Genomic DNA, 57,671 nt, shown 5'->3' on the forward strand with positions numbered 1-57,671 from the left:
TATTTGATTGTTGTGTACTTGCTTCAACCAATATCACATTCGTTGAATGACAAAAGGGACAGCTCAAGCTCATGGCTCGACTCCTTAAATTTTGGGCACAAAAAAGCCTGCTCAATGGCAGGCTCTGTTTTCATATTTTCATGTGATCTCAAAAGAGCTTCATGATTCTCATTAGGATGTTATGTATGTGAAATTATTTGGAATGAATTAAAATTTACTTTTCAATTAGTAAATGATCTCTCCAATTTTTTCAAATACAACTATTGATATTATTCCAACACTCAAGCAGGTTTAAGCTGATGAGAAAGATTAGGCTGTGCTGAACCGGGTTTAGCAAGTTCTCTATAAATATCTAATTGACGATTAATCTCATTAATTTTTGACTGTAGATCAACTGCTATAAAATTACTTGATTCACCAATAGCCACCCAACCAGCTTGAACTTTTTCCATTTCATTACCTTTTTGCAACTTATGTAAGATCCATTGGTTCAGATGATAAGCACGCATATAGGCTTCATGTTGATAGATCAATAAAGTACTAAAAACAATAATACGATCAGCATTATTCAACATATGAGTTTCAAAACTTTGTAGCTGTTTGAATAGCACATTTGTTCGATGGATCAATAAATTTTCATTGAACCACGCTGGACCGACCAAGGCAATGTGAGTTTGTCTTTTTGATGTTAGTAAATATGAAATAGAGAACACAGTATTAGCAGTGTTCTCTATTAAAAATTCAATATTTATAAACCTCTACGGTTTTTCGAATCGATCACACCTTTACCGAAACTACGCATGTAGGCTGAATCCTTCACTCGAGGATGTTGTTGTTCTTTTTCTTCATTCACCAAATAAGGGACAACGTAATACAGAAAATTATTAAGTTTATTTTCATCATGACGATGAATCATTCCAATGCCTAAAATCCCCATCTCTTCATAGATCGCCATATAGTCAGGATGGTTACAGTTAAAAATATAACCATATCCATGAGTAATCTGCTTCCAGCACTCACCGACCCACTGCCCCATCATAAAACCTTCTTTATGTATATTTCCATCGTACATAAGCAAGAGATGGCAATGGTAGCCCTTGCTTATGCCATGCTCTAAAGCCCATGCATAACCATGTAAACCACTAAAGCAAGTATCCTGATCTGCGATACGCCGAAGCAAGACCTCTAAGGCTTGGTTAAATACCTGAATGTTGTATAAGGCTTGATATTCTTTCTTGATAGATAGATCTACTCGAACAACTAATGTTCTCGCATAATGATGAATGAGTGTGGATGCATATTCAAAAAGGCTCTGTTGATTCTTTAATTCACGTTGTTGATGTTCAATTAGTTGCTGTTGAACACAGCCTGATAATGACTGGATATAAGTCAAAATATGCCATACAGTCATTTCATCAAAATCTTTAATAGATTCATAATTTGCCTGTGGCATTTGGCTCAGTGTGTAATCAACGGTCTTCACCACCTCAATGAATATCAGCACAGCATTACAATAGTATAAATTAGCTTTATAGATTGGCTTAAATGACTGAACTAATTTTTGTAGGTCTATCATCAGGTTTTGATGATATAGATCATAACTACCTAAGCAAACTTCTTGAATGAAATGGTCTACTGCTGCCAATACTTCTGCTTCATGGTAAAGCTGATCATATTGAATATTCTGGTACATTTGGATTCTCTCTCGAAACATAAGGTTCATATCTAAGAGAGAGATGTAAAATTTTACTGATCATGATTCTCTAGCAGGATGTTGTAGTCATCCTGCTCAGTTAAATGCTTAAAGGCTTTGGAACATACTATAGGGTTAGTTCTACATGTTTTTAGTGACTTGATATGGATACGTTATCTATAGCTCATTTGAGTATGGGCTATACTGAACTAAGCAACTCATAGTACTTACTCAACTAGATAAGATATTGTTTATATTATTAATATATTACTTATAATTAATAATATAAGATACCTGTTAAGTACCTTAAGCTATTACCTCGGTAAGATCATTGAACCATATGATGCTAACCATCGATGTATCCAAAGATATATCGAAATTTACTTAGGCTAAAGTTACGCCAATAATTATTTTTGAGCTATGATGAATCCCCTTAGTCCCCCCCCTAACATTCAAAATGAAAGTTTAACAAAAAGAGTTGGTTCTCAAGAAACTTATGAGCTTAAAGTATTTAACGAAAATGAAGCATATCGTCAACTTGAAATCATTCTGCTCATTTTGTATTTAGAAAAAAATGGAACAAAACCGATCTACTTACAGCATCAAAAAAAGCAAAATACTTATACTATTGTTGATAAAAATATACATGAGTCACTTAGAAGAATTGATCCTCATTACCTTGAAGATAAAACTTGCACAAGTCCTGAAGTGGACTTATTTCGCAAGGTACTGAAAGAAAATATAACGCTTCATCATTTAACAGTTAGTCAGAGTGATTTTTGGATTCGAAGTCATAATGATGCTATTGCCCTAGCACCCAACCAATTTATTTTAAAAGCTGAAATTTTAAATGAATTTTGCCATCAGATTTCCTGTTCAATTGCAAGCGATACAAGCTATCAAAAAGCATCCCAATTACGCCAAGAAAAAAGTATTAATCAGAATAAGAAGATCAAACGACTTGTTCGAAAATTATTTAATACATTCAGAAAATTACTTGTCATTAAAATGGATTTTTTCATCCATCCTGATCATACAGTCCCACTTGAATTACTAAAAATTTACTTGCGGGCGTTCATCAAAAAACTTCACGCACCAAATGATAAAGTCCCACCGATTGTTGGTTTTGTTTGGAAATTAGAATACTCAGACTTGAAGAGATACCACTATCACTTCCTATTTTTTATGGATGCAAATGAGTTTACAGAAAATCATAACTTTGCCGATAAACTTGGTGAATTATGGCAAAGCATAACCTTAAAAAAAGGGGTTTATCAAAACTTCAAGCATGACAAGCCTGTTGGTAAAAATCTTGCTATCGGCGTTATCACTCATGATGACCAAGAAAAAATTGACGCATTGCACCTAATGATAGATCACATCACCAAGACAGAGCAGTTTATTATCGAAAAGGGTCAAACTAATCAACGAACATTTGGCTACAGTACTCGTAAGTATGCAACAAGATAAATCAAGTAATTTACAATGATTTAGCTAGATTTATTGCAGAAGAGTAATTGAAAATACTTTAGAATCTACTTCCATCAAGGGCGTAATACTATCAGCTTAAACAACAGGGTTTTCATGAATACACCAATAAACCAATTAAGTTTGATGACATCCCATGATCAAATACATTTTTGCGTAAATGTATATAACCTTTCTATTATGCACAAAATTTCAGCAATAATCACAAACCCAAGTTATAGTGCATTCAAACAAAAAACGACTAAACATGGTAAGCATTATGTCTGTAAATCTCCACAAACCTACGAAGTATATGAACTTTTACAAAATTTTCCTGGCATAAGCCAAGTGTTTCTCAAGCATAAATTTTACAAACTTAGTCAAAGTGTAAAAGCATTACATAAAGCTTATTCAGATTTAGGACCTAAATTAGGTAGACCAATCAATCCTTTATTTTTACCTAATGAGCAATATATACAAGACATCTTACCTATTGTAGATTCTTTTGAAAAAGAACTAAAAAAAGACTCAACGACTCGGATAGCAATGGAGGATCGACTTCAACGCTTAGAGCTTATTAATGAGTCAAAAAAAGAAAATGCTCGAGTGATGAAAAAGCTTTTCAAAACCCAGCAACGATTTAACCTTAATATTTTTACATATGTATTCGATATGAATAAATGTGAGTTCCGCGATAAATCATTTATTGAGCAAGGGCTTACAAAACAGATTTCACAAATGATTGATAAATTTTATGATAATTATCAAACTGAAATTTTAGATTTATTTTTCCGTGTTCAACGTGATTTATCAAATAACTATGTACTTACTGTATATAGTGCTACTGAACGTGAATGCAAACCACTCTCGATGAAAGAGTTCATCCCACTAAGAAATGGCAGTTATCTCATCGTTTCACCGCATACAAATATTATATTAACTGCCCATGAAGTTGATTATCCGATGGATATTCAAGATGTCGAGGGTACAAATGAAAAAACATGGAAAGCAATCTTCGGAGAAATCCTTTTCAAATACCACTATTTCTATTATGAATCAGAATATGTTTCACCAAAATTCATTTACAAAAATTGTGGCACAAACTCTAAATAGATGGACTGAATACCATTTTTTAATCCTTAAGAATTAGTATATAAAATACATAATTGCACTCAACCTGTATTCAATAAAATTTCCTTCAATATTTCAGGTTGATTCCTTAACTCATGGATGATGGTTTCAGCAATGTATCCACCACTGTAAGGCATTTTATACCCAAATTTTTCCATCTCTTTAGACGGGTATTTTGCCTTGAGTACCTGATTCAATTTTTTTAGCTCCATCTGTAATTTTTCTATTTTTTTAGCTGCTGAAGCAGTAGTTATTTTTCTAGTTATACCCTCTAGCTCGACAATGGCTTGCTTCGCTGACTGCTTATGCCACCCTAGTTTATCAAGCATTTCTTGCTTAAGCACGAGTTCAGACTTAATCCACTGAATATCGTATTCCTCAAAAGCTTTGTCCAGATCAACAAGCACAGAGTTAACTGCTTGATTTAAAGTCTTCCATTTACCATGACGTGCCACTTGTTCCCGTAAAATACGATATATAATTTCACGTCTTGGGTATAAATGCTTGTCGTAACGAGCTTTGACTGCAATGATAGCCTTTGCACTTTTCGCAAGTGTAGGGTTCTGAATAAACTCCAATCCACCAAGCATTTGCACAGAAGCAATTAAAATATCTGAATATTGCCTTTGAAAAATTTTGGCAGGCAAGTTATTTACTTCAACCCTTAATGTATTAAGTTGTATTAAAAGCTCAGCGAGCTGAGATGGTTTGAAGGGAATATTCAAATCAGCCCCCATCATTTCAGCAAAAGAAATTCTTTCCTCATTTACTGAAAAATCATTCTGCTGCATTCTTTTTATGATTTTTTCTTTTTTATCTATGCATGATTGATTCTCCGTTGCAGTTGATTCATCATCCAACTCACACTGATAGTAGTAGCAAAAGTTTAACCATATATCCTGCTCAAGCAGCTCTACGTTTGATAATTTTTTATTATTCACAAGTTATTAAATTACAGATAATTAGATAGCATAATACTACTATTTTTTTTAGATGCACGTACTGCTCTACTTTAAATCTTTTCTAAATTTTATAGTGACCTCATCAACAAACAGAACTAATCACTTAAAAATACGCGTTGCTCTCTGACCTGTATTTAAAGCTAGAAACTAGTTCTTTCATCTAATTGTTATGACTACAAAAGGATCAAAGGTATGGGCTACTTAACATCTAAAGAAATTCGCCACAAACTTAAAAATTGCTCTCCTTCAACATTATGGCGTTACCAACAACCTAATCAAAAAATGTTCGAACAACCGATGCCACAACCTATTAAAAAATGTGCTGGCTCTTCTAGTCTTTGGGATGAAGAAATGTTTAATGAATGGCTACTCAAATATTTCAATAACAACCAAATGAGTAATCTGTCTAGCTAGACAGATTACTTAACTTTTTCCACCATTTTTTATAAGCTTTAGACATCTCTTTTTGATAATCATAATAGTCATATGTCCCCTGTTCTCCTGGCATCACATGTCCAACCATCAGTTCCGCAACATCCCTACTCGTAAACGCACTGAAATTTGTCCTAGCTGTACGCCGTAAATCATGCATAGACCAATGATCCATTTCAATTTTATAATTCTTCCTTGCAAATTGCATGAAGTTATAAGGGGTATCTGTTGGCCCACTACGCCCCATTGGCTCTTTGCCATTTTCATGTGGGAAAATGTATTCAGAATTACTCAAATCAATTGCCGACTGAAGCCACGGTTTGATCTCATCAATAATAGGTCGAACAATGTCCCCTTTACTTTCTCCTGTCTTATGATTTTCATACGGTACTGTCCATGTATTTTTACTAAAATCAAAATCTGATTTCCGTGCAAGCCTCAACTCACTATATCGATTACCATAAAACAAACATAACTTGAGAAATAAAACATTCCTTAATGATGTTCTAGACTCATCACAAATTTTAAAAATTAAAGATAACTCATCATCTTGTAATACTCGAACAGTTTTATTTTTCTTAATATTCAAGTCACGTTTTCCAGTGATATGTCTTATGGGGTTTTGCTCAATTAATTTTCGATTGATCCCCCAATCCAAACACTGCTTTGTATTCGTAAGAATGCGATCAGTTATCGATGGTGACTGTTTAAATTGCTCTTCTAGTAAATCTAACCACATATGTAATGTGATTTGCTCAGCAGGTATGCTACCTAACTTTGGGAAAACATAAAGTTCAAATGATCTCAAATATTGATCTGCATTCTTTTTATTAGGAATACTATATTTCGCATGCCACTCACGAAATAACGCTTCAAAAGTTATAGCCTCTGTGATCTTGTGAAGCTCTATCTTTTTATGAATACGTGGGTCATGTCCCTTTTCTAAAATTGCTTTCATTTTCTGCAATTCAATACGAGCTTCTTTAAGGCTCATATTTGGATAGGTTCCCAAGTCTAAACGAGCTTGCTTATCGTTATATCGAAAACGCATCTGAAAAGTGAGCTTTCCTTTTTGCGATACACGAACGCTCAATCCATCTTGATCAGGCTCTGTATGTATAGCTGAACGTTCACGATCTAGATTCTTCTTAAGCCAAGTATCTGTTAAAGGCATTTTACTCCACCTGTGTACATATTTTTTTCAAGTAGCTAATTCTAGAAAATATGTACACACATATGTACACAAACATACTGACTAGACTTGAAATCTATTGAACGGGGTTGAAAGATATGTCAGATAAAGAATAGCAATATTTTTATACTTTTACAGCACTTACGATGATTTTATTATTATATTTGAAATAGGTTGAATGAGCTTGAATAGATATCAAATATTTGGGTGGGAAATAATCGCGAAAGTCCTACGCGCTGCTACTTCTGTAGCCAACTGTTCTTTAAACATAAAAAATCTACAATAGGTGCACAGTTACGTACACATTGAGAAATATGTACCTGAACTGAAAAATGAGAAATCAAAAATTGGCAATATTGTATCAGATTTCATTGCTATTTTAACGCTTGTTAATCAGGCTTAATTTATCGGTACATAGCCGTTAAAAAGTCGTATCAAGATTAAAATAAGAATGTGGAGGATATTTGAAAAACAGTCAACCTTGCACAGCATACTCAAAAACCAATCAGCGGTTAAAACTGCTTTAGCCTCTTTTCATCAAGAGAATCTGATCCGTGTTTAAAATAGATTGAATAGAAGATTTTTTAACTAATATTTATTCATCAATCCAATGATTCCATTGGCAATCATATCAATTGCGATAGTGCCTATTAAAAGTGCGGATAAACGCCCAACAATATCAAAATAACGATCAATATATTTGGCATGACTATAGCGCAGATGATCATGACCAAATTTCATAATCATTAAAATGCCACAGCTGATAAATAAAGTGAATGCAATCAAGAGTGCTGATTCGACTAAAGACATACTGACACCAGTGACCACAGCCGCACTAATTGTACCTGGACCAATCATGAAAGGCATCGCCATCGTACTTGCCAAATGTGCTGGCGTTCCTCTCATCTCTCCAATCGTATCCGCACCTTGGAAAACAAAACGATAACCGATCACCAAGAAAATCAGTCCACCAAAAATCTGAAAGGATTCAAAACGAACATTTAAATAAGAACTAAAGATTGCTTCGCCACCCCATGCGAACAGTAAAAAAACCACATAAGCAATCAATGCCCCTTGGGCTAAACTTTTATTAAACACCTTCGTTTCAGTATGTCGAATCATTCCAATCATATAGATGCTCATTAAAAAAGGATTGAGCAAGGAAAAAAATAAAGCAAAAGAATGGATATAGTTTGAAAACATAAGAACTTTCCACAAAAAAGTTTATCAATTTATGACTAAATAAAGTGTAATGCCCGATCTTCATAAATTTTGTCGGACTCATTATTTAAAATTGTAAACTTATCTAGGATTCATTCACTTATAAAACATAAAATGATAAAAAATTGTAACTATGCAGGTACTGGTTTCAGTCATCAGATTGGTTTTCGTTTAGCATGATCAAAACGGACAATTCAAAACGAACCAAGTAGCGCTGAGATGCCTTACCTTTAAAAAGTTTCAACATTATGATTTTATTTATTTTTTAAGCGTAGTTATGCTAAATCTTAAACTCATCAAAATTACAATAACATCTAATCTAATAACTTTTAGAATTTAGTTATCGATCAAAACTTTCTCTCATAGACGATCAGCAAGATCGTCAATCTAGGTGTAAATGTTTATAGCAAAAGATCAACTTATTTTGAATGAGCATGTTGATCCAAATCAGTTATCTGAGTAAGTAAAACATTTGATGGCTATACTGTTTATTGCCCCCTAAAAAACATTGAAGAATCAAATATTTTACTGTGCTTTTTTTATTGATAGTCTATCCAAAATTCAGCATAGGCATTGGCAAAACCTGGCGTTGCAGGCGCATCCGTTGCAATATAATTGGCATAAAATACTACTGAGGCATTGCCATTCGCATCCACTAAAAAAGGACGACTTTTACTAGAAACATCATTTGGAAATCTATTTGTTTTAGTAATTGGAACGCGATTACGATTAGAATCTGTTAACTCGATCGCAACGTGCTGTGCAGTTGATGTTGCATTAGGATTACTTAAAGCCAAAAGTTGATTATTCACAGGGTTCTGTTCACCCATAAACGTAAACCTGACTTCTGCTCCCGCAGGGCATTGAACCAAATTAAATGGAATCGCGACACGTGGACCTTTATCTCCGGGTGTTTTTAATTGACGTGTAGAATTTAATCCCATATCGACTATTTTATGCGCCTGACTCTCCTCAACACCACAGGTTGAATTTGTCGCATTGCCTTTTAAAGTAAAGTTATAGGTTCCCAAATCAGCGTGTGCATAACTGTACAGACCCATACTCACCATAAGCAAACAAGCCGTACGATAAAGATTTTGCTTTAATATATTCATCATCAACCCCTAGTCAAAATCTATTCTGAAATAGCCACGCGCCTGAAAAGGACCTGGTGTAGGCTGGTTTCCAGTGACACTAACAGGCCATGCTTTCACCACGATATTGGCAGGATTGGTATTGTTGAAATGAATTTTACTGTTGATATTATTAGGAATCAGTACATTGTCATTTTGGTCTGACATTTTAAAACCAATATCAGGATTATTGGACACAATGATGTCATTGGCAGGTCCACCAACTTTGTCTGTTTGGACCCGTAGCGTTAGTGGTGCATTATCGCTAATAAAACTATTACATTTTATTGACAACGGCATATTGGCTTTCGGAATACCGTTAATTTTGTTGCCTATACCCGCACTTTTAAAGTTATAAGTTGGGATATTTCCAAAATCAACAATTGATTCAACATCATCATTAATAATACAGTTTTGAGGAACAATCACTCGTCCTCTTAGATGTAAGGTTTGTTTTGCACCATTAATGAGTGCAGAACCATACGGAGCAGCATTATCACCGACATAGAAGTCAGCCAATGGAATGTCAATATCCGTAAATCCAACAAAAGGTTTAGAAATCCTCATGGTCACTGTATATTGTGTATTTCCAGTGTGTGTAGAAGTTCCACAGCGTTCAGATGGAAAACCAAAGCGCCCATTTTGAGCGGGTACGTTAATATTGGTTCCATTATAGGTATATCGAACAGAGGCTTGTAAGTAGTCATTCACTTGCATATAGCTTTTTCCGCCAATGATGACTCGAGGTCCTGTGTAGTAGGCAGTCATATAAATAGGAATAGAAGCGCCAGTGAGCGTCGTACCGTTATCACAATGGGTCGTCCAAGGATCACCATTTACACTGACTGTCAGGACTGAATCAAAGGTCTTTCCTGCCGTATTATCGGCAGGATCGGTAAACGTATAGGTACCAAAGTCCGCATATAAATTTTTGTTGTGTTCTTCACGCCACCAGCCTGCTGAAACATCCATCGCAGTCAGAATTAATAGAGTTGAAGCAAGTAATTGGTTTTTCATCAATATTCTCCGGTTACTTACATTCAACATCAAACTGTTGTACTGCAAGGCTTAAGTCAGCAGTGCTAATATCATAATCTGCAACACATTTTTGTTCGTTTGCGTCGCCCCAAGTTACTTCAAGCACACCTTTAAGCGGTAAGCCAGTCATATAAACTTGCCCTGACTCTGCCGCCATACCTACAGTTTTACTCGCAGTGACCGTCACATTACTGGCATAAGGGATCGGTTGCCCTTGATATTTGAGATCGATCAAAGCACGTACACCAATACTGGTATCAAATGTTGCGCGGCTAATCGCACCACGAATTGGCACAACATTATTGACATTGCTGTTGATTTCTAAATTTGAATCAAAACTGTTTGAATCCAATGCCACACGATTTAAACGATATTCAGAGGCATACGGCAAGATTGCATAACCACGCCAATCGGTTTTAACCCCATTATAGTTTTCAACTTTGACCCCTTTAGCACCAGGAGCTTTGACTAAAATACTGGTATCACCAAGAATCTGACCAAAGGTCAATCCATCTTTATGCAGCAACATGCCACCACTTGCACTATAGCTAAAGCGATTATTGTTTCCATCATAGCTATAACCTGCACCTACATTGCCATAAGTTCCGTTATAGCCCACATTAATGGCGCCTGCTGAACCTTGTTCAGTGACATAACCTTGGCGAATGCTATAACTCAAATTGCGGTCTTTCAATAAAGTGCCGCTAATTCCAGTCTGATAAGAATTATTGCCATCTGAATTTTGTGTGGTCGATACTGTTGCATAGGTATTCGCCCAAGGGTTATCACGGAAATTCGCTTTAGAACGCAGACGACCGAGCGGAAAAGATGCATTAGCGGTATAAAGTGTATTTACTTTGTCCAGTTGTGAAAACATGTTGCGGCTGACACCGAGCGAATAGCTTATGCCATTCCATGCACCATTGTAGCCAGCCTGTATCCATTCATCTTTTTTGGCAGTTCCCCAATAACTTTGCTGGTTTGCTGCAAAGTAAAGTGAACCATAACGCCCCATTGAGTGCGAAATGTTGGCTTGCAAACGACCTTTTTTAGCATGGTTCAGATCATAGCCATTGGCAATGATACCTACATTTGCCAAATTGCCGTCCTGAGTTTCAGCCTCACTATAGTTTTCACTCATTTGCCCGTAAAAGACATCATTGAGTGTATAGAAGCCACGCGTTGAATAGCGATAACCCAAAAGCTGAAAACTTGTTCCTGAGCGCAGTAAAGATTTAGAGTAGAGGAAACGCATCGATTGACCACGGTGCTTGGAACCATCGACCAACTCACTGTTTGCATGCGTTAAATCGAAAGAAAAAGCGCCAAACTGCCCCATGTTACTGCCAAAGCCGAGTAAAGTGCTTTGATAATTCGAGGACAGTTGAGTCCCGCCATAAATCGAAAGCCCTTTTGGTAATCCATGTACAACAGTCGCTTGCACAACATTTTCATTTTCTCTGTTGTTACGAGAACCATTGCGGAATTCACCCGCTAAAACACTATAACGTGTACGCCCTTCGCGTTGTAAAATCGGTAAACTTGAATACGGCACAAGGTAACTTTGGATTGAACCATCACTTTCTTCAATGGATACCTGTAAGTCACCACTACCAAAAGCAGGGTTCAAGTCCTGAATTAAGAAAGGACCAGGAGCGACATTGATTTGGTAAACAATATTATTATTTTGTCGAATCACAACTTTGGCATTGGTTTTAGCAACCCCACGCACATTCGGTGCATAACCCTGTTGGCTATCAGGATACATGGCATCGGCAGTAGATAACTCGGCACCACGATAACTGAAGCTATCAAAAATACTGCCTTCGCTCGCACCATCACCAATTCTAAGTTGGCTTTTGATTGGAATCAGTGTTTTTTGCACATAAGTATTGAGATTGGTCCACTCATGCGTACTCAAGTTATTATTAGAACTGTAATTAAAACTGCCAGAATGACGTAATTGCCATGAACCTAAATTCATGCCACTGTCTACACTGATATATAGACCATTTCCTGCAGTAACTGAACCAGAGTTGTTATATCCTGACATCCGGTAATTTAAAAACATCGCATTAATGCCTTCATCCCATTGTTCTGGTGGAATATATCCGCGCACCTGATTTTTTAACGAGATTTGTGGTAAATCAATATAGAGTTTTTGCTTACTAAACTGAAAGCGACTATTTGCACCATTGATCAATTGACTGATGTCTAAACATTGTGGATTTGACGATGCCAATAGCTCAGGATAAGCCGCCATATTTACCCCAAAACTTTCTAATAGTTTAAGGTCTAAACAAGGCATTAACCCTGTTGCATCTGCAGTATTTTGTTTTTCCACAAACTGAATATCACGAGTAACCACATATTCATCATTGGCATAAATCTCAACCCGATAAACGCCTGGTAATTGTTGTGGTGAACTTTGTAATTTGGTCAAGTCTGCAATTTGCGCATTCGACAAACCATCAGTTAAAAAGGCAGTATTAAATACTTGCTCTGCATGCGCGTTTTCTACGCATGCAGCACTGACCGCCATCGCCGATGCAATACACATTGGCAATACTTTCATTTTTGCATACATCGGTTTATTCGGCATCATCACTCAAGTACCTATACAACACATATTATTAATTTAGGTTTATTTCTACTTTTGGTGTCACACCACCATAGTCATTCACAGTTTGATAACTCAGCTTGTTCCCTGAGGTTTTTGAAATTTTTGTTTTTTCAAATGGTGCAGCCATCACGCTATCTAACTTGGTCTCATTCAGCACCAAATTGACAAATGAGATGTGATAAGGAGATTGGTTATCCACCTCTACACCTTCCGCAGTTTTTACAAATTTGACTTTTGTTATTGCGTCTTCAGGCGCAATCTTTAATTTTTCTGGACGAACAAACAGCTTGATTCGTGACAGTACAGCAAGCTGTAAAATGTTCTTTTCCGCAAGAACTTCTTTGTCTACAGATGGAATTGATTTTACATTTAACCAAAAAACTGACTCACGATCTTGTGGCAGATCTTTTACTAAGTTCACAATTCTCAAAGTATTTTCTGTTGCTGGCTCTGCCACAAATAAAGGTGGCGTCACCAAAAAGTTTTTAACTTTTTCTTCTTTTTTATTTTCAACCCATGAGTTAATCAGATAGCGATCTTTTTTACTGTGGTTGATCACAGATAGAGAAACTTGCTTGGCTTCCATCGGATAAATCACACGTGTTGCACCTAAAGATACCCCACCAATCGCCTTACCTTCAGCATATGAAAAGGAAGCTAGGCATGATAAAGCCACACCCAATACACCGTTTTTAAACATGCTTAAATTCATATCAATATTCCAAAACAACTTATGGATAAAAAACAGAAATCAAAATATTTTTACTATTTTCAGTCGACTGACCATTGAGCTTCGATAAAGGCAATACAACTGTTTCATCAATATTTGTTAGTTCAGGCTCTTGAGTCATATTTGTGACTTCGTGAGCGACCTGAGACAATGTTGATCGTTGATATACATTTGAATGATGCAAATTCATGCCAGGCATCAAATAAAATGTTTGTTCAGGCAACGCCAATGAGTCAGAGATAAGATGACTATTGTTGGCATCTTTCAAAGCAATGGCGAGGTTGTAATAAACCGTTGAAGAGCAATTTGAAACATTCAATTCTAAATGAGACTCAGTTTCACGATTTTCACCAAACTTGAAGTTGCTTTTCTGGGCAAATAAACAGCTTGGATTCACTAAGGAACCACTAAAATGGGCTCTTCCACCAAATACATAACTGTCTGCAAAAGCACTTTGAAATAAAAACATCCCAACCAGTACAGTTAAATATTTGTTCATATGAAATCAGCCCATTCAGTGTGATTTATTCAAATCAAGATTTGAATGAATCCTTAGTTATAGTTCACAACAAAAGTTGCATCAGCATTTGCTTTACCTGGTGTAGATGCACCAGTCGCTACATAACGTGCTGTAAATGGGAAAGTGTTTGTACCATCAATAATTGCTTTTTCTGTAGAGAAATCAGAACCATCTACAGCCAAAATTTTAGATGCATAATCTGTGATTTCGATACCAACATTTGTTGCAGCAGGTGCGTTACCGCCACCACCGTTTACAGCCAATAATTTATTGTTTGTGCTTACAGTTTGACCATTGAATGCAAAAGAAACACCGTTAGTTACAAGTGAAGCATCACAGTCAACCAATTGAATGTTGAATGGAACTGGACCTGATTTGTCACCAGCTACAGCTAAACGCGCAGTACGGTGTTGACCCAAATCTACAGTTTGATCCGCTGTATCTGTACTTACTGCACATGCAGCATTTACTAATTCACCCACAAAATGAACTGTTCCACCGTTTACTGGTGCTGCAAAAGATGCAGATGACATAACACAAGCAGCAGCAAGAAGACCTAATTTTTTCATGAAATAACCCTTTCAAAAGAGAAAACAAATTATGTTTAAGGTTTATTGTGATTACTGATACATATTCTTTTAACTTCAATCATCTAGCTTTGATTAAAATTTCATTTATTTTATCTAAACAAATTGAGATATATCTTGTTTTAATAAAATTATGAGACAGTCATCACATAAACTAAGCAGATTGTAGACGTTGAGTTACTATTAAGAAAAATGATTTTTACTCAAGATGATTGCTGAGTTTTTTGCATAGATATATAAAAAGTTATTTTTTTCAACACATTACATTTGTTATTTTTTGATCAAAAATACTTAACTTTATCAATTTAAATATTTAATTTGATTTTTTGCGAAATAAAATGGTGATGTGAATAACGCAGAAACAACCACTGTTGGCTATTTATGGAGAGTGATAATTGGCTTCTAAACGATCGACAGGCAATGGCATTCCTAAAAGATAGCCTTGTAATTGTTGACAACCTAGACGTTTAAGAATTTGCGCTTGTTGTTCAGTTTCGACACCTTCTGCGGTGACGACCAAGCCTAAACGGATTGCCAGATGAATAATACTTTCTAAAATAATTTGTTCTTTTGAACCTTCACACAGATTTCGAATAAATTCACGATCTATTTTTAATTCATCTACAGGTAAATCTTTTAAATATAAAAAACTGGAATGCCCTGTTCCAAAGTCATCAATCGCCAGTTTAATTCCTAAATTTCTAAGTTTTTCAAAAGTTTGAATACTATCATCGATATGATGCATCGCTGTTGATTCAGTAATTTCGATAATTAAATTTCCATGCTTGACATGATATTTCTGAATTAACTTTTCTAAATTTCCAATCAGATGCTTATGTTCAAATTGCACCGCGGATAAATTAACGGCAACAGGACAAAAGGCATAATTCTTTTGTTCCCACTGTTGAATCTGCATACAGGCTTGTTCTAAAGCCCAATAGCCCATACGAATAATCAAGCCTGTCTGTTCAGCGCCGCCAATAAACATACTGGGTGCTAATAATCCCAAACTTGGATGTTTCCAACGAATCAGTGCTTCAACACCACAAATACGATAATCAGCAGTAAACTTTGGTTGATAAAATAGGATAAATTGTTGTTCTTCAACTGCTTTGTATAAATCATTAATCAATTTAGATTGACTTCGATTGTGATGCTGCTGGTCCAAAGAGCAGCTATACACACTATAGGTATTTCGCCCCTGTTCTTTGGATTGGATCATTGCGGAATCTGCATTAATCAATAAATCTTGTAAATTTTGCCCGTGATCTGGAAAAAAGACGATGCCTATGCTTGCTGAAATATTGATTTCTTTACCCGAAATTTGAAAACTATCCTGGATTTTTTGTAAGAATAATTCAGCAATATGCTCGGCTTGAATACGGCTTGAATCTTCAAGAATCAGGATAAATTCATCACCACCAATACGAATCAGCTTTTGTCCTTCAGTCAATAATGGATATAAACGTTGAGCGAACTTCACCAGCAGTTCATCACCAATATGATGACCAAAGGCATCATTCACAGACTTAAAACGATCAAGATCAATATAAACAAAGGCTATTTTTGTTGCTGTTTCCTTATAATCTAGAAATAATGCATCCGTATATTCAACTAAAAAAAGACGATTAGGTAACTTCGTGAGATTATCTTGAAGTGCCAATCCTTCAAGCTCTTTATTGGCTTGTATTAATTGTAAACTGCGTTCTTCTAATCTTCGTTCTAAAATTGCCACACAAAAGGCAGAAACAAGAATCAAACTTGCCACAAAAATAATAGTGAACAACAAAACACCTTGCCCTTCGTTCAACTGATTTTCAAAATGATTGACATGCGTTGACGAAAACGTTGCCGCCGCCATACCTGTATAGTGCATCCCTACAATGCTCAGTGCAATCATGATGGATACGGCGGCTTTATACAACAACTTATGACTAAAGGTATTTTTATACTTAAATGCCAGCCAAAACGATAATCCCGAACCACTGATTGCAATCGTCACAGAGAGTATGACTAAAATTGGATGATAATAAATTTGCTGGTTTGGAATTTCCAACCCCATCATGCCGACATAATGCATGCCGGCAATCCCCAATCCCATCAGTAAAGCGCCTAAAATTAAACGCGGAAGAGGTAATGTGTCCTGTGTTGTTAACCAAACTGCAAATATTGAAGCCAATGTTGCAATAATATAAGAGATTACAGTGAGTGTTAGATCAAAAGTGTGATTTTCTGGTAAATGGCAAGCCAACATTCCGACAAAATGCATCGCCCAAATGGCAAATCCAAGTGCCATACCACTTAAACAGATAATTACTTTTTGAATACGCGCCGCATGAGGTGTAAAAATGAGTTGTTCTAATGAAATAGCAATGTAACAGATAATCACTGCAATGCACGCAGAACCTATTACGAGGCTACTATCATAACTCATATAACTCATAAATTTTTTCTTCCAGTAGTCAACCTATTATTGTTATAAGAAACCCCAATGTTTTACGACGTATAATGGCAAAAAGGTTCACTTTTTAAGAACTCTAATATTTCTTAAAATATCACTATCCTATTGAAGGTCAAGTTATTTTTCTTAAAATTATCAAGCTAATTTTGAAATAGTTGATTAAGTTAGAGCTTATTTTGTCGAATTAAAGAAAGATCAAAGAATTAACACAGTTTAGTGTGATTAGCATCCCTTTTTTAAACGAAAAAATTAGAGTAACGATGAAAAAACCTCTTAAAATTCACAAATCAGGTCAATGGATCGTAAAACCTGTATATATTGACTTGTTATTGTCCAGATTTAAATTTGACTTGCGCTAATATAACCTGAGTTCTATAAAAATCCTTGATGAAAGATGATATAGCCAAACCGCCTGATTATTCATACAAGTGATTTGGATGATTCATTTATTTTGTACTTTTGAATCATAGATGGTCTTGCTATCGTGAGGCGACATGGATGTCGCCATGTTGAGCGGGGGTATGAGGATGTACCCCTCGCTCAACGAAAGATTTTTGTCACTTTTCATCTCTGAAAAGTGAGGCATCGCCTACGCAAAACAATTTAAAATTTAGAAGTAAAGCGTGGCAGTGCAAGCTTTAGATCATCAAACAATCTATTGTTCGCTTTCATTTTATTGATCAAGAGAAATGAAACGCTATTGTTGGTTGCGCTTACGGAGCTCCGCTCCTCATCCCAAAATTGGATAAAAAAGCAGCAAAACCCCATAGAGATTTATTACTTTTCAATGAGTTGAAGATTTAATTACATCGAACTCAGGTTAATATAGTCAAATCTGTTGAAAAATAAATGTATAAAAAGAGAAAACCGAGCAACACATATCGCTCGGTTTTAAATGAAATAGCGTTAACTTTTAGCATGCAACATTTCAGTAAGTCACTCAGCTTTTCTTAACCCAACCTCTAGCTGAATTTGATCTAAGTCTGGAACATGGTAACGAACATTACCTATTTTGACATATTGAAAAATGGTTTTGTCTTCAACAGCGTCTTCAACATCCACCACCTCAGAAATACGTAAACGAATAGAGTTCGGCATTTCATTGCACATTAAAGCAAAACGATCATCCGCCTCTTCACCTTCAATAATCAAGGCGACTCCCAAAGCCTTTCTGGGATCACTGACACTAAAGGTGGGTAATTTCTTTTCATGCCATTCCACTACAGGCACGTGAATTGGACTGTTCTGCGCAGACAGCACCACATTCTGTGGCAACAACATCGGGTCTTTGCCATAACAATTAATAATATAAGCATCAATAAACCCTGTAGACACCGTAATCAGATGTTGCAGTTCCTGCGTACTGATTTTATCAAGCGCAGATTTTTCGATATTTCCTGCCATGAGCGCTCCTATTTAACCGTCAACAAAGCATCAATATTGGCTAATAAATCAGCCTCTTGGAATGGTTTACCCATATAGTTTGTCACACCCAAGCTGAATGCACGTTCGCGATGTTTTTCACCTGTTCGTGAGGTAATCATAATAATTGGCAAGTCACGATGAATTTCATGATGGCGAACCAAATTGGTCACCTCAAATCCATCCATTCGTGGCATTTCAATATCGAGCAACATCAGATCTGGTTTGACATTTTCAAGTTGCTCAATCGCATCAACACCGTCTTTAGCCGTAATCACATCAAAACCTTGACGTTCCAATAAACGTGACGTTACTTTACGCACTGTCACCGAGTCATCCACAATCATAATCAGACGACGTTGATCGCGATGACGTTGTTTATCTTGTTGTAAATATTCTGCACCACCACGACTTGAACTCTGAACTTGTCGCGCAATATTTTGCCCATCAAGAATCAAACAAACTTGACCATCACCGAGGATCGTTGCACCTGCAATCGCATTAATTGCCGCAAATTGCTTCCCAATCGGTTTTACCACAATTTGAGAACGCGAACCAATTAACTGATCAACCAGAATCGCGACAGATTGACCTAAGCTCCCTTTAATCAATAACACAGGTAATGAATGTGCAAAGCCATGTAAACGTGGCGTCACCTGATTGGCTGTAAATTCACCGAGATAACGCAATTTATAACTTTGGTAATCTATATCGAAATAGTCATTTTGAGTTTCGAAATACTCTTCCAGAGCGGCTGGGGAAATTCGCACAATACGATCAATTTGCGATAATGGCACAGCAAACTGTTGATCACCGACTTTCACCATCAATGCATCACTCACAGCAACTGTTGTTGGCACACGGATGGTAAAAGTAGAGCCATGACCCAGTTCAGAACTTACACTGACCTGTCCCCCTAGCGATTTAATTTCACTTTGAACCACATCCAGTCCAACACCGCGTCCAGAAATCTGGGTGACTTGCTGTGCTGTACTAAAACCAGGATGGAAAATAAATTGTAAAATTTCTTCTGGCTCTAAATGCTGATCTGATTTAATCAAACCTTTTTCAATAGCTTTATCGCGGATAATTGCAGGATTGATTCCTTTACCATCATCTTTAAAGGACACCAAAACATCGGTACCTTGGCGACTAATATTCAAGTCGATTCGACCAGTCAATGGCTTGCCAGCTTTTTGTCGCTGCTCTGTATCTTCGATCCCGTGGTCGATGGCATTACGCAACATATGCTCTAATGGAGATACTAATTTCTCTAAAATATTACGATCTAATTCACCTTCCGTATTATTCACCAACAGTTCGGTAGGCTTATTGACCGCCGAGGCGGTTTGGCGTACCAAACGCTGTAATCGTGGTAATAAACGAGAGAAAGGAACAAGTCGGGTACGCATCAAGCTTTCTTGAATTTCAGCTTGAATACGTGACTGTTGCAATAATAAGCCTTCAGTATCACGAATTTTCTCCGCTAAGGTGGTTTTAAAGTCCACCAAGTCAGATGCAGATTCAGCAAGCGATTTAGACAATTGATTCAAGGATGAATATTGGTCCATTTCCAATGGGTCAAAGTCCGCATAGCGCGCACTTAAATCCCCATGTTTAGCAATAATTTGACTTTCCAACTCGCCTTCCATTCGACGAAGCTGATCTGCCAAACGTTGAATCGCAAGCTCCATATCGGTCAATGTATTTCCCAATTGACCCAAATCCATTTCAATACGCGAGCGGTTAATGGCATTTTCACCAGAAAGATCGATCATCTTCTCAACCAAATCCGCAGAGATACGAATCATCTCATTATTGGTTTCAGTTTTTTCAGAAAGATCCCATTCACCCAACATAGATGGTGGTTCAGTTCCATCTCCTTGAACAAACTCATTATTGGTCTGTTCAAAAATCAAATTGGTTCGAGATAATTTTTCTGGAAGCTGAGCAGAAACATCGACATATTGCATACGGTTTAAATTTAACTTCAAACCATCAAAATTATCGTAACTCTGTTTGAAAATTGCTGCATCTAACCAGTGAAAAGCACTTTCCAATAAACCGTCATAGACATTGGAATTAAAGTTGTGCTGACCAAATTGTTCAAATGCATTTTCAAGCTCATAAGCAATATCCGCAACACCTTCCAATTTCACCATTTTTGCACCGCCTTTTAAGCTGTGTGCAATACGTTGCAATTGAAGTAGTAAACTACGGTTACTTCGTTGATCAAACCATTGATTCAAGATATTTAACCCATCATCAATCAGCTCACGAGCTTCCTCAATGAAGGTTTCTTGAGCAACACGTTCGGCGTCATCCAAGTCATCTACTTGAATCTGTTCAACGAATGGCTCAGCTTGTTCAAGCGTTGCTTGCTGCTGATCTGCAGAAATAACATCAAATTCTGGAGTAACAGACTCGTCAACTAAAACAATCTCATCTTGGGCTTTTTCAGCTATCTCAACATTCGTATCATGCAAGAATTGCTGTTGATCAATATGCTGTAAAACCTCAAGAATGTGTGTTGCAGGATAATCAATAGATTTTTCACGAATCAACTGAATACGATCTGCGACATCATCTTGAATCAAACGAATAGATTGAATAACTTGTGGTCCAGCTTTGAGCTGACCTTTAATCACGCGCTCATAAATTGTTTCGAGTTCATGAGCAATTAAACCAATATGCGTCGCCTGAACCATATTTGCGCCACCTTTTAAAGTGTGCAAATAGCGCATTAAATTATTGAGTGCAGTGGTATCATCTGGATGACTTGACCATGTATTTAGGTCATGATCCATACCTACCAACAGCTCATCGGCCTCCTCAATAAAAATATCAAGAACGTCAGCATCAAACTCACGCTGACTTTGCGCAGAATCTATATTTTGCTTATCAAGATTAATTTGAGTTAAGACATAATGATTGCCTGTCTCAACAGCGTTAATATCAGATACAGCTACTACCGCATGTTGAACTGCTGGCTCAATGCTTGGTTCAGCAATTTGAATCTGATCTACATCAATTTCTTGATGTACATAATCATGAAGCTCATCCAAAATCGCCTGAGTTGCACCACTCAAGCTGACACGCTGACCAGATGCCAAGGTATCAAATAAATGAATGAATTCTTGATGTGCTTTAGAGAATATTTCGAAAGCATAATCTGTATTCAACAAATCAGGCTTGGCAATAATCTGTGTATATCCGTCTTTGAGTGCAAGACTGAAATCATGAATACCTTGTGACGCACGATTGTCGGTATGATCGACGAGGATCTGAGCCTGTTGAATCAGTTGTTGGAAATATTCTGGATATTCAACTTGAGCGCGTTTATCAAACTCAAATTCAGCATCCAACAATAGATCAATTTCCAAATCGACCAATTGAGTCACTAAACCTGCTTGTGACTGATGATCTTGTTGATATTGATGTTGGAAATCATAACGCTCCCAAGCATCATTAAATTTTTGATAAATCTGGGCTAATTGCGTATCTTGATCACCGGTTTGCTTGAGTACATGCAAATAATCACTGACGAATTCAGCATAATAAGTCAATAGGGCGTTTTCATTTTTAGAAGACTCCGTATCTTCTTGGACCAACACTTTAAACAAATGCTCAACTTTACCACTTGCTTCAAATACATCCTGAATATGCGCCATAGAAGAACTTCCGCGCAAAGTATGTAATGCCCGAATCAAGCGATTATATTGTTCCGGTGTATGTTGCTCTAAATGCAAAAAGTCTTTGATCGTTGCCAGATGTTCTTCCGACTCTTCAACAAAAATCGTCAGGGTTTCAGAGATTAAACTTTCATCCGAAGTCGGCGTTGTTTCCGCTGCAGATTCATCAATTTGAATCGGGTCTGCCACTGCATGCTCTTCGGCATTTTCGTGGTTTGCCATAGCTGCTACTGTTTCTATATGCTCTACAAGTGGCTCGCTATCAGCAATTTCTAAACCCGTCAGCACATTCTCATGATTGAGGGTATGCGCAAGTGACAGTAGATCCGCCAATGCAGGTTCTAAACTCTGTTTTTGCTGTAATTGTTGCCCCAAATACACCAATGGTGCCAAATCTAAATGATGTGGTTGTTTATTTAAAAACTCAGCATACAATTTGAACTTATACACATTAAATACAGCACTGACATATTGTTGAATTTCAGTACTTAATTCCAAGTTTTTTGCAATTACACGATTTAATGTATCTTCAACAGTCCAAGCCAACTCACCTGAACGCTTTGCCCCCACCATACGTCCAGAGCCTTTAAGGGTATGGAAATAGCGACGTACATTCACCAATTCCTTATCTTTGGACTCATCATTTAGCCATTGATCAAGAGAAGCTTGCAACTGTTCAAAAATTTCTTCAAGTTCTTCTACAAAAATTTCTAAAATCTCATCATCCTGATCAAGATAAGCATCTTCAGGTAAAGTGACGTGTTCAACTAAATGTTTTAATATTTCTTTCATAGCTCAGGCTTCTATGTTAGTTCCCGATTTTGGGACTAAAACCTTTCAAAATACAGTCAAGCTGAATGGCTTTAGAAGGCTTTTCACTGTGCGCAATCACTACCGTTTTAGTGTAGAAATTGCGCATATCAAGTCTCAATCGTTTTAGTCTGGTAATTTAAAGTCAGAAACTGATTGACGTAATGAATCCGCCATACTTGCCAATTCAGATACCGAACGTGCTGTATCAAACGTTGCACCCGTAGTTTGCGAAGTAATTTCTTGTACAACATTCATCGTATTGGCAATATGACCTGCTGATGCAGACTGCAATTTCGCTGATTCAGAAATACTTTCAATCAAACCTGCCAAGTTACTTGATACTGTTTGAATTTCACCCAAGGCAACACCCGCATCTTTTGCAAGGTTCGCACCACGCACAACCTCAGAAGTGGTTTGTTCCATTGAAATTACGGCTTCGTTGGTATCGGTCTGAATGGTTTTTACCAATGTTTCAATCTGCTTGGTCGCTGATGCTGAACGTTCTGCAAGACGTTGTACCTCATCCGCTACCACGGCGAAACCACGACCTGCTTCACCTGCCATAGATGCCTGAATTGCAGCGTTTAATGCCAAGATGTTGGTTTGGTCAGCAATATCGTTAATCAGCGAGACAATGTTACCAATCTCTTGAGAAGATTCACCCAAACGTTTGATACGCTTTGATGTTTCTTGAATCTGCTCACGAATCGTATCCATCCCCTCAATTGAACGGTTTACAACATCTGCACCATTTGACGCGATTTGTACTGAACGTTGTGCTACCTCTGCTGATTCGGCAGCATTGGCAGATACGTGGTCAATTGATTGTGCAATTTCATTAATCGCTGTCGATGCACCCGCAATCTCTTGCGCCTGATGCTCAGATGCCTCAGCCAACTGGTTGGTAATTTGTTGAGTATTCTGGGTATATTGTGCAACTTCTTGAGAAGTCTCATTGATTCGCGATACAAGATCACGTAACTGATCAATCGCAAAGTTAATCGAATCGGCAATTGCACCTGTAAAGTCTTCAGATACCGTTGCATACGAACTCAAGTCACCATCTGCCAAATCGGCAATTTCATCCAATAAACGTAAAATCGCATTTTGGTTACGGTCATATTCGTCTTGTAAACGCATTACACGTACTTTATCTGACTCACTACGTAAACCAATCAATTTAAATACAGCAAATAAGAATGCGCCTAAAGCAAACAATAAGATTAAGGCTGGTAAAATTGTACCTACACCTGTATTTACTGAAAGTCGATCTAAGCCTTTTAATAAATTATCAGATTCTGCAAAGATATTTGATGAAGCTTGGCGAACTTTAAAAATTTGATCAGAGTTCTTCAATACTGAAGTCGATGCCAATTGCACAATTTCATTATAATCTGATTTGATACTTTCTAAAGATTCACGCAACTCAGGCTTGTCAATACGAGTTACACCCAAATCTGCATTACCATTTAATTGCGCATTTAAGTATGTTCCGAAAGTTTCAGTATCGGCATTAAAGTCTTCTGCAGAAGCACGCGTATTATCTGAACCACCGAGTACTGAACCAATTGAACGTAAAATACGTTCTGCAAGGAATACTTGGTTTTTCGCGATTACAACCTGTGTACTTGGCATGTTATCACGTGCCATTTGGTCAACCATTAAGTTATATTCAGCCTGCATGCCAGGAATCACATCTGCAACGGCGATATTGGTGTCATATAACTGGTTAATGATTTTTTGATGGGTCGCAATCATGTCAATATCAGCAGAAACCTGATTCCAGGTTTTTTCAACCCCTTCAACTGCTTTTGAAGATGCATGAATATCTTTCACAATATCCAAGTTTTCTTTAAATTTCTTTTGTGATGCCACTAAAGCATTGATCGATTCTTTTGAACCTGAAGCTGTTGCTTCTGTTGCTTGACGCGATAATGTTTGAGATAAAAGTTTTAATTCACCCAAACTACGAGTTAAGTCGTTATTTCGAGGAACTGTATAGAATAAAACCAAAAGTAAAATAATCGCAACGATGATGCTGACAATCGCCATTTGAATAAATGGTTTTGATTTGTCACTTTCCCCAAATAACTTTGCAAACTCATCAATTTTCGATTTGGTTTTTGTTAATACGCCCGGACTACTTTTTTGAGCAGTATCCCCTGTATTTTTCTTTTTTAGTTTAAAGCCCATTCAGCTTCTCCCGATTCGCTTAACTCTAATTAGGCGTCAAAGCTAGTTTATAAATTTTTCTGATGCGTTCATGTATTGAGGATCATTCAACAAACGACTGAATAAGAATATGTTCCAAGCTTGGTTGTGCTGTTGGAAATATCCTTGACAATAAGTTTGAAGCTTTTCTTCCAGTTGATTATTTTTAGAAAAAAAGCTTTTTTTATTAAAATGTTGAATCCCCAAAACCTGATCTACGACCAGACCAACATAATGGTCATTATGACTAATACATAAGACTTTTTGAGTAGGTAGAAATTGGCTTCTTTGCCCCGTTAAATAAAAAGCCAAATCGGAAACCGACAATAACCGTCCGCGAATATTCGCTAAACCTTTTACCCAGCCCTGAACATTGGGAACTGGTGTATATTTTGGCGGATAAATAACTTCCGAAACTTCCCCCAATGGAGCAACAAAATATTGCCCCATCATTTCAAATGCAATGCCTGACCATCGGTTTACTTCACTTTCATTGTCAGCGTAATTTTTATTTCCTCGCTTAGACAATCGAAGTAATTCGATAAATCCATTTGCTGCCATACATTATCCTGCTTGCAGATGCTGCTTGATTGTGCTGATCAGCTGATTTTCATCAATTGGTTTTGTTAGATAGTCACAAGCACCCTGACGTTTGCCCCACACACGGTCAGTTTCTTGATCTTTGGTACTTACAATCACAATTGGAATATGCTTCGTTGTTGCACCACGAGCAATTTGACGAGTTGCTTGGAAGCCATTGACCCCAGGCATAACCACATCCATCAATACAAGATCTGGTAACTCGGCTTGTGCGATGGTTATTCCATCTGCACCGTTGGTTGCTTCAATCACCTCAAATCCATGTTTAGCCAAGATTTCTTTAAATCTAAACATTTCAGTTGGTGAATCATCAACGATTAAAATTTTTGTCATTCTTTCCCCCAAATTAACCGTTATGCACTCACATGGTTGCGAATTGCATTCAATAATTCATCTTTACTAAATGGTTTGGTTAAATATTCATCAGAACCGACAACGCGACCCTTTGCTTGATCAAATAAGCCATCTTTGCTTGATAGCATAATGACTGGAATATTTTGATAATTTTGAGAATTTTTAATCAATGCACAGGTTTGATAACCATCCAAACGAGGCATCATAATATCAACAAAAACGATATCTGGATTAGCTTCAGCAATCTTAGACAAGGCTTCAAAACCATCTACCGCAGTAACTACTTCACAACCTTCTCTTTGTAATAATGTTTCAGCAGTACGACGAATGGTTTTAGAATCATCGATCACCATGACTTTAAGATTTTGAAATTTATCGTCCATTTAATGCCCCTTTCCATAAGCTTGGAATGAATTGTGCTGTACAGATTTATTTTTACAATTAATCATGGTTTTTTAACATATATTAACTCACTTTATCAATGAACATTTCTTGTCATAAATCTCACTTCAAATAGAAAAACACAGTAAAGCTCACATAAAAAAAAATATTCTGTATTTTTTTAGAACTTAATTGTTTATTAAAATTTTGTAACCACATAAAATGATCAAAGATCGTTTTTAAAATCATATAACTGACTTTATTTTTTGGGGATGGCAGACTTCGAATGGATAGAATAATCTATTACCAAAATACAGACTCAAAAACAAAAAAAATACGCTGTTTGACCTTGGCAATGAGTTTGATCACCTGTAGTGCATTGGCATATGCAGATGTATCGCAACCTAGAGCGGCTTGGTATCGATATTATGATAAAAATGGGGTCGCAAATATTAGTACCTCTGTCACGCCTGCACACATCAAAAATGGCTATGAAGCACTTGATCGCAATATGCAGGTGATTAGACGCAATCAAGCCTACAACGTTGAAAAGGATCTGCAACAGTCGACCTTACGTGCCTCTGAAGTGCGTAAATTAGAACAAGATGCCCGTCTTAAACGTGCTTATGGAAACTCATCCGTTGCCATCAATAAACGCAATGAGCTTCTCAACAACTTAAAACAGCAAATAGCATTACAAAATCAAAATCTTAAGCAATTACAAAGTGATCGAATCATATTAAAAAGACAGGAAATGGAATATTATAGAAAAGGTAATACCGTACCGTCTACGCTTAAAGATCGAATCAAATACAATGCAGAAAATATAGATAAAACAAAAGGCTACATTGAAAATTTACAAAATAATTATCGCAGTACACAAAGCAAGTATGACGATGTTATTAATCGGCTCAAAAAACTTGAATAATCAACTTTTAAATCAAAAAAAATTCATGTTCTCTATTGAAAAAATCTCAACAAAGACCAAAGCTATTTATATTTTCACTCAACTTTTTAAGTTTGAACCTCATACAATAACCATGAATAACACATCGCATATCATCTGGTCTTTGTATTTCAGCCCAATCGGACATTAAAAATCTTCAGCTAATTTTTTATCGTATTATTTTATCGTATAATCTTCCCTTTAAATCTAAAAATTTTAGGACAGTTTCCATGCGCGCGAGTCGCTTTTTGTTTGCTACGTTGAGAGAAACCCCAAACGATGCTGAGGTCATTTCACATCAGTTGATGTTACGTGCGGGGATGATTCGTAAGTTGGCTTCAGGTTTATACACTTGGCTGCCGATGGGTGTACGTGTACTCAATAAAGTTGAAGCAATTGTACGCGAGGAAATGAATCGCGCAGGCTCATTGGAAACGCTCATGCCCGTAACACAACCTGCTTCACTTTGGGAAGAATCAGGTCGATATGTGCAATATGGTCCTGAACTTTTACGGTTTAAAGATCGTCATACCAACGATTTTGTGCTCGGTCCAACTCATGAAGAAGTGATTACTGATTTAGCGCGCAATGAGCTAAAAAGTTATAAGCAACTTCCGATGAATTTCTACCAAATTCAAACCAAATTCCGTGATGAAATTCGCCCTCGTTTTGGTGTGATGCGTTCACGTGAATTTATTATGAAAGATGCATATTCTTTTCATGTCGACCAAGCGTCACTACAAGAAACATATGATGTCATGTATGACACATACTGCCGAATCTTTACACGCTTGGGCTTAAATTTCCGTCCTGTTCAAGCGGATACTGGCTCGATTGGTGGTTCTGGCTCACATGAGTTCCATGTACTTGCATCAAGTGGTGAGGATGATATCGCATTCTCTACCGAATCAGATTTCGCAGCCAATGTTGAAATGGCTGAAGCAATCTTGGTCGGTGAACGTGCTGCACCAAAACAACAATTTACGATTGTCGATACGCCGAATCAAAAAACCATTGCAGATGTTTCTGCCTTTTTAAATACAGATCCAGCCCATTCTGTTAAAGCTTTATTGGTACAAGGCGTTGCAGATGAAAAAGGTCATGTTCCAGTAGTTGCATTGTTCTTACGTGGCGATCATGAGCTCAATGAAATCAAAGCTGAAAAGCACCCTCTGATTGCTGCACCATTGACTTTTGCGACTGACGAACAATTAAAAGCATTAGATTTGACAGCTGGATTCTGCGGTCCTCAAGGATTGGTGGAAAAAGGCATAGTAGTCATTGCTGATCGTGCCGCTTCAGTGCTTTCTGACTTTGTTGCTGGTGCAAACGAAGTTGATAAACATGCTATTGGTGTAAACTGGGAACGTGATGCTCAGTTTACTGAAGTGTTTGACTTACGCAATGTTGTAGAAGGTGATCCTTCTCCAGATGGTCATGGCACCATCATGATCAAACGTGGTATTGAAGTTGGTCATATTTTCCAATTAGGCAAAAAATATTCTGAAGCTTTGGGCTGTAAAGTTCTCGGTGATGATGGCAAACCATTAGTGGTGACTATGGGATGTTATGGTATTGGCGTAACACGTGTAGTTGCCTCTGCAATAGAGCAAAACTTTGATGACAAAGGGATCATTTGGCCTACGGCGATCGCACCTTTTGAAGTTGCTATTGTTCCAATGAATGCTCAAAAATCACCACGTACACTTGAAGCTGCTGAAGCACTGTACAATGAATTGCAAACAGCAGGTTATGATGTATTGCTTGATGATCGCAATGAACGCCCTGGTGTTAAATTCTCTGATTTAGAGCTGACTGGTATCCCTCATCGTATCGTAATTGGTGAGAAAGGTTTGGATGCTGGTACTTTCGAATATAAAGGTCGTAGAGATGCAGAATCTGTTGATTTAAGCAAAGCAGACCTGTTGGCTAAATTAGCGAAATATAGCCAAACCGTCTGATTATTCATACAAGTGATTTTGATGTTAATCATTGATGTCAAATGAGATTTATGATTTTCAGATGATTCATTTATTTTGTCCTCTTGAATCATCGATGGTCTTGCTATCGTGAAGCGACATGGATGTCGCTATGTTGAGCGGGGGTATAGGATGTACCCCTCGCTCAACAGAAGATTTTTGTCACTTTTCATCTCTGAAAAGTGAGTTAATGCCTACGCAAAACAATTTAAACTTTAGAGATAAAGCGTGGCCTTGCAAGCTTTAGATCATTAAACAATATATTTATCGCATTCATTTTATTGATCAAGAGAAATGATATTCTACTGTATGAATTTTTCGACAGGTTGGCTATAGTTTTGCCACACCATGAAAAAACCCGCAGATTAATTTGTGCGGGTTTTTTATTTAATCATGTTTTAACTCATCGCTATAAGCCATTAATTTTCACTTTTAAATCTGTAACAGATGTCCCAATCGCACCAAAGTTCCCCATCGAACCATTCTGAAGGCCATTAAAAACAGTCGCTGCACTTGCACCGCTCGTTCCCATGATCATCTGATTGATTCCAAGATCAAATTTACTCGACTCACCCGTATTGCCAAATACAAAGCCACTTGACTCCACACCCGCATAGAAACCATTTAACGAAAAACCATTGGTTTTGTCTGTGCCTGTCAGTTGAAAATTAAAATTTGCACCTACATCACTATCATCCGATAAAAGTGCAATGGCACAACCAGTTCCTGTACCACAAATCGACTGAATTGCTCCACCAAAAGCAATCATACGACCTTGAGGCGCATTGCCGAGCTGTAAATTCATCGTTGGTTTTGATGCTGCAAAATTAATGTCAATGCCACTGTCCATTTTTAATATTTTAATGACATCGCTCTTTTCTGAAGTACCTGTGAAAATAGATTGATAGCTTGCTGGACCCGAAGATGAATTTGCACCTGCCAAGTAAAGCGCAAAAGGTGAAACCTTTATCCCTGTAATATTACTTCCAAAACTAAGACCAATATTGGCAAAAGGCTTACCTGTTGAACCACTGATCGCACTTCCATCAGTATCCATCACAACATTCATCGTTGACGAATTAGAAGCACCTAAGAAGCTTACATTCATGCTCTGATCTGCAAGTGTACCAGCACTTTTACCTGCAACAACAAGCGATGCTTTATTTGCATCATTCACAGTTGTACCTAAGCCATCACGATCAATAATAGACAGTTGATTCACTTGGACTTTGCTAATATTTATACCAACATCAATCCCTGCCTGACCCGTTGTTTGAGAAAGACCTTGATCATCCAGTGGCTGCATTGCCATTGCAACTGGACTCAATACCAATAATGATATACACCCTAGCTTGTTGTTTTTCTTCATTATCCTAATCCTTAGGAAACTTTATATATTGCCGACCACATCACAGTTTAGTTTGAAATTTTTGGTGATGGAAGAATAACCCGACCAATAACCGATCAATTTCGAGGAATAATATTCAGCTCACTACTTAATCGACCACCTGTTAAGGCGATTTCACCTAGACGTGCGCCTGAAACCAAGGCACCTGAAGCTGCTGGAGGATAAAAGTTTAAATCTCTTGCTCTAAATACACCATTTACAGACTGTGTTGGATTAAATTGCAGACTGGTATTAAATCCAACCTGCCCTGTTCCCGTATTTGAATTCTTACTGATCACAATCGCATTATTAAAACGAATATCTCCTGTCAAATTATCTAAGCCCAATGAAGAACCGTTGACAGGATCACTGATCTGAATAGTGTTATTGGTATTGGCTAACTTCAAATCACCCACTACATTCAGACGGTTCCCAGTACCATCATCTTTGATCTCACTATTCGGAATCAAAGATAAATCCATATCTCCACCAAAGCGAAGTTTCAAACCGAAGAGCACATCATCGCTTTTCGCAAAATTATTGGTATCTGAAACACTTTTATTACCACATGCAACCGAGGTTGTAGCTAAGCCTAGTGCACAGGATTTATATGTAGTTCCAGGCAAATATCCACCAGCAACTTCTGCTGCCATCACCACCAGCATATTTTTTAAGCTTAGGTTTAAACTTCCATTTTCTACACCAACGCTACCATTTCCCTTGAGTAGCATATCGATATTTCTAAGCCCCATATAATAGTCTGTAGGTTGACCATTTCTCAGTCCACCATCAATGACCAATATTGAAGTAGTATTGTTACCGATCTTATTCGCGCCATTTTTATCTACACCTTCCGTTGTTAACCCTAATGAAAAACCAAGCCGAGCGGTTTGACCAGAACCTGCTATTTTATTTTGTGTACCATCAACTGAATAAGAATAAACTTTATCTGCATCCACAGTAGTGCCATACATCGCTAAGTTTGCATTTAGATTATAAAATGGTAGTGCCAATCCCCATTGGTTATTCAGCCCATTGTCGGTAAATAAATTATTTGCCGCTACACCAGCACTTGTAGTAAATCGCCCTCTTCTAGAAAAAGATTGAAATGCCGCATTTCGAATTGAGGTCATCACGCTATAAGGACGATTCCCAGCAGTTAATGTTGTATAAACATCTTGCTTATAGTCATTCAAGCTGGTTAATGACTGACCGTTACCAAAACTTGAAGATTGGAATGTAGAGTTAACGGGCAAAGTGACTTGTTTAGAATCCATAAGATTTAAAAATACACTTCCAGTGTCAAAAGATGCACGACTTCCTTTTTGTAAACCAGTTAGATTTCCAAATTCAAATCCATAGCTATTTAGTCCAGCACCACCTATTTCTAAAGTTGTCGCATCAGCACCACCTGAAAGCATGCTATCACCATCTTTAGTGAAATCAGTTTTCATACGAAATGCAATACCAGAACCGCCAACAATATCTTTTCCAGTATCTATACCTGATGAATTCACAGCAGAGCCTATTAAGCTGCTTGCATTTTGTACACCACGGAACTGAAGTGAACTGTTAACCATCCGCCCACTGGCACCAACACGAATTAAACCTTTTGCACCTGAGGGAGTATTATACTGATCCACTGCATAAACAGATGTTGCTGAAGGGTTGGCTCCCTTATTATTCAACATAATCTCAAGATTTAGACCTGCATTGGATGTTGTTGTACCATTTCCATATGAACCTGTATTCATAAATCCCGACTTAGTCGAAGCAGGATCAACAACGCGACCTAAATCGGCATAACCATAAGTTGCATCTGGTGTTTGAGTACTTCCAGCAATGTTTGATCCCGAATTGGTTTGTAATTTAAAGCCTTCAGCAGCATCAATAAACATAAAACCATTTGCATTAAAATTAAAATTAAAATTCTTTAAAATTAGCTGATTTAATTGATTTATTGCACTGGTTTGACCCAAATAGATATTGGCATTTTGCAAACCTAAAGCCAGCGTACCTTGGTCATTTTTACCAAGCAATCCATTGGTTGTTTTTAATCCAATACTGGTATTCGATGCTGTTTGAACAGCTAATGTACCAATCTTTGCACTACAGCGTGCTCCACTTGGATCACTATCACACACTCGGAAAGAGTCTACTGTTAATAACATAGGTGAAAGTGATACATCTAGATTCACGCCTGTTTTACCACTCACTGTGCCCATATTGAGTTTTACATTGGCTTTTAATGGGTCTGTAGAAGTATTACTTTGCTGAATCTTAACCGTATCTGCGGTTGCTGTAAGGGCTTGACTTGTCGCATCTGTTTCAGCTCGCCCAGCCTGATCTGTCCAATATAGTGTTTGAATGTTGGCTTCTTTTAATGTGGCTTCTATATTCACACCATCTTGACCATTCACATTTCGCAGATCACCATCATCCAAAGCTTGAAGTGCATAAGCAGGTACATGCATTGCCAATAAGCTGAATGCCAATGTATTTAAAATAAATCCTTTTCGCTGTTCTTGTTTTATTTTCATCCCTAAACCCTCAGACTTATTTCACTTAGCAACGCTTGTTCATACTTGAATCACAGCTAAACATCATTAACTTTCCCTGAAGTGCAAGATTGCCATTCATCTGCATACCCATAAACCCAGTTTCACGCCCTGTATCATAATTGTTCGCAGTAGAACCATTTGGACCTGTTGTTTGGGCTTTAGCAGCATATTTATTCAGTTTTAGATAACCATATTGAGCTGCGGTTGCACCCAATGAGTTTTCAGTAACTGTTCCATCTGGATTGGTTATACTGGTAAATGCATCCTTTTCTATGGAAAGTGAATTAAATCCAAAATTACGAATTTGAATGGGTTTATCTGCATCAAAAGATAATTGAAACGCAGGTTTTATCATTTGTTGGTTTGCAATATTCTTATAGACCAAATCCGCACCATCTAAACCTAACTTCTGGATATTAATCGTTCCTTGAATACCCTTAAATACCACCCAAAGTTTATTTCCACTGACACTACTTGCAGCACCACCTGAATCTACATAACGGTTATTGACTGAAAGTGCTAAACGACAAAACTCTAAATTTGCACAAATTCCACCAACACCATTATCAAACTTATAGGCATTATTTGTTTGATAATATGAATCGTTGGCATTGATCTGATTCAGTACTAGCTTGAGTGATAAGTCTGCCCCAGCCTGACCTTCAACGTGTTGCAAGTCCGAGTCAGATAAAGGTTCCATTGCCACAGCATAAACACTCAACATACTGGTTAAAATAAGAAGTACACTTTTCTTCATCATATTTCTCCTTATTTTATAAGCCTTTGGTTGTTATTTTCATATGTTGAATCAGCATACCATCAATGACTGCGGAACCTAAATTATTTTGGGCATTTGAAGTTGATGCATTACTCAATTGGTTAAATGAAATTCCGACAGCACCCGCACTTTTGTCAGCAAGCAAAGTTTTTCCAGCATCTGGACTATAGACCGTCCCAATACTGATACTGCTATGTGTCGCTGAACTTCCTTGATAACCTGAAATTGAGCTTGAACCACAATTATAAACATTACATGTAGAGCCTTTATAAGACGAATCAGCACCTGTATAGTCTGTATATATTTGTTTATAAATTGATTCTTTATTTGGTATTCGTGCCAGCTCTAAACTAAAGTTTGTACCATCAGAACCAAGAATTAAAGGCTGATATAATGAACCTAATACTAAATTCGTATTCAGGTTATAAATATAAATACCTTCCTTATCTGAGAAAGTTGGAGCCAGTCCACCATTGATCGCTGGAGTCGATAAAATATCTTGGGCTGTACCTGTGGTACAACCATTCAAATTTCCAACGCCACACTCTTGCGTGCTTAATCTCAAAACTCGGTTCATCAAATTCGCAGGCATTGTCCAAGAATTTGCTGCAGATGTTCCTAACAATTTAGAACCATCCCCGCTATTTAAGCGTATAACTCCAGCCAACCCTAAGGTATTGTTATAGAAGGCACTCATTCCCCCAGTATTGGTTGCACCACCGAGTGTCTGGAATAATTGAATTTTACTTCCATTCAGTCCAAAACCGTTAAATACACCTTGTAATCGAATACGATTTGCCCGACCTGTTGTTGTGCTACTAAACCCTTCACCTAAGTTAAATTGGTTCGCATCCTGATCTGGTTTACTTTGATCACGTACAAAAGCATCTGCCCATAAAGCAAGTTTAAGATTATATGCGTCTTCTCCACCTGCATCATTTACAAAAGGCTTCGTCGTTACGGTTTTGTTATCCGAAGCAAATGTATATATATTTTCATACAACGGCGCTTCAAAATTCAAATAGGTTACAGAGCCACTACTGGTACCAAAATCAGGAATATTTGAATCTGTTTTTACGTTAAATATCCATGGGTTTGTTGCCGTTCCCCAACTTCGAATCGCTGCATTTGCTACACCATTGGTTTGTCCTGAATCTAAGCGAAGGTTGGCATTATTGGTTGCATTTCTAGACAATGCTAAGCCATATAAATATAAATCAGCTTTACCAACAGAGTGATCACTTGAGTTCACAGTACCATCTTTATTTGTATCTTGCACAAGAGATGACAATGGACCTACTGGCACATAATAGATATAACCAGTATCCAGACTACGATTAGTCAGAATTGTATCTTGTGACTGGTTTGCTCCAGCTCCCTGAAACACCATATAAGCATTTGTAGGTAATAAAGCGATGCCTTCACCTGTCGTATCACTTAATTTTTCATCAGACATTGCTTCCAAAGCGAAGCTAGATTGGGCGATGACTAAGCCAATAAAAGCTGCCAAAACAGTTTTATGAAATTTTGCCGTATAATTGAGTGTAGTCATCTATGACCTTCCTGTGTTATACGATGCTCCGCACCATATTTTATTTTATTTCTGTAATCCCTACGACACTGTATAAAATAGTCTTTCCTTGTCTATACAGTTTTGTTATCTATATCACACTTTATCTTATGCAATATTTTTTATTATGCCAAAGACTTTTATGTAAAATATATGACTTTCCGATAAACGTTTAAAATAAAAAAGCAACAGTAAACTTCCATACTGTTGCTTTTAATCAGCTAAATAATTTAACTAACAGAATTTTAAAGAACCGTAACAGTTTGGGGTGAAATCCTGTTTTGCTAATTGTAAATTATTTAATGTCATATTAGGTCTAGTTGCATCTTTTAAATCGACTTCTTTTAAAGGAATCGTACTACCAAAAAGACAATTTTCTAGTGCTAGCCCCCCACATTGTACTGGTTTATCTTGCAAATAATCACTTACTTGATTCATCACTTCATTTAAAGTAGCTTTAGGAATATCTACCTGATCAGTTGGATCAATTTTTCCAATATCAATTGGATTAGAAAACTCCAACCACCAACCTTTTGAAGCCGTAGATTTATTTCCTGGCCATTGTATATCTTGTCCCTGTAATGATAATGATGCAGGAGTTCCGTTTAAGCTTGCTTTATGAAAATACCCTAAATCTTCATTAATAGTCACATCTACATTCAAGTTTTTAATTGTACCACTAGTTTCTTTGTCCAAATTAATAAAACCAAGCGCTCTTGCAATAATATTGCCACTTAAATCAATATCCCGTACCAAAGCACTAGCCTTCAAAGTTGCGCTGTTAATACGTTTTCCAGTAATCTCTTGCTCTAATAAAGACAAATCGCCTTTTAGAATATTACTCCCAGTCGCTTTATCACGTAAATTTAAATTATATGCAGTTGTGGTAAAACCGACAGGAAATATAAAAGCAGCACAACAAGCTTGTCCATTAATTGCATTATAACCATCGGATTGTATTAATTGCCTTCTAGCAGCCTCACCTGATACCAAACTTGTGCCAAAACCGTTTACTAAAGCAGTTCCTGTAGTTGCGGCAACTTTCATATAACCACTTAAAGAATTAATACCATTTCTGGCACTGCTATTTTCTTGACCAAATGTCAATAATCCGATGGCTTTTTCTGAGCTTAAATTAATCCCCACAACTTCACGCGTCGAAGCACTATTAGGGTTTTTAACTGCGAACTGCATAAAGGGATTTGTTAAGACAGCACTTGATCCTACACGTGCAGCTCGATCAGCTGTACTACCTGTATTTGAGCTTGCAGAATTCCCTAAACCACTTAGGCTTAAATTATCAATATCAATATCACAGTTACCCGCACCATTAGCCCCACCACACCCCAATTGCAGTTTCTTTATATTGGCATTTAATTCTAACTCAGCCTCTAAACCTAATTTATAAAAACCAATATTTTTTGCCCCTATTATATTTCCAGCACCATCTTTACGCTTCGCTTCAAGATTAGTTGCATCAGTGGGTGCAATATAAGTCAAGCTCATCAATGCTTGTCCAGTAGTTTCAGAGAGCTGTTCATCTGACATACTTTGCAAATGAGTAAAGTCAGCATGAGTGGTCGCCATACCAAGAGACAGAAATGTCAAACATAAGATTTTTATTTTAAACATGAACATCTCCTTATCCTTAGATTATGCTCAGAATTGTCACACTCTATTTTTTAATTAGCCAAGTTTTATTTAAGAAAAACTTTATAAATTTAAATCCCTTAGCACATTAAAAAGTTTTTTAGTTTTCAATTGAAAATCACATTTTGTGTAAATTATCACAATTATTTAAAATTAAGCTATATTTCCGACAAAATGCTAATGCTTTTAAAATAAGCTTCCCACATGTAAACAACAATTAAAACCAAGAAAAAATTATTTCTTATCAATATAAAACAAAAGTTTAAAGTTAAAACCTTAAATAAAATGATTTAATCTATACATTAAACACTCTAAAGAATTATGACTTACTCAATTTTTCAGCAAAATACATGATTTTTTATATTATCTTTACAATAATATTTTTATAAAGTTCTCAATTAAATTATCATTTAGTCTTAAAATTCACTTCACTCTAGCAACATGAAGGGTAAGAAAGAACTTTTTCAATTTCACTATGATTCAATTTTCACTTTTTATTGATTTTCAAAAATTCAAATAAAAACTTAATACTTATAAGAATATTTAACCAAGGCATGCACCTACCTACTCTGTATTTTATTCATATCAACATAAGCTATTAAACATTGGAAGATTTGATAAAGCCAAAATTAGAAATTTAATAATCAAAAATAGTTTTTCTTATTATGGATAAATACAGGAATATTAGATCAAAAATATCAAATAAAATTCTTAGTTTTTAAAATCACAACATACTTTTATATTTGATATACCACCTATAAAATGATAAAAATCAATGACAAAAATTTAAAGATCAAAATATATTTTGACCTGTTTAGTTATCTAAGCTCAATTCATAAAAGAAAGTTAAACAACATGATAGAGACCTATGGATCTATTCAATTATCTTTATAAATGCGTATCCACAGAAGCTTAGCAAAATTTTAGTGAACCATAGCAATTTGGTACAAAATCTTGCCCCTTTAGCCTTAAATTTGAAAGATTCATCTGTAAAGGAGAAACTCCAGACAAATTTACATTTCCTAGATTCGCACTGATTCCATTACCAATTAAAACACCTAATAGATCAGAGGTCGTTGCAGGGTTTGATTGTAAGTAGCTCCCTGCCTTTTGCGCAAATTGCCCTAGAAGTGGCTCAATGGATAATCTATCTGTAGGCTCTACCACACCAATTGAAACTGGATCTTGCAATGCTAACCACCAACCGCGCTCAGCCAAGTTTGCACTTTCAGAACCTGGCCATAGTATTTTTATTTGTTGCAAACTCAATGAAACAGGCGAATCAATTTTTAGATTATGTATAAAACCTAAGCTTTCAGAAAAGTTAACTTTAGCCTTAGCACCGCTCACAGTTCCAGACATACGAATATTTGAAAATTGACGCCCATTCCATGCGATTATACAGGTCGGAAGGAATGTTAAATTTTGACAACCTGTTACAGCAGCATTTACTGGTGAACCAGCGGTATAAACAGCTGTTGTTGTACCAAAGATATTACTTTCTACCCTACCTGCTGGTGGAAAATTTGCACCAGTTCCTAAATTAATTGTTGGGATACTCACTTCTGCTGAAAGTTCTGCCGATGTTTTACGATTCCCCACAACTATTAATTGTTGAGTTTCAAAAGGTAATTTATTCATTTCTGGTATACTAAATCCTCCCCCATTTGTAATAAAACTAGCATTAGCTAATCCTAACGCTACAAGATTTCCTTTTATTTGATATTTGGATAAATCCATGTATTGTGCTGCTGTATTTGCATATCCTTTGACTTTACTTTGTTCAGCCACTGAATCACCTATTCCCGACTGAACTTTCATATAACCACTTAAACTATTTATTCCATTTGCTTGATTAGAATTTTCCAGCCCAGCTGTTAATAACCCAACAGCCCTTTCAGCACTTAAACGTAAACCAACAATTTCTCTTTGTGATGCAGATTGTGGATTTTTTATAGCAAACTCAATAAACGGGTTAGTTAATTTAGCACTTGAAGAAGTTCTACCTATCCGAGTATCGGCTATACCACTCAAACTTAGGTTATCAATATCAATATCGCATCCACCTGCACCATTTACGCCACCACAACCCAATTGGAGTTTTTTAATGTTTGCATTAAGCTCTAGTTCAGCCTCTAAACCTAATTTATAAAATCCAATATTTTTATCTCCGCCCAACCTTTTTGATTCAAGATTAGTGACATCAGTAGGTCCTATATAAGATAAACTCATGAGTGCTTGTCCTGTTGTTTCAGCCAATTGTGCATCAGACATATGCTGCAGCGTCGTAGACTCTGCATATACAGCAGGCATGCTAAAAACACTTAAAGAAAAAAACGTGATGTACAAAGGCTTAAACGTGAACATTTCTTCATCCTTAAACTATGTTCAAAACTTCTTGAGCCCTTTTTTTATTTAAAGCAAAACCTAATCTTAAAAATTAATAAAATTAAACTTTTAGCTTAGAAATGTATATGCAGAGCTATATTGTTTATTAGCGTTATTATAACAATTATTTAATTAATCTTAACAAAATAACAAAAATGTAATTTAAAAATAGGGAAATAATTTAAATTTAATTGATTTTAAAAAGCGCATAATCCCATCAACCATGAGAAAATTAAATTAAAAATCAATAATAAACACAAAATACTTAAACTTAACAGTAATCCTTTCAAATTACACTCATTTTAAATTTATTCTATATATTTACTTAACTTTAAAAGAGTTAAAACTGGTAAAGCACTTCCAAACACCCTGGATACGGTGTAATTCTGAACAGTTTTACTGCACAAAATATAAGTCGTTAATTTTAGTTATTTTACGCCCACCATAAATTAAATAATATTAAAATCAATAACTTATAAAAAATAAAAAACACAAATCATCACCTTAAAGTCATAACACAACAGTTAAGCTATTGTTGCTAAAATTAATTTAACAAAATTTTAATGAGCCATAGCAATTCGGCGTCAAATTTTGATTTGCTAACTGCAGATTGGCTAAGGTCAGTTTTACTGGATTAGCAAGCGTTGCATTATTCAAGTCAACCACGATTGGTTTAGGCGTTGTCAATGTTAGACCAACAATTGCACCAATAGCAGCACCTGCAGGAACCTTTACCCTATTTTCTTCTTTTAATAATTCTGTAGTCATTAAACCAGCTACCTGCGGTAACACATTTGTAATATCTACTTCTTGAGTTGCTTTTAAATAACCTAATTGCACTGGTTCTGCGAAAGACATCCACCATCCTTTTTTTGCAACATCACTGTTAAACATCTCTGCAATTGTTTTACCAGTCATATCATTTGAATCTACATAATTTCCAGGCCAAAGTATGGCTTGCTGTTGTAAACTTAGATATCCACCAGAACCTGTGAGCGGTATATTATGAAACATGCTTAATGCTTGATTAAAAGTAATATCCATATTTAAATTTTGTACAGCCGATCCATTTGCCAATTTAATTTTAGACTGTGAAGCACAAAATATAAAAACACATATCGAAGGGAAATTAACTTTGAGTTGATTCAGTGGACCACTATCCAATGCGATTGAATCAATTTTTGTTGAAATTCCCTTAACACTTGCATTATCCAATCGACTTCCATTAACCTGAAACTCAGGTATTGAAAATGCTGCTTTCAATGAAGGGAGAGTAATGCCCTGAGTATCTGGGCTATTGGGTTGCGAAGTAAATGTTCTGTTACTTCCCAATGCACTGAGCAAACCTTGAATCTGATGATTTGCCTGATTCCCGAACACAGTTGCTTTTGTCGAAGCTTCACCTGAAGTTGCTGCAATACGCATAAAACCACTCAGTGACTGAATCCCATCTGTGGAAGTTGGAGTAATTCCATTGATTAAACCTGCAGTCAGAAGTCCTGTAATTTTTTCCGCACTAAAACGTAAACCAACTATTTCACGAGTCGATGCTGAATTTGAGTTTTTTACAGCAAACTCCATAAATGGATTAGTCAATTGAGCACTTGTAGAAGCTCGACCAGCTGCCCCAAAATCTGGAGGGTTACCACTTGATGGATTATAATTTGCTGGTAATCCGCTGAGTGAAAGATTCTTTATATCTATATCGCATTGTCCTGCGCCATTTATTCCACCACAACCGAGTTGCAAATTTCTGATATTTGCATTTAAATCCATATCAACTTCAAGCCCAAGCTTGTAAAACCCAATATTGGAACCACTACTATATTTATTCATCAGATTGGTTGAGTCGTTTGGTGCTATATAAGACAAACTCATCAATGCCTGCCCCGTTGTCTCACCCAACTGCTCATCAGTCAAACGGTATAAAGACAAAGATTCGGCATATAAAATAGATGTACTAAAAACACTGAAAGAAAAAAGAGTAAAGTACAAAGGCTTAAACGTGAACATTTTCTGTCCTTAGATGATGTCCAAAATTATTCAGCTCTAACTTTTTAATAATTCAGTATCTTTTTTAATTAAAATCAATATTTCGATCTCATTAAAATTGATTTAACTCAGAGCTCTGCTAATTAATTTAAGCTATCATAATTTTATTTAGTAAATCTTAAGAATTAAAAAAATGTAATTTTTTTGAAAGCCTGTAGACATTGATTATTTAAGATATAAATTCTTATCGTAAAACAAAGAACTTTTTTAAGTTATTAACAATTAAATCTAATAAAAACAGCATTTATTTTATTTATTATTTTCATAAAAATATCACTAAACAGTATCAAAAACAAACTCTAAATTCATATCTTAGTGATTTACTATAATAAAAAATATTTATTATTTTGTCTAAACACTGTAGCCATTATACTGAACAAAACTCTCTTAAAAATGACAATAAAAAACGCTATAAATTTAGTCAATTCAAATTTTATTATCTAAATGATCCTAAAGGCATCAGTAGACATTTAATTTTTTAAACTTTCTAAAAATTAGAAGAATACACTCCCCTAAACAAATTTAGAGGAGCCTGCTGTTAACAGAATGTCATATTTCCATAACAATTACGATATGGCTGTTCCAATAATGTAATATTCCCATCTCTCGCATTTGAACTAGACGCAATATTACTGACGAGACTACTTACTTTATCTGAAATATTGAGTGTAAAAGCATCCTGAAGATACATACTCCAACCTTTACTCACAGCCGCGGCATAATCTGGATATTGTAAATTCTGTCCAGATAAGGCTATACCAAAAGTATTAGAATTCACATCTATTTGATGCACATTACTTAAGTTATAAGGCATTTGATAAGTACTTAAGCCAGAAACTGTGGTACCTAAACCTGTCGCCAACTGTTGTTTAATGTAGTCAGAGATCCCTCCTCTTAATACCGGTAAAAGTGCATTACCAATATTAGCACCAAAAGATCCAGAGCAAATACCAATAATCCTTACACAGGAGTTGCTCGTATTTAATTCGAGTGCAGAAGTTGTTGAAGTACCATTCATGATATCATCGACCACTGCACTTAAATCTAAACCTTGTATTTTCGCCTGAGTTACACGATTTCCAATAACAGAAACCGCTAGACCATTTCGACTCACAGTTGAATAGTTTGCAGTAATTTCACTATATTTTACTGAAGCCAAACCTATATTTAATATTGTTGCATCATCCAATCCTAAAAAGGCACTCGGTGTCGATATTGCATTTGTATTCCATGTATTTGATCTTACAGGTGAAACATTCGTTTCACCTTGCATTGTGAGATTTGCTTTTCCAGTAAAATAACCACTAAATGTGTTTAGACTACCAATCGATAACGGTCCTTCAGCCTTTTCAGCGCCAATACGAATGCCAACCACTTCTCGTGTTGAGGCACTGTTGGGATTTTTAATTGCAAATTGAAAATATGGATTTGTTAAAACAAAATCCTTCATATTTACCTGATTACTGATCGAGTTATTACTATCAAGACCAGCGGGTTGCTTAGGATTTGTTGTTGCAGTTGTAATACAATAGCCTGATGCCCCTACAATACAACCAAAAGAGACATTATCTAAATCCAAGTCACAAGAACCACTTCCGTTGCTGCCTCCACATCCTAATTGAAGCTTTTTTATGTTCGCATTTAATTCAACTGTTGCTTCAAGACCTAATTTATAAAAGCCAACACTACTATCACCTCCAGCACGACGAGCCTCTAAATTTGTTGTATCTGTAGGTGCTAAATAACTCAGACTCATCAACGCCTGACCGGTCGTTTCTGACAATTGTTGATCTGAAAGTGGCTGTAGAGTTGCTGCATTACTTGAACTCATGGTTAAGCCACTGAATGCAAATAATACAACATTTAGAAATTTAAACTGGGACATAGCGCTTCCATCCTGAGCAAAGCTTGACCTTATTTGTTATTACTACGCTAAATAATCATTCAAATCCGATATGAATAACACAATATAAATCACATTATATTTAGCATATATTTAATGATTTCATTTGTAGCACAGATCAAAGTTTATACCGAGAAAATATTTGTATATTCCGATAAAAATCATTACTTTAAAATAATTTAATAGACATTTAAATTATTCTTAACTTTATATTTTAATTATTAAAAATCGAAGATTTAAATAAAATTATATATCACATTACATTTATTATATTGATCATTTTAAACATAAAAAAAGCAAGTATTTCACTTGCTTTTTAAACTGATTCTCTTTTAGGTCTTAGGTAAAGTGACCCCTGTTTGACCTTGGTATTTACCACCACGGTCTTTATAAGATGTTTCACAAACTTCATCCGATTCGAAGAATAACATCTGAGCAACACCTTCACCTGCATAAATACGAGCTGGTAAATTGGTTGTATTGGAAAATTCTAATGTCACATGACCTTCCCACTCAGGTTCAAGTGGTGTGACGTTGACAATAATCCCACAGCGAGCGTAAGTTGATTTTCCTAAACAAACAGTTAAAACATTGCGAGGAATTCGGAAATATTCGACTGTACGTGCTAAAGCAAAAGAGTTTGGTGGAATAATACAAACATCAGATTCAATATCGATAAAACTACGATCATCGAAATTTTTAGGGTCTACAATTGCAGAATGTACATTTGTAAAGACTTTGAATTCACGCGCACAGCGGACATCATAACCATAGCTTGAAACGCCATAAGAAATTAGCTTCTCACCGTGTTCATCATAACGAACTTGGTTTTCTGCATACGGTTCAATCATACCGTGTTTTTCGCTCATTTCGCGAATCCAACGATCAGACTTAATGGCCATTTATTTCTATCCCAAAACTGTGCTGTTTACTGCGCTGTACTTTAACTGAAATTGCTTTTGAAAGGAATGTTTCTTGCGAAATAGCTTTGCTTCAGTCTGTAAGCAAAATCCACAGCCTTTCACGAGGAACGACCTTATAAACTTAAAAGAGCAGAATAACTGAGTGGTACGGTGAAGCTGACTAAAACCAAAGAAGCTGTTCTTTGCATATTGCGTTGATTTAACCAAGTGACTTTATTACTACAGATCACTGAACCAATAAATGTCCAAAAGAATGCAATCGGGATAATCAACAATAAAAATACCAGCATATGAGAGGTATAAGCTGAAGTGTTTTGCCAGACATAGGTTGGAAAAATTGCTGAAGCAAAAAGTAAGGCTTTAGGATTTAACAGCGTTGCTACAAATAGCTCCCGCGCACGAATTGTTGCTTGACTAAAGTCTTCGTCTTGATTCGCTGTACGCCATAACTTTAAAGCTAGAAATAAGATATAACCAGCACTGAATAATTTCAGAATAACGGGTACACTTGGGAACTGCTTAGATACAGTTCCAATGATTAATCCCCAAACAGTAATGGAGATAAAATATCCTAGCGCTTCTGCTGGAATTAAAGGGAGAGATTTTCGAATTCCAACTTGGATTCCAGAAGATGCTAAAAGCGTATTGGTTGGTCCTGGGGTTAAAAGAATCGTCACCACCAGACCGATAAAAAACCATGAAATCATTAAATGACCTCATCTATCAATTGACCGCAGATTAAATCTTTTGATTCAGATTGGCAAAAAAAGAATTGTAAGAGAACATATGAATATGGATAGCAAAATACACAAATATCTTTTATTTTCAATATATTATAACATTATATCACCAAAAGACTGTTAAGTCATTTCATCATTAGTTGTTCCTTTAATAATCATATTTTCATTATTATATTCCAAATATTATCTTTTAAATCAGTATGTTCCATAAAATAAAGTGAACCAGTTCACAAAATAGCTTATTAAAATGGAGCGCAGTGAATGTCTTGACCGAATATGACTGATTTTAAGCAAATTTTCAGCTTTAATGTCTATTATTCAATCAAAACCTCCCTTCACTATTTTAGGTATTTTGTCCGAAAGGTTGTTGTTTTTCTCTACATTGATGCACAATAGTAGCCTTTCTTTCATTTTTTAATTTTATGGCAAAGCATTTTTTTCAGTCTTGGCTTCCCTCCCCCGAGCGGGTCAATAATTTGAAATTTATGAAGATTTTTGGTGATAAAGCCTTAAGTCCTCAGCTTTGGTACGTCAATCGAAAGTCAATTTCTAAGGCAATGTTTATTGGTACATTCTGGGGAATTTTACCCATTCCGTTTCATACATTGTTGATCATTTTTTCTGTGTTATTGTTTGAAGCCAATCTTCCAATTGGTTTAATTTTGGCTTGGATTATGAATCCAATCACTATTATTCCCATTTTGATTTTTGCATTTTGGATTGGCTCTAAAATTTATCATGTGCATATGATCAACAAAGAGATGCTACTGGGCGTTTTCCATCAAATCATCCATTGGATTAAAAACTTTGGGCATGGTCATATTGATTTTAGTTTGGCAAAAATTTTAGCCACAGGGCTTTTTATTGAGGCATTGGTCTGTGCATCTTTGCTTTTTATTGTGACACGTATTTACTGGCGTTGGAGTGTGGTTAAAAAATGGAATGATCGTAAGAATCACCCACTTTAAAACCGCTTCCGACAGGATTGATTGTTATTTCAAAGCCGCTTGTTTTGCTTTCATATATTCAACCACGACATCTAAAACATAGTGCTGGCATGCTTCACCTGTGCCTGCATCATATGCGCCACCATTGGTAATGTTATTTGATAGCACTCGAATACCCAAAAAAGGGACTTTAAATTGACTGGCAATTTGTGCAACAGAGGCAGCTTCCATTTCTTCAACCGATGTTGCATAGTTTTTATGGAAAAATGCAATTCGATCTAATTCATTATTCCACACATCAGCTGAACCGATGGTACCTTCAACAACATTACCCTGTGTATAATTATTCTGAGCACGATGAGCTGCTGTTAAAAGCTCAGCATCCGCTTCGAACTTCCGAATCGCAATCGGCTCTGGATCAGATTCATCATCAGGTAGTACATCAAAGGCTTCGTTCCATTCTAAAGCGTTTGAACCTTCTCCCAACGCTTTTTTAGGGGTCCTGAAAGCACCAATATTTGTTGTATATCGTCCCAAAACAATATCATAAACTTTGAGCTCTGGATCATGCCCGCCCGATGTCCCTTGGTTAATAATCGCAATAGGCTTATACCGCTCAATTGCGATTGCAGTTGCAGCTGCCGCATTACTCATTCCCATTCGGGTTTTAGAGATAATCACGGGATAGCCCTGATAAGTCCCTTTCCAAAACTTCCATCCCCCCACAGTTTCAACAGTCGCATTGGTCAATTTTGCTGCCATTTGCTCAGACTCAACAGGTAATGCGCCTTGAATTACAATGGGTTGTAAAGCTTTCTGAGTATCGCTATTTTGATTTGTATTGTGTGAATCATTATTACACGCTGCCAATAGCAGGGAACCGCACATGCCAATAGCATGGATTATTTTTTTGAATTGCATCATTTGCTCAACAGCTTAAATAAGAACTGGATATTTAAGCAATGAATATACCAATTCCACAAATTTCATTTTTTTATATCAAAATTAAAGTATATATGATTTGAATATGTTGGCTATGATTGAAATTAATTTCAGCACGATTTTAATCAATTCAGAATGACCTGAAGATAAATCAGCATTTCCCCCTTACCAATCATCAATTAATTTAATGACATCTTTATCTAACAATTCAATTTTGGTTTTACATTGCCAAAATCTAAGTTCACCAGTGATAGTGAAATGTTAATTAACCTGAGTTCGATAAAAATCCTTGATGAAAGATGATATAGCCAAACCGCCTGATTATTCATACACGTGATTTGGATGATTCATTTATTTTGTACTTTTGAATCATCGATGGTCTTGCGATCGTGAGGCGACATGGATGTCGCCATGTTGAGCGGGGATATGAGGATGTACCCCTCGCTCAACGAAAGATTTTTGTCACTTTTCATCTCTGAAAAGTGAGGCATCCCTACGCAAAACAATTTAAACTTTAGAAGTAAAGCGTGGCAGTGCAAGCTTTAGATCATCAAACAATCTATTGATCGCTTTCATTTTATTGATCAAGAGAAAGGAAACGCTATTGATGGTTACGCTTGCGGAGCTCCGCTCCTCATACTAAAATTTGATGAAAACACAGCAAGACTCCATATAGATTTATTATTTTTCAATGAGTTGAAGATTTAATTACATCGAACTCAGATTAATTACAGATTCAAAATCTGAAAGTATCTTTCCAGCATCTTGCTAATTTGTACCACTCTCCCCCCATCCTTGGCAGTAATCACCTAATCTTTTTTGGGAATAATAAAAACGAGTAGCACTATTAACATCACCATTGGCAGTATTGGCGAGACTAATAAAAACCTTATTATCGAGTAAGTTAAAATATTTCATTGACTTATCCTCATTTGCCTTTCTTGAATTAAATGGTAAACATCGAGAAAGGCGATCGTATAGAATAAATTTAGAAAATTCGATGTGGATCTTTTTCTACTCGAGGCAAAGCCTTGGCAATTTTTTCAGCAATCAACATATAGCTTTCTGCTGCTGCATCCCCAGCAATAACAGAGGGATGACCTGCATCGACATTTTCACGAATCTGTACGTTTAAAGGTAAGCGACCAAGTAATGGAATATCGTATTGCTCAGACAAACGATCACCACCACCTGTACCAAAAATTTGCTCTTCATGACCACAATTCGAACAAATGTGTGTCGACATATTTTCAATCACACCCATCACAGGGATTTGAACTTTATTAAAGAGTTCAATGCCCTTTACTGCATCCATTAAAGCTACATTTTGTGGTGTTGTTACAATCACCGCACCTGTCACAGGAATACGCTGTGCAAGGGTCAATTGGATATCACCTGTACCAGGTGGCATATCAATCACAAGTACATCAAGGTCAGGCCATAAGGCTTGATTAAAAAGTTGCATCAATGCCCCTGTAGCTTTTGCACCACGCCATGCAACGGGGGTATTTTCCTTACCAATTAAATGCCCGATTGAAAGAACTGCCATCCCGTGCGCTTCAAGTGGAACGAAGTTTTCACCTTCAATTTTGGGCGTTTGTCCAGCATTGCCCAACATCGTTGGAATGCTTGGACCATAAATATCAGCATCTAAAACACCCACTTTTAACCCTAATTTGTTCAGTGCGAGCGCAATATTTACAGTAGTTGTCGATTTTCCTACGCCACCTTTACCCGATGAAATCAAAATGACATTTTGTATACGTGGATGTTTAGGAATGTCCCGTTGTTGTGGTGCAGCTTTCTGAATCGGTGGATTATTAGGATCAGCCTCTGCTTGAGCATGTTGTGGTGAAGCATCGACAACAGGCGGTAATGTATGACTTTCTGCTTTGGGTTGGCTAGAACAACTATGCCCTGCTTTTCCATGTTGTTCGCTTGAGCAGCTTGAGTCATGCTGAATTTTTTGCTGAATCACATGCATGTTTAATTCTTGAATACCACATTTTTCTAAAGCATCGGCAAGATCATCATGGATTTTTTGCAAGTCATCCGCTTCATTGGGATATGTATTGATCGTAAGCTGTAATACTCGTCCAACAACATTCACTTGAGTAATACGATCCTTTAAAGCGTTGTTCGAGTTTGGCAACATATAATTTTGCAAAACGGATTGGACTTCTTCCTCTTTCACCTCCTGCGCGGGAGAAAAAACTGATTTAAGTGAAGAAAGCCAAGACATAGATTTGCTCCAAGTTTGCAAATACAACAAATACTGAAACTATAGTTTAACTGTAAATTGAGCTGAGGGTAAGCAAAGTTCTATTCAGCTTTTTGAATGTCTTTATTAATCCTACTGATTTAGTCGGAATTTATTGGTAAAACTTCATTTCTAAACTATATTCAGTACTTTTATAATCTTTAATGGTCAGTGCAATCTCATCAATCTAAATTGGTATCGTTTTTAATAGATCATTTCATACAAAATGCGTAAAAAAACGGCTATAGTGATGCTTCTGATCTTAATAATAACAAGGCTTACCGTTAATGAAACTTCGCCATGCTTTGATGCTATCTTTATTTATTTCTGGTTCTGTGATTGCGGGAACATCTACCAATACTGTAAGAACCATTTCTGGGCAACTCATTTCTATAGGTGATAGTTATGCAGATATGAGCACACGGATTGCTCAGCCTCCAATCTCAATGCACACCTACGAAAAGAAAGAAGGGAAAACGACAGTCACTGTCTCAAATTATATTTATGAAATTGATCAGATTTATTATACATTTACAGTTATTGAAAATCACATTCGCCATATTGAATGGACACGTAAAGACCTATAATAGCAAAAGCCTCTGAAGAAAATTTTCCTCAAAGGCTTTTTTTACTTAACTCTTATCACTCTCGTCATCTTTTTTATGTTTTAAATCATTGACCTTTTGCTCACCTTTCAATAAGGTTTCTTTGGCTTTATGTTTTAAATCATCAGCGACCTTTTCCGCACCCAATTTTGCTTCTTTTGCCTTTAACTTTACATCATCAATTACTTCAGAAGCTTTATTCTTTAAATCGTCTAAGTTAGTCATCTGTCGTTCCTATTTTGATTAAGTTACTTAACAGTTATAGCAACAGAATCGAGATAAAACGTCAAAAACTGCATTTCAGAAACAATTCACCCACAGAATGTAGCGATGTATCTTTTTGTTTCAAAATGAATAAAATAGTCACAACAGCTAAATCCATATAAAGAATTCAATCTAATGGATACATCGAGATTATTTATGCAACAAGCCATCAAAGAAAAAATTATTCGAGTATGTAATGAAAAAATTGCCAAAAAGGGTGATCAAGTCGGGCTATCCTTTTATGCTTTTTTCGCGAATAAAAATGATGATCCAGAAACATTAATGCAAGTCGCAGAATGGTGGATTAAAACCCATCAGCTTGATCACTTTGAAAAAGCGAGCAAAATTAAACAAATGATAGAAAATGGATAATAGGTGCTTTAGCATTTTAAAATAGTTCTTGGTAATGCTGCATATGCGTAAAAATACTTCCTTGTCTTGTATATTGGTCAATCAAAGGCACTAATCTCTGAAAATGTGCTGATTGGACATGAGCATCTAATGCAGCTCGATCTATCCATTCTTCAATAAAAAAAAATGACCTGTATTACGTAAATCATGGTACAAGTCATAAGCAATACAGCCCTGTTCTTGTTTCGTCTTGTCAATTAATTCTTGATATAAAGGCAAAACAAGATCAATTTTATCTATTTGAATAAAGTCTTCAGCAATTAGTTTAAGCATCAATCAGTTCTAAATGACAATAATGACTTGCAACATAGCATAGAAAACAAACTGAATGGAGGCAGAGTAAAACTTGAAGTGCGACATAAACCACCTAATTAATTTAAAGGGTTTATGGAGTATATAAAATTGTCATACCATCATCTTAACTTTGAAGATCGTACTGCATTAATGCTTGAGTCAAGAAAAGAAGGCTTTTCAGCCAGAAAATTTGCTGAACTCATTAAAAGACATCCTAGTACGATCTATCGTGAGCTTAAAAGAAATAGCATCAATGACGTTTATCAAGCTCGATATGCTTCTGATAACACCTTCGCTAGACGTAGACGTGGTCACAGAAAACTCAAAATCGATTCAATCCTCTGGAAATTTATTGTTGAAGCGATCCGTTGTTTATGGTCTCCTCAGCAAATAGCAAAGCGTTTAAAGACATTTCCTGATTTGGATCAAACAATGAATGTAAGCCATACAACGATTTATTCAACGATACGCGCATTACCAAAGGGTGAGTTGAAAAAAGACTTATTATCCTGTCTGCGTCATGAAAATAAAAAGCGAAAAGCTAACGGTGAACCTAAAAAAGATTCTATATTACAGGATATTAAAACTATTCATGAGCGCCCAGCCGAAGTTCAAGAAAGAAAAATACCGGGTCATTGGGAAGCTGATTTAATTAAAGGTAAAGACAATAAAAGTTCGATAGCAACACTTATTGAACGAAATACACGGCTCTGTATCTTGGCAACATTACCTGATGCAAAGGCAGAATCAGTGCGCAAGGCTTTAACTGAAGCTCTGAAATATTTACCTGCAGAACTGCGTAAAACGTTGACCTATGACCGTGGACGCGAGATGGCAGAACATAAAATACTTGAAGAAGATTTAGGCATAGATGTATATTTCTGTGACCCACATTCACCCTGGCAAAAAGGCACATGCGAAAATATGAATGGTTTAATTAGGCAATATTTACCTAAAGGGATTGATTTAAATCAGGCAGATCAGCATTATTTAAATCAAGTTGCCATGTCACTGAATACTCGTCCTAGAAAAGCGTTAGATTGGCTTACACCATTAGAGAAATTTGCTCAGCTTGTTGATTATCATAAGACTTTTCAAACTGTCGCACCTCATGTTTGAATTCGCCGGACAATGATAATTGACCATCTTTTTAATTTTATAAAAAAACATTTAAAAAAATTCAACAGCATGAATAATAAAGGTTAAAAAAATTTATTTTTTAGCACAGATATTTCTTCAAATGATTTTATCTTGATTAAGCATTACCTTTTTAGATATATTCTAGACAAATATAAATATAATGTATTTCCAGCCATTAAGCCTATAAAAATAGGAATTAACAACAAAGCATAAGCAATACATAAATATGCCAACATTTCGAGAAAACGATATAGAGTTCCCTCTAAACATAAAATCAAAAAGAGACAACTTAAAATGAGCAGGAAAATAAATATAGTCACTTTAAACATTTGAGCAGTTTCAATCACTGCTTTAGGCTTTTTTAGAATGCTAAAAATCAGAAGGTAGCTAAAGAATGCCAATAAAAATAGCAATGGTGTGAGATACAAAAGCACTTCCATACCACGACTTGGGTTTCGCTCAGAAGCGATGCCAAAAAAATCGCCCTGATAGAAATATAATGACATGCTGAATGGAACAACTAAGCTCAAAACAGCGCTAAGACTGGCAGCCGCGGAAACCATATATAAAGACCAAGACCGCATCCTGTTCTCCTTTTCCGATCTTGGCATCAGTGTCTAAAACATAAATGTAAAATATTTGATTCTTCAGTGAAATTTAAGTGAAGTTTTTGATATTTTCCTTGCTTAGGATTTTAATGAGCTCATAAAACTTACAGCGCTAAATAACCAAATAAACAATACAAAGCTACGCCCCTGATTAAAATGGCTCAACTCTGTACCATGCAAAATATTGTGACGTGTCATACTCACGGTTGAACTATTGTCCATTTTGTATGCCACAAGCTCTAAAAAATAATGATTCAATTCATTGGCAATTTTGACCTTATGCCATAAACTCTTGATCTCATGACCTTTTAAACCTGGCACAATTTTATAAACATCAATAAATTTAGTGTCCTGTTGTTTCAAATACCCATTTTGAAGTAAAACTGCTGTCAGTAAACCTTCTAATTGTGCATATAGCAAAGGTATACATCCTGCATAAAATTTTAACTCATAGAGTTTAAAACTTTGCGCTAATACAGCTTTGTATTGAGCTTTTGACTCACCAATATCTAATAGCTCAAAAGCATCTAGTAAGCTGCTTTGAAAAAACTCAGTATTGATCACATCCAAAAGATTAAATTCTGAAATCTCTTTAGCCTCATGAATGAGTTGCCAAAAATACAAAAGGTTTAATGCATCATTAGCAACCTTCGCATCCACAGGTTGATCTAACTGATCTGCAAGTACATCGAAATATTTTTCTTCTTGCGCCATATCTCTGAGCGTCTGAATTAAAAACTGATGCTCATCCTCAGAAATATCGTCTAGATACTGTTGTGCTTGTTTTAAAATATTTTTTTCAAACTGTGCTTTGGTTTTTTGATTTTGTGCAATACGAATTACAGGTTGATCATCATCAAAATAATCTTCATCAATCATTACTTTATTACTCATGAGCATGCTTCAATCGTTGATTCTATAATAATAAATCGTTGGGTATATGAATATGATTAAAAATCCACATTTGAAAAGAATTCACCTATTCAGTTGTGCATCTTGATAGCAATTACGTTAAAATCAATACCCTTGCCTTAACTTTGAGAAAGAGAGTTATATCCGTGCGAAATATCTTAGTCACTAACGCCCTTCCATACGCAAATGGTCCTATTCATATGGGTCATCTACTCGGCTACATCCAAGCAGATATCTGGGTTCGTGCCATGCGTGCAATGGGTCATGATGTGACTTATGTATGTGCGGATGATGCTCATGGTACAGCCATTATGCTTCGCGCTGAGGCGAATGGAATTACCCCTGAAGAACAAATTGCCAATGTTCAGAAAGAACATATTCGTGATTTCGATGGTTTTGGTGTGCATTTTGATCACTATGATTCAACCAATAGTGATGAAAATAAGGCTCGCTCTGAAGAAATTTATATCAAAAACCGTGAAGCAGGAAATATCGCGATTCGTCCTGTAACACAATTATTTGATCCTGAAAAAAGCATGTTTCTTTCAGATCGATTCATTAAAGGCACATGCCCAAAATGTAAAGCTGAAGATCAGTATGGCGACTCATGTGAAGTTTGTGGAACCACCTACAATGCGACAGAGTTGTTAAACCCTCGCTCGACTTTAAGTGGTGCGACACCTGTTGAAAAATCATCTGATCATTACTTTTTCAAACTGCCTAATTTTGCAGAATATTTACAAAAATGGACGCGTGACGAAGGTCGTCTACCTGTATCTATCGCAAATAAATTAGATGAATGGTTTGATAATGGTTTAAACGACTGGGATATTTCTCGTGACGCTCCATATTTCGGTTTTGAAATACCCGATGCACCTAATAAATACTTCTATGTATGGGTTGATGCACCAATTGGCTATATGTCGAGTTTTGAAAATTACATCAAAACCAAGCGACCAGAATTAAATTTTGATGCATTTTGGAAAAAAGATTCTAAAAATGAGGTGTATCACTTCATTGGTAAAGATATTGTTTATTTCCATGCGCTGTTCTGGCCTGCAATGCTTGAAGGTGCAAATTACCGTACTCCTACAGGTCTATTCGTAAATGGTTTCTTAACTGTGAATGGTCAGAAGATGTCAAAGTCTCGCGGTACTTTCATCAAAGCTGAAACCTATTTACAGCATTTGAATCCAGAATATTTACGTTATTACTTTGCTTCCAAACTGTCTGATAAGGTTGAAGATTCTGACTTAAATCTTGATGATTTCGTACAGAAAGTGAACTCAGATTTGGTCGGCAAAGTAGTCAATATTGCCAGTCGTTGTGCAAAATTCATTAACACCAAATTTGACAATACCTTATCAAAGACCTGTACAGAGTCTGCTTTAGTTCAAAGCTTTATCGATGCTGGTGATTCAATTGCCAAAGCTTATGAAGCACGTGAATTTTCTACTGCCATTCGTGAAATCATGGCACTTGCTGATCGTGCAAATCAGTATATTGATGAGAAAAAACCTTGGGCTTTGGCAAAAATCGAAGGTGAAGAACAACAAGTTCATGATGTCTGTTCAGTGGGTATTAACCTGTTCCGCCAATTAGCTGTTTATCTCGCACCTGTTTTGCCAACACTTGCTCAACAAGTCCAAGATTTCTTAAAACTGGATCGTTTTGATTTTGCTTCACGTCAAAATATCTTAACAGTACATGAAATTTCGCAATTCCAACCATTGATGCAACGTGTAGACCCTAAAGCAGTAGCTGCTATGGTTGATGCATCTAAAGACTCTTTGGCTTCTGCAGCTGAACCAGCAAAAGTTGAAAAGAAAAAAGAGAAGAAAGTTGAGAAAAAGCCTGAACCTAAAGTGGGTGAAGCTGAAATTATTGGTATTGAGGACTTTATCAAAGTTGATCTCCGTGTCGCAGAAGTTGTAGAGGCTGCCCATGTTGAAGGATCAGATAAATTACTTCAACTGACCTTAAATGTTGGCGAAGCAGAACCACGTAATGTATTCAGTGGAATCCGTGAATTCTATGCACCAGAAGATTTAAAAGGTAAATTGGTTGTGATGGTTGCTAACCTCGCTCCACGTAAAATGCGCTTTGGTATTTCCAATGGAATGGTGCTTGCTGCTGGAAATGGTGAAGGTGTTTGGGTCATTTCACCTGAATCTGGTGCAAAAGCTGGTGACAAAGTCTCTTAAGTAGCAATCCAATGATTTTTGAAAGGCTTCTTCGGAAGCCTTTTTTTATGTTATGTTCAAGAATAAAATCAAGATAAAGCTCATAATATGGCAATTACAAAAACCAGCCTTTCACAAAAAGCTAAATGGCAAAGTTCAGCATTTGTCATTTGGGGACCATTTATTGGAACTTTGATTATCGCAATCACATTTCATAGTCATATTATGTTCGGTGATCCAATACGATTTTTAAAAGGTCTCATTACGCCCTCGATCATATTTCCAATGATTGGCGGATTATTCTTAATTACACCGTTTGGTTATTTACTTGGCATTATTCCTGCAATAATCATTCAATTATTATTCCAACATTTCTTTGCTGAAAAGCTCGCTCAAATACCATTCATGCGATGCATAATCTATGGCGCAATGTTAGGATTAATGCTTTCACCCTTTATCCTTATTCTTTCCATACTCACTCCATCACCTATATTCACATTTAGTTATCTTCAATTTGTTCTCATCCTCCCCACAATCCTAATTTGTACTGTTATTGAATGGAAAAGAATCCAAAACAAAAGGCAAATCAACTGAAGTACTCACACCAACACTTTTGAGAATCATAAAAAATTCGCTTACAAAAGCAGAATTTTTTTCATCAATAAAAAGCTCAGTGACAGATCAATCCATGCTACAAAATAATTCATTAAATTAATGTTGAACATATCCAATGAAAAATATTGTCCAATCTTTGTCAGTACTCTGCGTTTGTTTATTTCCACTTGCATCAAAGGCAGATGTTCAAAAAACTTTACCGATTATTGAGCAACAGCCGCAAGTTTCTGGCTTTTACCAACATCAAGTTGGTGATACACAAATTACAGCCTTACTTGATGGCACAAATTTTATGTCGCCTACACTCTTTAAAGATATTTCATCAGACAAAGTTCAAGAGATTTTAAAAAAGTACCACGCTGATCAAGCAAAAGGTGTACAAACCTCAGTCAATGCTTTTCTGGTTAATACTGGAAAGTCTTTAGTTTTAGTTGACAGTGGTACTGCAGATTGTTTTGGTACTCACTTAGGCTCTGTACTGAAAAATCTGAAAGCTTCAGGCTATCAACCAGAACAAGTTAATACCATTTTACTCACGCATTTGCATCCTGATCATTCCTGTGGTGTCAGTAAAAATGCTATTGCCAATTTTCCCAATGCCACCATTTATGTCTCAGAAAAAGAAGCGAGTTATTGGCTAAATCCAAAGCAAGCTGAAAAAATAGCACAGGATAAGCGCCAAAATTATGTGGCTACTGTAGAGAAAATTAAAGCTGCTCTTGCACCTTATCAAGCGAAACAGCAATTTAAAACCTTTAAACTCGGTGACAAAATCAATGGCTTTGAAGTGATCAACACTGCTGGTCATACACCAGGCCATTTCAGCTATAAACTCAAAACCACAGGTGAAGATGTTATCTTTATTGGTGATATTGTGCATTCTCACACTGTTCAATTTGATAGACCAGAAACAGCGATCGAATATGATATTGATCCTAAAATGGCTGTAC

The 57,671-nt window shown here is 36.3% G+C and carries 45 protein-coding genes and 1 pseudogene (1 of these 46 cut by a window edge); 12 read left to right on the forward strand and 34 right to left on the reverse strand.

What is annotated here, in order from left to right:
• Positions 1-281: 281 nt before the first annotated feature.
• Positions 282-575, reverse strand: coding sequence for a hypothetical protein (locus F938_RS09320; protein ID WP_225872422.1), 294 nt, complete (start codon positions 573-575; stop codon positions 282-284).
• A 173-nt stretch (positions 576-748) separates the two neighbouring features.
• Positions 749-1,693, reverse strand: coding sequence for a YagK/YfjJ domain-containing protein (locus F938_RS09325; protein WP_000284554.1), 945 nt, complete (start codon positions 1,691-1,693; stop codon positions 749-751).
• A gap of 423 nt (positions 1,694-2,116) precedes the next feature.
• On the opposite strand from F938_RS09325, the gene F938_RS09330 reads away from it, so the two are divergent.
• Positions 2,117-3,163, forward strand: coding sequence for a YagK/YfjJ domain-containing protein (locus tag F938_RS09330; protein ID WP_005031073.1), 1,047 nt, complete (start codon positions 2,117-2,119; stop codon positions 3,161-3,163).
• 198 nt (positions 3,164-3,361) lie between these two features.
• Positions 3,362-4,273 carry a hypothetical protein gene (locus tag F938_RS09335; protein WP_000549012.1) on the forward strand — a complete coding sequence of 304 codons (912 nt, stop codon included), beginning with the start codon at positions 3,362-3,364 and terminating at the stop codon, positions 4,271-4,273.
• A 59-nt stretch (positions 4,274-4,332) separates the two neighbouring features.
• Here the strand turns inward: F938_RS09335 and F938_RS09340 are convergent, their stop codons facing one another.
• A complete protein-coding gene (locus F938_RS09340; protein WP_001060378.1) occupies positions 4,333-5,232 on the reverse strand; it encodes a hypothetical protein in 900 nt (299 codons plus the stop codon).
• Between the two features lie 213 nt (positions 5,233-5,445).
• On the opposite strand from F938_RS09340, the gene F938_RS09345 reads away from it, so the two are divergent.
• Positions 5,446-5,667, forward strand: coding sequence for a hypothetical protein (locus F938_RS09345; protein WP_000541019.1), 222 nt, complete (start codon positions 5,446-5,448; stop codon positions 5,665-5,667).
• Here F938_RS09345 and F938_RS09350 read toward each other — a convergent pair.
• The 15 genes from F938_RS09350 to pilG form a co-directional block, all read right to left on the reverse strand.
• Positions 5,660-6,859, reverse strand: a complete 1,200-nt coding sequence (locus F938_RS09350; RefSeq protein ID WP_001131490.1) for a tyrosine-type recombinase/integrase — start codon at positions 6,857-6,859, stop codon at positions 5,660-5,662. The genes F938_RS09345 and F938_RS09350 overlap by 8 nt on opposite strands.
• Before the next feature lie 606 nt (positions 6,860-7,465).
• Positions 7,466-8,080: a MarC family protein gene (locus tag F938_RS09355; protein WP_005031076.1), complete on the reverse strand. Its 615-nt coding sequence runs from the start codon at positions 8,078-8,080 to the stop codon at positions 7,466-7,468.
• A 557-nt stretch (positions 8,081-8,637) separates the two neighbouring features.
• Positions 8,638-9,213, reverse strand: coding sequence for a fimbrial protein (locus F938_RS09360; RefSeq protein WP_005031077.1), 576 nt, complete (start codon positions 9,211-9,213; stop codon positions 8,638-8,640).
• A gap of 9 nt (positions 9,214-9,222) precedes the next feature.
• Positions 9,223-10,248, reverse strand: a complete 1,026-nt coding sequence (locus F938_RS09365; protein WP_005031078.1) for a fimbrial protein — start codon at positions 10,246-10,248, stop codon at positions 9,223-9,225.
• A 13-nt stretch (positions 10,249-10,261) separates the two neighbouring features.
• Positions 10,262-12,874, reverse strand: a complete 2,613-nt coding sequence (locus F938_RS09370) for an outer membrane usher protein (RefSeq protein ID WP_005031079.1) — start codon at positions 12,872-12,874, stop codon at positions 10,262-10,264.
• 28 nt (positions 12,875-12,902) lie between these two features.
• A complete protein-coding gene (locus tag F938_RS09375; RefSeq protein ID WP_005031081.1) occupies positions 12,903-13,604 on the reverse strand; it encodes a fimbria/pilus periplasmic chaperone in 702 nt (233 codons plus the stop codon).
• Between the two features lie 19 nt (positions 13,605-13,623).
• On the reverse strand, positions 13,624-14,121 hold the full coding sequence (locus F938_RS09380; protein WP_005031082.1) for a hypothetical protein: 498 nt from the start codon (positions 14,119-14,121) through the stop codon (positions 13,624-13,626).
• Between the two features lie 53 nt (positions 14,122-14,174).
• Positions 14,175-14,711: a type 1 fimbrial major subunit FimA gene (fimA, locus tag F938_RS09385; RefSeq protein WP_005031083.1), complete on the reverse strand. Its 537-nt coding sequence runs from the start codon at positions 14,709-14,711 to the stop codon at positions 14,175-14,177.
• Positions 14,712-15,108: 397 nt separating this feature from the next.
• Complete coding sequence (locus F938_RS09390; RefSeq protein ID WP_005031084.1) at positions 15,109-17,172, reverse strand: bifunctional diguanylate cyclase/phosphodiesterase; 2,064 nt, start codon at positions 17,170-17,172, stop codon at positions 15,109-15,111.
• Positions 17,173-18,126: 954 nt separating this feature from the next.
• Positions 18,127-18,594 carry a hypothetical protein gene (locus F938_RS09395; RefSeq protein WP_004827624.1) on the reverse strand — a complete coding sequence of 156 codons (468 nt, stop codon included), beginning with the start codon at positions 18,592-18,594 and terminating at the stop codon, positions 18,127-18,129.
• Positions 18,595-18,602: 8 nt separating this feature from the next.
• Positions 18,603-23,096, reverse strand: coding sequence for an Hpt domain-containing protein (locus F938_RS09400; protein ID WP_005031086.1), 4,494 nt, complete (start codon positions 23,094-23,096; stop codon positions 18,603-18,605).
• Positions 23,097-23,240: 144 nt separating this feature from the next.
• Positions 23,241-25,310 (reverse strand): methyl-accepting chemotaxis protein, encoded by a 2,070-nt coding sequence (locus tag F938_RS09405; RefSeq protein WP_004827618.1) that lies wholly within the window; start codon positions 25,308-25,310, stop codon positions 23,241-23,243.
• A 42-nt stretch (positions 25,311-25,352) separates the two neighbouring features.
• On the reverse strand, positions 25,353-25,889 hold the full coding sequence (locus F938_RS09410; protein WP_004827616.1) for a chemotaxis protein CheW: 537 nt from the start codon (positions 25,887-25,889) through the stop codon (positions 25,353-25,355).
• A gap of 3 nt (positions 25,890-25,892) precedes the next feature.
• Positions 25,893-26,261 carry a response regulator gene (locus tag F938_RS09415; RefSeq protein WP_004827615.1) on the reverse strand — a complete coding sequence of 123 codons (369 nt, stop codon included), beginning with the start codon at positions 26,259-26,261 and terminating at the stop codon, positions 25,893-25,895.
• 20 nt (positions 26,262-26,281) lie between these two features.
• Positions 26,282-26,665, reverse strand: a complete 384-nt coding sequence (pilG, locus tag F938_RS09420; protein WP_004827613.1) for a twitching motility response regulator PilG — start codon at positions 26,663-26,665, stop codon at positions 26,282-26,284.
• Positions 26,666-26,949: 284 nt separating this feature from the next.
• On the opposite strand from pilG, the gene F938_RS09425 reads away from it, so the two are divergent.
• Positions 26,950-27,591: a hypothetical protein gene (locus tag F938_RS09425; protein WP_042066450.1), complete on the forward strand. Its 642-nt coding sequence runs from the start codon at positions 26,950-26,952 to the stop codon at positions 27,589-27,591.
• 248 nt (positions 27,592-27,839) lie between these two features.
• Entirely contained in the window at positions 27,840-29,570 is a 1,731-nt protein-coding gene (locus F938_RS09430; RefSeq protein WP_005031090.1) for a proline--tRNA ligase, read from the forward strand.
• A gap of 427 nt (positions 29,571-29,997) precedes the next feature.
• Here the strand turns inward: F938_RS09430 and F938_RS09435 are convergent, their stop codons facing one another.
• The 10 genes from F938_RS09435 to F938_RS09480 form a co-directional block, all read right to left on the reverse strand.
• Positions 29,998-30,957, reverse strand: coding sequence for a DUF6160 family protein (locus tag F938_RS09435; protein WP_005031091.1), 960 nt, complete (start codon positions 30,955-30,957; stop codon positions 29,998-30,000).
• Between the two features lie 95 nt (positions 30,958-31,052).
• Positions 31,053-33,515, reverse strand: a complete 2,463-nt coding sequence (locus F938_RS09440) for a DUF6160 family protein (protein WP_005031092.1) — start codon at positions 33,513-33,515, stop codon at positions 31,053-31,055.
• 25 nt (positions 33,516-33,540) lie between these two features.
• On the reverse strand, positions 33,541-34,293 hold the full coding sequence (locus F938_RS09445; RefSeq protein ID WP_005031094.1) for a DUF6160 family protein: 753 nt from the start codon (positions 34,291-34,293) through the stop codon (positions 33,541-33,543).
• A gap of 16 nt (positions 34,294-34,309) precedes the next feature.
• On the reverse strand, positions 34,310-35,866 hold the full coding sequence (locus tag F938_RS09450; protein WP_005031095.1) for a hypothetical protein: 1,557 nt from the start codon (positions 35,864-35,866) through the stop codon (positions 34,310-34,312).
• 252 nt (positions 35,867-36,118) lie between these two features.
• Entirely contained in the window at positions 36,119-37,516 is a 1,398-nt protein-coding gene (locus F938_RS09455; protein ID WP_005031096.1) for a hypothetical protein, read from the reverse strand.
• 930 nt (positions 37,517-38,446) lie between these two features.
• On the reverse strand, positions 38,447-39,901 hold the full coding sequence (locus F938_RS09460; RefSeq protein WP_004827597.1) for a hypothetical protein: 1,455 nt from the start codon (positions 39,899-39,901) through the stop codon (positions 38,447-38,449).
• 570 nt (positions 39,902-40,471) lie between these two features.
• Positions 40,472-41,935 (reverse strand): hypothetical protein, encoded by a 1,464-nt coding sequence (locus F938_RS09465; protein WP_005031097.1) that lies wholly within the window; start codon positions 41,933-41,935, stop codon positions 40,472-40,474.
• A 577-nt stretch (positions 41,936-42,512) separates the two neighbouring features.
• A complete protein-coding gene (locus F938_RS09470) occupies positions 42,513-43,859 on the reverse strand; it encodes a hypothetical protein (RefSeq protein WP_005031098.1) in 1,347 nt (448 codons plus the stop codon).
• A gap of 350 nt (positions 43,860-44,209) precedes the next feature.
• Positions 44,210-44,779 (reverse strand): dCTP deaminase, encoded by a 570-nt coding sequence (gene dcd / locus F938_RS09475; RefSeq protein ID WP_005031100.1) that lies wholly within the window; start codon positions 44,777-44,779, stop codon positions 44,210-44,212.
• A 134-nt stretch (positions 44,780-44,913) separates the two neighbouring features.
• Positions 44,914-45,507: a LysE family translocator gene (locus F938_RS09480; protein ID WP_005031101.1), complete on the reverse strand. Its 594-nt coding sequence runs from the start codon at positions 45,505-45,507 to the stop codon at positions 44,914-44,916.
• 455 nt (positions 45,508-45,962) lie between these two features.
• Between F938_RS09480 and F938_RS09485 the strand changes: the two genes are divergently transcribed.
• A complete protein-coding gene (locus F938_RS09485; RefSeq protein ID WP_005031104.1) occupies positions 45,963-46,508 on the forward strand; it encodes a DUF2062 domain-containing protein in 546 nt (181 codons plus the stop codon).
• A 24-nt stretch (positions 46,509-46,532) separates the two neighbouring features.
• Here F938_RS09485 and F938_RS09490 read toward each other — a convergent pair whose 3' ends face one another.
• Together F938_RS09490 and apbC are read right to left on the reverse strand one after the other, a co-directional pair.
• The gene (locus F938_RS09490; protein ID WP_005031105.1) at positions 46,533-47,408 is read right to left on the reverse strand and encodes a 5'-methylthioadenosine/S-adenosylhomocysteine nucleosidase; all 876 of its coding nucleotides are present in this window, start codon (positions 47,406-47,408) and stop codon (positions 46,533-46,535) included.
• Positions 47,409-48,417: 1,009 nt separating this feature from the next.
• Positions 48,418-49,671, reverse strand: a complete 1,254-nt coding sequence (apbC, locus tag F938_RS09495; RefSeq protein ID WP_005031108.1) for an iron-sulfur cluster carrier protein ApbC — start codon at positions 49,669-49,671, stop codon at positions 48,418-48,420.
• A gap of 305 nt (positions 49,672-49,976) precedes the next feature.
• On the opposite strand from apbC, the gene F938_RS09500 reads away from it, so the two are divergent.
• Positions 49,977-50,276, forward strand: coding sequence for a hypothetical protein (locus tag F938_RS09500; RefSeq protein WP_005031110.1), 300 nt, complete (start codon positions 49,977-49,979; stop codon positions 50,274-50,276).
• A 45-nt stretch (positions 50,277-50,321) separates the two neighbouring features.
• Here F938_RS09500 and F938_RS09505 read toward each other — a convergent pair whose 3' ends face one another.
• Positions 50,322-50,519: a hypothetical protein gene (locus tag F938_RS09505; protein WP_004827580.1), complete on the reverse strand. Its 198-nt coding sequence runs from the start codon at positions 50,517-50,519 to the stop codon at positions 50,322-50,324.
• A 195-nt stretch (positions 50,520-50,714) separates the two neighbouring features.
• Between F938_RS09505 and F938_RS09510 the strand changes: the two genes are divergently transcribed.
• Entirely contained in the window at positions 50,715-50,930 is a 216-nt protein-coding gene (locus F938_RS09510; RefSeq protein ID WP_005031111.1) for a DUF6500 family protein, read from the forward strand.
• Positions 50,931-50,946: 16 nt separating this feature from the next.
• Here F938_RS09510 and F938_RS23760 read toward each other — a convergent pair.
• Positions 50,947-51,242, reverse strand: a pseudogene (locus tag F938_RS23760) (putative quinol monooxygenase).
• A gap of 114 nt (positions 51,243-51,356) precedes the next feature.
• Here F938_RS23760 and F938_RS09520 point away from each other — a divergent pair.
• Positions 51,357-52,382 carry an IS30-like element ISAba125 family transposase gene (locus tag F938_RS09520; protein WP_010326927.1) on the forward strand — a complete coding sequence of 342 codons (1,026 nt, stop codon included), beginning with the start codon at positions 51,357-51,359 and terminating at the stop codon, positions 52,380-52,382.
• 143 nt (positions 52,383-52,525) lie between these two features.
• On the opposite strand, the gene F938_RS09525 is transcribed toward F938_RS09520, so the two are convergent.
• Entirely contained in the window at positions 52,526-52,987 is a 462-nt protein-coding gene (locus tag F938_RS09525; RefSeq protein WP_005031114.1) for a hypothetical protein, read from the reverse strand.
• 102 nt (positions 52,988-53,089) lie between these two features.
• The gene (locus tag F938_RS09530) at positions 53,090-53,890 is read right to left on the reverse strand and encodes a hypothetical protein (RefSeq protein ID WP_005031115.1); all 801 of its coding nucleotides are present in this window, start codon (positions 53,888-53,890) and stop codon (positions 53,090-53,092) included.
• A gap of 179 nt (positions 53,891-54,069) precedes the next feature.
• On the opposite strand from F938_RS09530, the gene metG reads away from it, so the two are divergent.
• The 3 genes from metG to F938_RS09545 form a co-directional block, all read left to right on the forward strand.
• Positions 54,070-56,127 (forward strand): methionine--tRNA ligase, encoded by a 2,058-nt coding sequence (metG, locus tag F938_RS09535; protein ID WP_005031116.1) that lies wholly within the window; start codon positions 54,070-54,072, stop codon positions 56,125-56,127.
• Positions 56,128-56,214: 87 nt separating this feature from the next.
• Positions 56,215-56,700 (forward strand): hypothetical protein, encoded by a 486-nt coding sequence (locus F938_RS09540; protein WP_005031117.1) that lies wholly within the window; start codon positions 56,215-56,217, stop codon positions 56,698-56,700.
• A 136-nt stretch (positions 56,701-56,836) separates the two neighbouring features.
• On the forward strand, positions 56,837-57,671 hold the 5' portion of the coding sequence (locus F938_RS09545; protein WP_005031118.1) for an MBL fold metallo-hydrolase. 143 nt of this gene lie beyond the right edge of the window; 835 of the gene's 978 nt are visible here — the first part of the coding sequence; its start codon is at positions 56,837-56,839; its stop codon lies beyond the right edge, outside the window.

The sequence above is a fragment of the Acinetobacter bereziniae LMG 1003 = CIP 70.12 genome (assembly GCF_000368925.1).
Lineage (GTDB): Bacteria > Pseudomonadota > Gammaproteobacteria > Pseudomonadales > Moraxellaceae > Acinetobacter > Acinetobacter bereziniae.

Bases quoted from the DNA above. Each gene is read 5' to 3' on its own strand.
- F938_RS09445 (WP_005031094.1), bottom strand. From the start codon at position 34,293: ATGAAGAAAAGTGTACTTCTTATTTTAACCAGTATGTTGAGTGTTTAT.
- F938_RS09360 (WP_005031077.1), bottom strand. From the start codon at position 9,213: ATGAATATATTAAAGCAAAATCTTTATCGTACGGCTTGTTTGCTTATG.
- F938_RS09415 (WP_004827615.1), bottom strand. From the start codon at position 26,261: ATGACAAAAATTTTAATCGTTGATGATTCACCAACTGAAATGTTTAGA.
- dcd (WP_005031100.1), bottom strand. From the start codon at position 44,779: ATGGCCATTAAGTCTGATCGTTGGATTCGCGAAATGAGCGAAAAACAC.
- F938_RS09375 (WP_005031081.1), bottom strand. From the start codon at position 13,604: ATGAATTTAAGCATGTTTAAAAACGGTGTATTGGGTGTGGCTTTATCA.
- F938_RS09405 (WP_004827618.1), bottom strand. From the start codon at position 25,310: ATGGGCTTTAAACTAAAAAAGAAAAATACAGGGGATACTGCTCAAAAA.
- F938_RS09455 (WP_005031096.1), bottom strand. From the start codon at position 37,516: ATGTTTAAAATAAAAATCTTATGTTTGACATTTCTGTCTCTTGGTATG.
- F938_RS09350 (WP_001131490.1), bottom strand. From the start codon at position 6,859: ATGCCTTTAACAGATACTTGGCTTAAGAAGAATCTAGATCGTGAACGT.
- F938_RS09525 (WP_005031114.1), bottom strand. From the start codon at position 52,987: ATGCGGTCTTGGTCTTTATATATGGTTTCCGCGGCTGCCAGTCTTAGC.
- F938_RS09400 (WP_005031086.1), bottom strand. From the start codon at position 23,096: ATGAAAGAAATATTAAAACATTTAGTTGAACACGTCACTTTACCTGAA.
- F938_RS09320 (WP_225872422.1), bottom strand. From the start codon at position 575: ATGTTGAATAATGCTGATCGTATTATTGTTTTTAGTACTTTATTGATC.
- fimA (WP_005031083.1), bottom strand. From the start codon at position 14,711: ATGAAAAAATTAGGTCTTCTTGCTGCTGCTTGTGTTATGTCATCTGCA.
- F938_RS09395 (WP_004827624.1), bottom strand. From the start codon at position 18,594: ATGGCAGGAAATATCGAAAAATCTGCGCTTGATAAAATCAGTACGCAG.
- F938_RS09355 (WP_005031076.1), bottom strand. From the start codon at position 8,080: ATGTTTTCAAACTATATCCATTCTTTTGCTTTATTTTTTTCCTTGCTC.
- F938_RS09530 (WP_005031115.1), bottom strand. From the start codon at position 53,890: ATGATTGATGAAGATTATTTTGATGATGATCAACCTGTAATTCGTATT.
- F938_RS09410 (WP_004827616.1), bottom strand. From the start codon at position 25,889: ATGGCAGCAAATGGATTTATCGAATTACTTCGATTGTCTAAGCGAGGA.
- F938_RS09390 (WP_005031084.1), bottom strand. From the start codon at position 17,172: ATGAGTTATATGAGTTATGATAGTAGCCTCGTAATAGGTTCTGCGTGC.
- F938_RS09335 (WP_000549012.1), top strand. From the start codon at position 3,362: ATGCACAAAATTTCAGCAATAATCACAAACCCAAGTTATAGTGCATTC.
- F938_RS09330 (WP_005031073.1), top strand. From the start codon at position 2,117: ATGAATCCCCTTAGTCCCCCCCCTAACATTCAAAATGAAAGTTTAACA.
- F938_RS09465 (WP_005031097.1), bottom strand. From the start codon at position 41,935: ATGTTCACGTTTAAGCCTTTGTACTTTACTCTTTTTTCTTTCAGTGTT.
- F938_RS09450 (WP_005031095.1), bottom strand. From the start codon at position 35,866: ATGACTACACTCAATTATACGGCAAAATTTCATAAAACTGTTTTGGCA.
- F938_RS09480 (WP_005031101.1), bottom strand. From the start codon at position 45,507: ATGATTTCATGGTTTTTTATCGGTCTGGTGGTGACGATTCTTTTAACC.
- F938_RS09440 (WP_005031092.1), bottom strand. From the start codon at position 33,515: ATGAAAATAAAACAAGAACAGCGAAAAGGATTTATTTTAAATACATTG.
- F938_RS09470 (WP_005031098.1), bottom strand. From the start codon at position 43,859: ATGTCCCAGTTTAAATTTCTAAATGTTGTATTATTTGCATTCAGTGGC.
- F938_RS09510 (WP_005031111.1), top strand. From the start codon at position 50,715: ATGCAACAAGCCATCAAAGAAAAAATTATTCGAGTATGTAATGAAAAA.
- pilG (WP_004827613.1), bottom strand. From the start codon at position 26,665: ATGGACGATAAATTTCAAAATCTTAAAGTCATGGTGATCGATGATTCT.
- F938_RS09520 (WP_010326927.1), top strand. From the start codon at position 51,357: ATGGAGTATATAAAATTGTCATACCATCATCTTAACTTTGAAGATCGT.
- F938_RS09460 (WP_004827597.1), bottom strand. From the start codon at position 39,901: ATGTTCACGTTTAAGCCTTTGTACATCACGTTTTTTTCTTTAAGTGTT.
- F938_RS09490 (WP_005031105.1), bottom strand. From the start codon at position 47,408: ATGCAATTCAAAAAAATAATCCATGCTATTGGCATGTGCGGTTCCCTG.
- F938_RS09345 (WP_000541019.1), top strand. From the start codon at position 5,446: ATGGGCTACTTAACATCTAAAGAAATTCGCCACAAACTTAAAAATTGC.
- F938_RS09540 (WP_005031117.1), top strand. From the start codon at position 56,215: ATGGCAATTACAAAAACCAGCCTTTCACAAAAAGCTAAATGGCAAAGT.
- F938_RS09430 (WP_005031090.1), top strand. From the start codon at position 27,840: ATGCGCGCGAGTCGCTTTTTGTTTGCTACGTTGAGAGAAACCCCAAAC.
- F938_RS09365 (WP_005031078.1), bottom strand. From the start codon at position 10,248: ATGAAAAACCAATTACTTGCTTCAACTCTATTAATTCTGACTGCGATG.
- F938_RS09370 (WP_005031079.1), bottom strand. From the start codon at position 12,874: ATGATGCCGAATAAACCGATGTATGCAAAAATGAAAGTATTGCCAATG.
- F938_RS09505 (WP_004827580.1), bottom strand. From the start codon at position 50,519: ATGACTAACTTAGACGATTTAAAGAATAAAGCTTCTGAAGTAATTGAT.
- F938_RS09435 (WP_005031091.1), bottom strand. From the start codon at position 30,957: ATGAAGAAAAACAACAAGCTAGGGTGTATATCATTATTGGTATTGAGT.
- F938_RS09500 (WP_005031110.1), top strand. From the start codon at position 49,977: ATGAAACTTCGCCATGCTTTGATGCTATCTTTATTTATTTCTGGTTCT.
- F938_RS09425 (WP_042066450.1), top strand. From the start codon at position 26,950: ATGGATAGAATAATCTATTACCAAAATACAGACTCAAAAACAAAAAAA.
- F938_RS09485 (WP_005031104.1), top strand. From the start codon at position 45,963: ATGGCAAAGCATTTTTTTCAGTCTTGGCTTCCCTCCCCCGAGCGGGTC.
- F938_RS09380 (WP_005031082.1), bottom strand. From the start codon at position 14,121: ATGAACAAATATTTAACTGTACTGGTTGGGATGTTTTTATTTCAAAGT.
- F938_RS09325 (WP_000284554.1), bottom strand. From the start codon at position 1,693: ATGTACCAGAATATTCAATATGATCAGCTTTACCATGAAGCAGAAGTA.
- apbC (WP_005031108.1), bottom strand. From the start codon at position 49,671: ATGTCTTGGCTTTCTTCACTTAAATCAGTTTTTTCTCCCGCGCAGGAG.